Origin of the sequence: Lentzea sp. NPDC051838 (assembly GCF_040681245.1) — a bacterium.
Taxonomy (GTDB): Bacteria; Actinomycetota; Actinomycetes; order Mycobacteriales; family Pseudonocardiaceae; genus Lentzea.
Genome location: NZ_JBFAYI010000001.1, coordinates 910,168 through 964,666, shown reverse-complemented (window position 1 = coordinate 964,666; position 54,499 = coordinate 910,168). Strand labels below are relative to the sequence as shown.

Annotated in this window: 60 protein-coding genes and 1 pseudogene (2 of these 61 running past the window's edge); 26 read left to right on the top strand and 35 right to left on the bottom strand. The window is 69.3% G+C overall.

Annotation, left to right across the window (positions count from 1 at the left end; translation table 11 throughout):
* The 3 genes in view from AB0M24_RS04360 to AB0M24_RS04350 are tightly spaced (at most 56 nt apart) and all read right to left on the bottom strand, a layout consistent with a single transcriptional unit that may run on beyond the window.
* A protein-coding gene (locus AB0M24_RS04360; RefSeq protein ID WP_363760912.1) for an amidase crosses the window boundary here: on the bottom strand, positions 1-559 show its 5' end (the start). It extends 860 nt beyond the left edge of the window; only the first 559 of its 1,419 coding nucleotides appear in the window; its start codon is at positions 557-559; its stop codon lies beyond the left edge, outside the window.
* 56 nt (positions 560-615) lie between these two features.
* A complete protein-coding gene (locus AB0M24_RS04355; protein WP_363760909.1) occupies positions 616-948 on the bottom strand; it encodes a hypothetical protein in 333 nt (110 codons plus the stop codon).
* Positions 945-1,532, bottom strand: a complete 588-nt coding sequence (locus AB0M24_RS04350) for a PadR family transcriptional regulator (protein WP_363760906.1) — start codon at positions 1,530-1,532, stop codon at positions 945-947. The genes AB0M24_RS04355 and AB0M24_RS04350 overlap by 4 nt, the downstream gene beginning before the upstream one ends.
* 49 nt (positions 1,533-1,581) lie before the next feature.
* Here AB0M24_RS04350 and AB0M24_RS04345 point away from each other — a divergent pair, with 49 nt between their 5' ends.
* The gene (locus AB0M24_RS04345; RefSeq protein WP_363760904.1) at positions 1,582-2,280 is read left to right on the top strand and encodes an SDR family oxidoreductase; all 699 of its coding nucleotides are present in this window, start codon (positions 1,582-1,584) and stop codon (positions 2,278-2,280) included.
* Positions 2,281-2,376: 96 nt separating this feature from the next.
* Positions 2,377-3,006, top strand: coding sequence for a 50S ribosomal protein L11 methyltransferase (locus tag AB0M24_RS04340; protein ID WP_363760901.1), 630 nt, complete (start codon positions 2,377-2,379; stop codon positions 3,004-3,006).
* Here AB0M24_RS04340 and AB0M24_RS04335 read toward each other — a convergent pair.
* The 3 genes from AB0M24_RS04335 to AB0M24_RS04325 all read right to left on the bottom strand — a co-directional run bounded on the left by AB0M24_RS04335 (position 3,003) and on the right by AB0M24_RS04325 (position 5,547).
* Positions 3,003-3,362 (bottom strand): VOC family protein, encoded by a 360-nt coding sequence (locus AB0M24_RS04335; protein WP_363760898.1) that lies wholly within the window; start codon positions 3,360-3,362, stop codon positions 3,003-3,005. The genes AB0M24_RS04340 and AB0M24_RS04335 overlap by 4 nt on opposite strands.
* Positions 3,363-3,371: 9 nt before the next feature.
* The gene (locus tag AB0M24_RS04330; protein WP_363760895.1) at positions 3,372-4,295 is read right to left on the bottom strand and encodes a 2-oxoglutarate and iron-dependent oxygenase domain-containing protein; all 924 of its coding nucleotides are present in this window, start codon (positions 4,293-4,295) and stop codon (positions 3,372-3,374) included.
* A 166-nt stretch (positions 4,296-4,461) separates the two neighbouring features.
* Complete coding sequence (locus tag AB0M24_RS04325) at positions 4,462-5,547, bottom strand: epoxide hydrolase family protein (protein WP_363760893.1); 1,086 nt, start codon at positions 5,545-5,547, stop codon at positions 4,462-4,464.
* A 52-nt stretch (positions 5,548-5,599) separates the two neighbouring features.
* Here AB0M24_RS04325 and AB0M24_RS04320 point away from each other — a divergent pair, with 52 nt between their 5' ends.
* Together AB0M24_RS04320 and AB0M24_RS04315 are read left to right on the top strand one after the other, a co-directional pair.
* Positions 5,600-6,544 (top strand): YafY family protein, encoded by a 945-nt coding sequence (locus AB0M24_RS04320; RefSeq protein ID WP_363760890.1) that lies wholly within the window; start codon positions 5,600-5,602, stop codon positions 6,542-6,544.
* Position 6,545: 1 nt separating this feature from the next.
* Positions 6,546-6,812 carry a hypothetical protein gene (locus AB0M24_RS04315; RefSeq protein ID WP_363760887.1) on the top strand — a complete coding sequence of 89 codons (267 nt, stop codon included), beginning with the start codon at positions 6,546-6,548 and terminating at the stop codon, positions 6,810-6,812.
* Here the strand turns inward: AB0M24_RS04315 and AB0M24_RS04310 are convergent.
* Positions 6,724-9,651, bottom strand: a complete 2,928-nt coding sequence (locus AB0M24_RS04310) for an ATP-binding protein (RefSeq protein ID WP_363760884.1) — start codon at positions 9,649-9,651, stop codon at positions 6,724-6,726. The genes AB0M24_RS04315 and AB0M24_RS04310 overlap by 89 nt on opposite strands.
* A gap of 30 nt (positions 9,652-9,681) precedes the next feature.
* Entirely contained in the window at positions 9,682-10,233 is a 552-nt protein-coding gene (locus AB0M24_RS04305; RefSeq protein ID WP_363760881.1) for a cadmium resistance transporter, read from the bottom strand.
* A 95-nt stretch (positions 10,234-10,328) separates the two neighbouring features.
* Between AB0M24_RS04305 and AB0M24_RS04300 the strand changes: the two genes are divergently transcribed.
* Both AB0M24_RS04300 and AB0M24_RS04295 read left to right on the top strand, forming a co-directional pair.
* Entirely contained in the window at positions 10,329-11,213 is an 885-nt protein-coding gene (locus AB0M24_RS04300) for an SDR family NAD(P)-dependent oxidoreductase (RefSeq protein ID WP_363760878.1), read from the top strand.
* A 9-nt stretch (positions 11,214-11,222) separates the two neighbouring features.
* The gene (locus AB0M24_RS04295) at positions 11,223-11,783 is read left to right on the top strand and encodes a TetR/AcrR family transcriptional regulator (protein WP_363760875.1); all 561 of its coding nucleotides are present in this window, start codon (positions 11,223-11,225) and stop codon (positions 11,781-11,783) included.
* Positions 11,784-12,194: 411 nt separating this feature from the next.
* Here AB0M24_RS04295 and AB0M24_RS04290 read toward each other — a convergent pair whose 3' ends face one another.
* The 4 genes from AB0M24_RS04290 to AB0M24_RS04275 are packed head-to-tail and all read right to left on the bottom strand — an operon-like array spanning position 12,195 to position 14,947.
* Positions 12,195-12,989: an LLM class flavin-dependent oxidoreductase gene (locus AB0M24_RS04290; RefSeq protein ID WP_363760872.1), complete on the bottom strand. Its 795-nt coding sequence runs from the start codon at positions 12,987-12,989 to the stop codon at positions 12,195-12,197.
* A 36-nt stretch (positions 12,990-13,025) separates the two neighbouring features.
* Complete coding sequence (locus AB0M24_RS04285; RefSeq protein ID WP_363760869.1) at positions 13,026-13,826, bottom strand: LLM class flavin-dependent oxidoreductase; 801 nt, start codon at positions 13,824-13,826, stop codon at positions 13,026-13,028.
* Positions 13,827-13,841: 15 nt separating this feature from the next.
* Positions 13,842-14,336 carry a DinB family protein gene (locus AB0M24_RS04280; protein WP_363760866.1) on the bottom strand — a complete coding sequence of 165 codons (495 nt, stop codon included), beginning with the start codon at positions 14,334-14,336 and terminating at the stop codon, positions 13,842-13,844.
* The gene (locus AB0M24_RS04275) at positions 14,333-14,947 is read right to left on the bottom strand and encodes a hypothetical protein (protein ID WP_363760863.1); all 615 of its coding nucleotides are present in this window, start codon (positions 14,945-14,947) and stop codon (positions 14,333-14,335) included. The genes AB0M24_RS04280 and AB0M24_RS04275 overlap by 4 nt, the downstream gene beginning before the upstream one ends.
* A gap of 377 nt (positions 14,948-15,324) precedes the next feature.
* Between AB0M24_RS04275 and AB0M24_RS04270 the strand changes: the two genes are divergently transcribed.
* The 5 genes from AB0M24_RS04270 to AB0M24_RS04250 all read left to right on the top strand — a co-directional run bounded on the left by AB0M24_RS04270 (position 15,325) and on the right by AB0M24_RS04250 (position 20,617).
* Entirely contained in the window at positions 15,325-16,302 is a 978-nt protein-coding gene (locus tag AB0M24_RS04270) for a tyrosine-type recombinase/integrase (RefSeq protein ID WP_363760860.1), read from the top strand.
* A 122-nt stretch (positions 16,303-16,424) separates the two neighbouring features.
* A complete protein-coding gene (locus AB0M24_RS04265) occupies positions 16,425-17,237 on the top strand; it encodes a Ku protein (RefSeq protein ID WP_363761568.1) in 813 nt (270 codons plus the stop codon).
* Entirely contained in the window at positions 17,238-18,680 is a 1,443-nt protein-coding gene (gene ligD / locus AB0M24_RS04260) for a non-homologous end-joining DNA ligase (RefSeq protein WP_363760857.1), read from the top strand.
* Entirely contained in the window at positions 18,670-19,542 is an 873-nt protein-coding gene (ligD, locus tag AB0M24_RS04255) for a non-homologous end-joining DNA ligase (protein WP_363760854.1), read from the top strand. Before ligD (AB0M24_RS04260) ends, ligD (AB0M24_RS04255) begins: the two co-directional genes overlap by 11 nt.
* 37 nt (positions 19,543-19,579) lie before the next feature.
* Positions 19,580-20,617: a GrpB family protein gene (locus AB0M24_RS04250; protein WP_363760851.1), complete on the top strand. Its 1,038-nt coding sequence runs from the start codon at positions 19,580-19,582 to the stop codon at positions 20,615-20,617.
* On the opposite strand, the gene AB0M24_RS04245 is transcribed toward AB0M24_RS04250, so the two are convergent.
* Complete coding sequence (locus AB0M24_RS04245; protein ID WP_363760848.1) at positions 20,595-21,575, bottom strand: helix-turn-helix domain-containing protein; 981 nt, start codon at positions 21,573-21,575, stop codon at positions 20,595-20,597. The two genes, AB0M24_RS04250 and AB0M24_RS04245, sit on opposite strands and share 23 nt — an antisense overlap.
* Before the next feature lie 52 nt (positions 21,576-21,627).
* Here AB0M24_RS04245 and AB0M24_RS04240 point away from each other — a divergent pair, with 52 nt between their 5' ends.
* Entirely contained in the window at positions 21,628-22,017 is a 390-nt protein-coding gene (locus AB0M24_RS04240) for a cupin domain-containing protein (RefSeq protein ID WP_363760845.1), read from the top strand.
* Here AB0M24_RS04240 and AB0M24_RS04235 read toward each other — a convergent pair.
* Positions 22,014-22,472: a hypothetical protein gene (locus AB0M24_RS04235; protein WP_363760842.1), complete on the bottom strand. Its 459-nt coding sequence runs from the start codon at positions 22,470-22,472 to the stop codon at positions 22,014-22,016. The genes AB0M24_RS04240 and AB0M24_RS04235 overlap by 4 nt on opposite strands.
* A 49-nt stretch (positions 22,473-22,521) precedes the next feature.
* Here AB0M24_RS04235 and AB0M24_RS04230 point away from each other — a divergent pair, with 49 nt between their 5' ends.
* Entirely contained in the window at positions 22,522-25,287 is a 2,766-nt protein-coding gene (locus AB0M24_RS04230) for a BTAD domain-containing putative transcriptional regulator (RefSeq protein ID WP_363760839.1), read from the top strand.
* A 685-nt stretch (positions 25,288-25,972) separates the two neighbouring features.
* Here AB0M24_RS04230 and AB0M24_RS04225 read toward each other — a convergent pair.
* The 4 genes from AB0M24_RS04225 to AB0M24_RS04210 form a co-directional block, all read right to left on the bottom strand.
* Positions 25,973-27,508 (bottom strand): ABC transporter ATP-binding protein, encoded by a 1,536-nt coding sequence (locus tag AB0M24_RS04225; protein ID WP_363760836.1) that lies wholly within the window; start codon positions 27,506-27,508, stop codon positions 25,973-25,975.
* A gap of 4 nt (positions 27,509-27,512) precedes the next feature.
* Positions 27,513-28,376, bottom strand: a complete 864-nt coding sequence (locus tag AB0M24_RS04220; protein ID WP_363760833.1) for an ABC transporter permease — start codon at positions 28,374-28,376, stop codon at positions 27,513-27,515.
* Between the two features lie 159 nt (positions 28,377-28,535).
* On the bottom strand, positions 28,536-29,486 hold the full coding sequence (locus tag AB0M24_RS04215; RefSeq protein WP_363760831.1) for an ABC transporter permease: 951 nt from the start codon (positions 29,484-29,486) through the stop codon (positions 28,536-28,538).
* Entirely contained in the window at positions 29,487-31,157 is a 1,671-nt protein-coding gene (locus tag AB0M24_RS04210) for an ABC transporter substrate-binding protein (protein WP_363760828.1), read from the bottom strand.
* Between the two features lie 126 nt (positions 31,158-31,283).
* Here AB0M24_RS04210 and AB0M24_RS04205 point away from each other — a divergent pair, with 126 nt between their 5' ends.
* Positions 31,284-32,111 carry a M55 family metallopeptidase gene (locus AB0M24_RS04205; RefSeq protein ID WP_363760825.1) on the top strand — a complete coding sequence of 276 codons (828 nt, stop codon included), beginning with the start codon at positions 31,284-31,286 and terminating at the stop codon, positions 32,109-32,111.
* 15 nt (positions 32,112-32,126) lie between these two features.
* Entirely contained in the window at positions 32,127-33,413 is a 1,287-nt protein-coding gene (locus AB0M24_RS04200) for a M20/M25/M40 family metallo-hydrolase (protein ID WP_363760822.1), read from the top strand.
* Here the strand turns inward: AB0M24_RS04200 and AB0M24_RS04195 are convergent.
* Genes AB0M24_RS04195 through AB0M24_RS04185 form a run of 3 tightly spaced genes read right to left on the bottom strand, consistent with a single transcriptional unit; the run spans position 33,390 to position 35,429 of the window.
* Entirely contained in the window at positions 33,390-33,887 is a 498-nt protein-coding gene (locus AB0M24_RS04195) for a pyridoxamine 5'-phosphate oxidase family protein (RefSeq protein WP_363760819.1), read from the bottom strand. The two genes, AB0M24_RS04200 and AB0M24_RS04195, sit on opposite strands and share 24 nt — an antisense overlap.
* Positions 33,888-33,934: 47 nt before the next feature.
* Entirely contained in the window at positions 33,935-34,510 is a 576-nt protein-coding gene (locus AB0M24_RS04190) for a pyridoxamine 5'-phosphate oxidase family protein (protein ID WP_363760816.1), read from the bottom strand.
* Positions 34,503-35,429 (bottom strand): WYL domain-containing protein, encoded by a 927-nt coding sequence (locus AB0M24_RS04185; RefSeq protein WP_363760813.1) that lies wholly within the window; start codon positions 35,427-35,429, stop codon positions 34,503-34,505. The genes AB0M24_RS04190 and AB0M24_RS04185 overlap by 8 nt, the downstream gene beginning before the upstream one ends.
* A gap of 63 nt (positions 35,430-35,492) precedes the next feature.
* On the opposite strand from AB0M24_RS04185, the gene AB0M24_RS04180 reads away from it, so the two are divergent.
* Together AB0M24_RS04180 and AB0M24_RS04175 are read left to right on the top strand one after the other, a co-directional pair.
* Positions 35,493-36,560 carry an epoxide hydrolase family protein gene (locus AB0M24_RS04180; protein WP_363760810.1) on the top strand — a complete coding sequence of 356 codons (1,068 nt, stop codon included), beginning with the start codon at positions 35,493-35,495 and terminating at the stop codon, positions 36,558-36,560.
* Positions 36,561-36,682: 122 nt separating this feature from the next.
* Complete coding sequence (locus tag AB0M24_RS04175; RefSeq protein ID WP_363760807.1) at positions 36,683-37,219, top strand: SMI1/KNR4 family protein; 537 nt, start codon at positions 36,683-36,685, stop codon at positions 37,217-37,219.
* A 17-nt stretch (positions 37,220-37,236) separates the two neighbouring features.
* Here AB0M24_RS04175 and AB0M24_RS04170 read toward each other — a convergent pair whose 3' ends face one another.
* From AB0M24_RS04170 to AB0M24_RS04160, 3 genes are read right to left on the bottom strand one after another with little or no spacing between them, the layout of a single operon-like run.
* Entirely contained in the window at positions 37,237-37,827 is a 591-nt protein-coding gene (locus AB0M24_RS04170; protein ID WP_363760804.1) for a DinB family protein, read from the bottom strand.
* A gap of 5 nt (positions 37,828-37,832) precedes the next feature.
* Entirely contained in the window at positions 37,833-38,447 is a 615-nt protein-coding gene (locus AB0M24_RS04165; RefSeq protein ID WP_363760801.1) for a DinB family protein, read from the bottom strand.
* A complete protein-coding gene (locus AB0M24_RS04160) occupies positions 38,437-39,159 on the bottom strand; it encodes a class I SAM-dependent methyltransferase (RefSeq protein ID WP_363760798.1) in 723 nt (240 codons plus the stop codon). The genes AB0M24_RS04165 and AB0M24_RS04160 overlap by 11 nt, the downstream gene beginning before the upstream one ends.
* Before the next feature lie 150 nt (positions 39,160-39,309).
* Here AB0M24_RS04160 and AB0M24_RS04155 point away from each other — a divergent pair, with 150 nt between their 5' ends.
* The gene (locus AB0M24_RS04155) at positions 39,310-40,968 is read left to right on the top strand and encodes a M14 family metallopeptidase (protein ID WP_363760795.1); all 1,659 of its coding nucleotides are present in this window, start codon (positions 39,310-39,312) and stop codon (positions 40,966-40,968) included.
* A gap of 9 nt (positions 40,969-40,977) precedes the next feature.
* Here the strand turns inward: AB0M24_RS04155 and AB0M24_RS04150 are convergent, their stop codons facing one another.
* Complete coding sequence (locus AB0M24_RS04150) at positions 40,978-42,189, bottom strand: FAD-dependent monooxygenase (RefSeq protein ID WP_363760792.1); 1,212 nt, start codon at positions 42,187-42,189, stop codon at positions 40,978-40,980.
* Between the two features lie 85 nt (positions 42,190-42,274).
* Here AB0M24_RS04150 and AB0M24_RS04145 point away from each other — a divergent pair, with 85 nt between their 5' ends.
* From AB0M24_RS04145 to AB0M24_RS04125, 5 genes are all read left to right on the top strand, one after another.
* The gene (locus tag AB0M24_RS04145; protein ID WP_363760789.1) at positions 42,275-42,829 is read left to right on the top strand and encodes a helix-turn-helix domain-containing protein; all 555 of its coding nucleotides are present in this window, start codon (positions 42,275-42,277) and stop codon (positions 42,827-42,829) included.
* A 58-nt stretch (positions 42,830-42,887) separates the two neighbouring features.
* The gene (locus AB0M24_RS04140) at positions 42,888-43,376 is read left to right on the top strand and encodes a hypothetical protein (RefSeq protein WP_363760786.1); all 489 of its coding nucleotides are present in this window, start codon (positions 42,888-42,890) and stop codon (positions 43,374-43,376) included.
* Positions 43,377-43,396: 20 nt separating this feature from the next.
* On the top strand, positions 43,397-43,945 hold the full coding sequence (locus tag AB0M24_RS04135; protein ID WP_363760783.1) for an SMI1/KNR4 family protein: 549 nt from the start codon (positions 43,397-43,399) through the stop codon (positions 43,943-43,945).
* A 31-nt stretch (positions 43,946-43,976) separates the two neighbouring features.
* The gene (locus AB0M24_RS04130; RefSeq protein ID WP_363760780.1) at positions 43,977-44,453 is read left to right on the top strand and encodes a hypothetical protein; all 477 of its coding nucleotides are present in this window, start codon (positions 43,977-43,979) and stop codon (positions 44,451-44,453) included.
* Positions 44,454-44,534: 81 nt separating this feature from the next.
* Complete coding sequence (locus AB0M24_RS04125) at positions 44,535-45,299, top strand: alpha/beta hydrolase (protein WP_363760777.1); 765 nt, start codon at positions 44,535-44,537, stop codon at positions 45,297-45,299.
* Here the strand turns inward: AB0M24_RS04125 and AB0M24_RS04120 are convergent.
* The 5 genes from AB0M24_RS04120 to AB0M24_RS04100 all read right to left on the bottom strand — a co-directional run bounded on the left by AB0M24_RS04120 (position 45,296) and on the right by AB0M24_RS04100 (position 48,645).
* On the bottom strand, positions 45,296-45,829 hold the full coding sequence (locus AB0M24_RS04120; protein ID WP_363760774.1) for a TetR/AcrR family transcriptional regulator: 534 nt from the start codon (positions 45,827-45,829) through the stop codon (positions 45,296-45,298). The genes AB0M24_RS04125 and AB0M24_RS04120 overlap by 4 nt on opposite strands.
* Positions 45,830-45,839: 10 nt before the next feature.
* Positions 45,840-46,919 (bottom strand): agmatine deiminase family protein, encoded by a 1,080-nt coding sequence (locus tag AB0M24_RS04115; protein WP_363760771.1) that lies wholly within the window; start codon positions 46,917-46,919, stop codon positions 45,840-45,842.
* A 67-nt stretch (positions 46,920-46,986) separates the two neighbouring features.
* On the bottom strand, positions 46,987-47,400 hold the full coding sequence (locus AB0M24_RS04110) for a hypothetical protein (RefSeq protein WP_363760768.1): 414 nt from the start codon (positions 47,398-47,400) through the stop codon (positions 46,987-46,989).
* A 45-nt stretch (positions 47,401-47,445) separates the two neighbouring features.
* Positions 47,446-48,234: a pentapeptide repeat-containing protein gene (locus AB0M24_RS04105; protein ID WP_363760765.1), complete on the bottom strand. Its 789-nt coding sequence runs from the start codon at positions 48,232-48,234 to the stop codon at positions 47,446-47,448.
* A gap of 6 nt (positions 48,235-48,240) precedes the next feature.
* The gene (locus tag AB0M24_RS04100; protein WP_363760762.1) at positions 48,241-48,645 is read right to left on the bottom strand and encodes a helix-turn-helix domain-containing protein; all 405 of its coding nucleotides are present in this window, start codon (positions 48,643-48,645) and stop codon (positions 48,241-48,243) included.
* Positions 48,646-48,693: 48 nt separating this feature from the next.
* Here AB0M24_RS04100 and AB0M24_RS04095 point away from each other — a divergent pair.
* Positions 48,694-48,978: pseudogene (locus tag AB0M24_RS04095) on the top strand (peptide deformylase); the annotation flags it as partial.
* Between the two features lie 73 nt (positions 48,979-49,051).
* A complete protein-coding gene (locus AB0M24_RS04090) occupies positions 49,052-49,273 on the top strand; it encodes a peptide deformylase (protein WP_363760759.1) in 222 nt (73 codons plus the stop codon).
* Here AB0M24_RS04090 and AB0M24_RS04085 read toward each other — a convergent pair.
* Positions 49,213-50,409 carry a hypothetical protein gene (locus AB0M24_RS04085; RefSeq protein ID WP_363760756.1) on the bottom strand — a complete coding sequence of 399 codons (1,197 nt, stop codon included), beginning with the start codon at positions 50,407-50,409 and terminating at the stop codon, positions 49,213-49,215. The genes AB0M24_RS04090 and AB0M24_RS04085 overlap by 61 nt on opposite strands.
* Positions 50,410-50,700: 291 nt before the next feature.
* On the opposite strand from AB0M24_RS04085, the gene AB0M24_RS04080 reads away from it, so the two are divergent.
* Positions 50,701-51,279, top strand: a complete 579-nt coding sequence (locus AB0M24_RS04080; RefSeq protein WP_363760753.1) for a hypothetical protein — start codon at positions 50,701-50,703, stop codon at positions 51,277-51,279.
* Here AB0M24_RS04080 and AB0M24_RS04075 read toward each other — a convergent pair.
* The 4 genes from AB0M24_RS04075 to AB0M24_RS04060 all read right to left on the bottom strand — a co-directional run.
* Positions 51,276-51,698, bottom strand: coding sequence for a hypothetical protein (locus AB0M24_RS04075; protein ID WP_363760750.1), 423 nt, complete (start codon positions 51,696-51,698; stop codon positions 51,276-51,278). The two genes, AB0M24_RS04080 and AB0M24_RS04075, sit on opposite strands and share 4 nt — an antisense overlap.
* Entirely contained in the window at positions 51,695-53,134 is a 1,440-nt protein-coding gene (locus tag AB0M24_RS04070) for a peptidoglycan-binding domain-containing protein (RefSeq protein ID WP_363760747.1), read from the bottom strand. The genes AB0M24_RS04075 and AB0M24_RS04070 overlap by 4 nt, the downstream gene beginning before the upstream one ends.
* 80 nt (positions 53,135-53,214) lie before the next feature.
* Positions 53,215-53,952 carry a M15 family metallopeptidase gene (locus tag AB0M24_RS04065; protein WP_363760745.1) on the bottom strand — a complete coding sequence of 246 codons (738 nt, stop codon included), beginning with the start codon at positions 53,950-53,952 and terminating at the stop codon, positions 53,215-53,217.
* A 5-nt stretch (positions 53,953-53,957) separates the two neighbouring features.
* Positions 53,958-54,499: the 3' portion of a hypothetical protein gene (locus AB0M24_RS04060; protein WP_363760742.1), read on the bottom strand. The gene runs 385 nt beyond the window's last position; only the last 542 of its 927 coding nucleotides appear in the window; the start codon falls outside the window, past its right edge; it ends in the stop codon at positions 53,958-53,960.

The window sequence follows — 54,499 nt, the reverse complement described above, 5'->3', positions numbered from 1 at the left end:
TGCCGCAGAAGTGCGCGGGGGTGCGCAGTGAGCCGGCGAGGTCGGAGCCGATGGACAGCGCGCCGAACCCGGCCGCCAGCGCCGCCGCCGACCCGCCGGACGAGCCGCCTGCGGTGTGGTCGTGGTTCCACGGGTTGTTGGTGGTGCCGTAGATGTCGTTGAAGCTCTGGATGTCCTGCAGCCCGAGCGGCACGTTGGTCTTGCCGAGCACCACCGCGCCCGCGTCCTTGAGCCGCGTCACCTGGACCGCGTCCTCGGCCGGCACGAAGTCGCGGTGCTGCGGCAGGCCCCAGGTCGTCGGCAGCCCGGCGACGTTGTAGGACTCCTTGACCGTCACCGGGACGCCGAGCAGTGGCCGGTCCTCGCCGCGGGCACGCGCCTGGTCGGCTTCCTTCGCGGCGGCCCGCGCGCGGTCGAAGTCCGGTGCGCAGATCGCGTTGATCGCCTTGTCGTCGCGCTCGATCAGCGCGATCGCCTCGTCGGTCAGCTCGACCGACGTCACTTCACCAGCACTGAGTGCGGCCAGAAGTTGTTCTGCTGAAAGAAAGTTCCACCCCATGAATTCGACCGTATAGAGGTCTCGGCGAGGTCATAAAACGCGAATTCGCACAACGTCTACGGCTGGGGGTTTTCGAGCTGCTGCACACGTTCGCGCATCGTGGTTTCGAGTTGGGCGCGGTAGCCGATGAACAGCTTGTTGGCCAGGTAGGGGGCCCAGTTGCCCTGCTTGGCGATGTTGTAGACGCGGTGCACGAGCAATGCGCCGTCGGGGTGGGGGTGCAGGGTGTCCTCGCCGCGATACCACCAGTTGCCCCAGTAGGCGATCACGCCCTGGTCGCGGTCGACGAGCCGGTGCGACCCGGACTCGCCGGCATCGGTGAACATCCGCTCGCGCACGTCTTCCAATGGCGCGCGGACCACGCCTTTCACTTCGAACAGCAGTCTCATCGGTGTCTGTCCTCCCAGTGGTCGTACCCGCCGACGGTGCCGTCGCGGGTGGCGTTGGCGAACCAGGTGAGCCAGGCGCGTTCGGCGCGCAGCATCGCCATCCGGTAGTCGAGCTCGATCCAGGCGAGCTGGGGCAGGCCCATGCCCGCGAGCTTCTCCAGCAGCACGGCGAGCGCGGCGAGCTGCTCGTCCACGGCGGTGCAGCGCTGCTCGACGACGGTCAGGGCGTCGTCCGGGGGCAGCAGGCCGACCATGGAGATGCCGGCTTCGAAGCGCGGGTACTCCTTGGCGGGTATGGCGATGAGTTCGCGCAGCCAGTCGTGCAGCTCGGCCGTGCCGGTGTCGGTGATCGCGTAGACGGTGCGTTCGGGGCGGTTGCCGGCTTTCTGGGTGGCGGCCGCGGTGATCAGCTCGTGGCGGTGCAGCTGCTCGACGACGGTGTAGAGGGAGCCGTAGTTGAGCTTGATGACCTCTTCCTGGTGGCGTTCCCGCATGGTCTGCGCCATCTCGTAGGGGTGCAGGGGCTGCTCGGACAGCAGGGCCAGCACCGCGAGGGCCAGGGGGTTCGTGCGCTTGAACGACATATCCGCTCCCAAATACTCGGTGCCGAGTATACGGGTTAGGGTGGCGGGTATGACAACGGTGATCACCGGGGGAAGCCGGGGTATCGGTGCCGCGACCGCGCGCAGGCTCGTGCGGGACGGGCATCGGGTCGTGATCAGCTACCGCCAGGCCGCCGACGAGGCGCGCGTGCTGGAGAAGGAGCTCGGGGTCGTGGCGGTGCGGGCGGACACGAGCGACGAGGACGACGTGGCGCGGCTGTTCGACGCGGCGGGCGACGACGTCACCGGGGTGGTGAACAACGCGGGCATCACCTCCCCGTCCGGTCCGCTGGCCGAGCTGCGGACGGAGGATCTGCGGCGGGTGGTGGACGTGAACGTGATGGGCGCGTTCTTCGTCGCCCGTGAGGCGTCGCGGAGGATGACGCGGGGCGCGATCGTGAACGTGTCGTCGGGGGCGGCGACGCTGGGCAGTCCTGGGGAGTACGTGCACTACGCGGCGACGAAGGCCGCGGTGGACGCGTTGACGATCGGGCTGGGCAAGGAGCTCGCGCCGCGCGGGATCCGGGTCAACTGCGTGCAGCCGGGCACGATCCGCACCGACATCCACCAGCTCTCGGGTCAGCCGGACCGGCCGGATCGCGTGGCCGGGCGGGTGCCGATGGGACGGCCGGGCTCGGCGGAGGAGATCGCGAACGCCATCGCGTGGCTGCTCTCGGAGGAGTCCTCGTACATGACGGGCGCGATCATGCGGGTCACCGGCGGCACGTGACCCCGCGCGCTCGGTGGGAGTGATTGCGGCCTCGCGTGAACCCGTGGACTTTCGCCTCTGCGGCGGCCGCGGTCCGGGGCCCTAAGCTTCTCCGTCATGTCCGCGCCCACGCTCACCGACTTCGTGCTCGCCAACACGACCCTCACGCCGGTGCCGCTGGTCCCCGAGGTGCTGCTGCACAGCGCGGTCGAGGCGATGGACCTGTGGGAGCTGACCGACCACGACCAGCCGCCGTTCTGGGCGTTCCCGTGGGCCGGTGGCCAGGCGCTGGCCCGGCACCTGCTCGACAACCCCGCGCTGGTGAAGGACCGCAAGGTGTTCGACCTCGCGTCGGGGTCGGGGCTGGTGGCGATCGCGGCGGCGCTGGCGGGCGCGGACTCGGTGACGGCCAACGACATCGACCCGCTCTCGCTCGCCGCGGTGGAGCTCAACGCGACGATCAACGGCGTCGCGGTGCGCACGCTGCCCGGTGACCAGCTCGACAGCGACGCGCACGGAGCGGACGTCGTGCTGGCCGGTGACGTGTTCTACGACGCGGACATCACGGCGCTGGTGCTGCCGTTCCTCACGCGCGCCGCGGCTCGGGGTGCGCTGGTGTTGCTGGGCGATCCGGATCGGGCGCATCTGCCGCGGGACAGGTTCCGCGCGCAGGCTCGTTACGACGTGCCGGTGCCGCTCACGCTGGAGAGCACCGAGACCCGCAGCGCCACGGTCTGGCGCGCCTAGTTCGTGACCAGGCAGAACGGGTGTCCAGCCGGGTCCGCGTAGACGCGGAACCCCAACGGTTTGGATGACCCTTTGAGCAGCGTCGCGCCCAGTTCCAGCACCTGGGGCTCGGACTCGTCGAGGTTCGACACCATCACGTCGAGGTGGATCTGCTGCGGGTGTTCCTGGCCGGGCCACCGCGGCGGTGAGTAGTCGTCGACGCGCTGGAACGACACCCGCCCGCGCGAGGTCTCGAGAGTGGTCCACTCGCTGTCGGAGTCGGTGATCTCGCCGCCGACCAGCTCGCGGTAGAACTCGGCGAGCGCGTCCGGGTCAGGGCAGTCGATCACCACGTCGTAGAGCTCGCCGATCGCCATGGCCCTGTTCTACCCGATGGAGATGGCGTCCAGCTTGGCTTTGAGGTAGTCGCCGCCGCCGACTTCGGGGTAGCGGCCGTCGAGCGAGACGATCCGCGCGTCGGTGTCGGTGTTGTAGAAGAAGATCAGCGACACGAGGTCCTCGTCGGGTGCCGTGGCGTCGGGCGGCAGGACGCGGTGCGGGGTGGAGCGCCACCGGTCCGACACCCAGCGGGCCATCAGGTCGCCGATGTTGATGGTGAACGCGGCCGGGTCGAACGGCGCGTCCTCCCACACCCCGTCCTTCGTGCGGACCTGCAGGCCGCCGACGCCGTGCTGGCGGTCGAGGATCGTGACGGTGCCGAAGTCGGTGTGCTCGCCGATGCGGAACTGGCCGGGTCCGGCCGGTCCGACCTGGCGCAGCGCCGGGTAGTGGTTGACGTTCATGTTGTACGACGGCGTGCGGGTGTGGCGGGTGAACAGGTCCTCCGGCTCGCCGAGCGCGACCGCGAAGATCGTCAGCAGCTCGTCGGCCAGCGCCCGCATGCGGCGCAGGTAGTCCGTGACGACGGGTTCGAGGTCGGGCACCTCCGCGGGGAAGACGTTGGGGCGGAAGAAGAACGGGTCGTCGCCACCGGAGTCCGAGCCGAACGTCAGTGTTTCCTTGAGGTCCGGGGGTGCCATGGCGCCGTCGGCTCGCCCGGTGGCCTGCACGTCGGGTGGCAGCCAGCCGCGGCCGCCGGTGCGCACGGCGTAGGGCTGCTTCTGCTCGGTGGACAGCGCGAAGAACCGTCGTGTGAGCTCACGGGTCCTGTCGCGCAGCTCTGTGGGCACGCCGTGCCCGGTGACCAGTAGGAACCCGGACTCCTGCAAGGCGGCGTCGATGCGCGCCGCGACCTCGGCACGCCCGGTGCCGTCGAACCACCCGGACAAGTCCACCAGCGGAACACCCATGGCTGCCGTCCTACCGCGACCGGGGAGGAGGCGCCAGTGAAGGCACCCAAGCTGTTCCACCACGAAGGCCGTCAAGCCGGGGCACGCGCAGGAACCAGGCGAGAAGGGCGCCCGCCTCGAGCGCCCCGCCGCCTGCCAGTCCCGCCTTGACCCGTTGGGGCAGGCACTACATCTTCGCGAAGAACACCTTGAGGTCGCCGGACAGCAGCTCCGGCGCGTCGTGCCCGGAGTAGTGGCCGCCGGCGTCGAACTCCGACCAGTGCACGAGGTTGCGGTGGTCGCGCTCGGCAAAGCGGCGGATGGTCTGGAAGTCGTCCTTGAACACCGCCACGCCGATCGCCGTGGTCGTCGGCTCGGACGGGGTGTCCTCGCGGTGCGCGTCCTCGAAGTAGAGCCGCGCCGAGGAACCGGCGGTGTTGGTGAACCAGTAGATCGACACGTTCGCGAGCAGGAAGTCCCTGGTCACAGCCGGTTCACCCATCAGCTGCATCGTCCAGGCGAGCTGGCCGGCGGGGGAGTCCGCGAGCCCGAACGCCACGTTCTGCGGCCGCGCCTGCTGCAGCTTCTGGAAGCCCGACAGGTTCTCGTAGAAGTGCTGCAGCACGCCGAGGCGCCGGTAGTCCTCCTCGGTCAGTCCCTCCATCTCGGCCGGGTCGCCCGAGGGGAACGAGAAGATCTGCGTCACGTGCAGCCCGACCACGTGATCCGGGTCGACGCGGCCGATCTCCGGTGCGATGAGCGAACCCGCGTCGTTGCCGTGCACCCCGTACCGGTCGTAGCCCAGCCGTGCCATGAGCTCGGCGAACGCCTTGCCGATGCGCCCGGAGTGCCAGCCCGTGTCGACCGTCGGCCCGGAGAACCCGAAGCCCGGGATCGAGGGGATCACCAGGTGGAAGTCACCGCGCAGGTGCTCGATCACGTCCACGAACTCCATGATCGACCCCGGCCAGCCGTGGATCAGCAGCAACGGCAACGCGTCCGGGTTCTCGCTGCGCACGTGCAGGAAGTGGACGTTCGCGCCGTCGATCTCGGTGACGAACTGCGGGTGCTCGTTGAGCCTGCGCTCCACGGCCCGCCAGTCGAACTCCTCCGCCCAGTACCGGGCCATCTCCCGCACCGACTCGACGTCGTCGCCGTAGAGCGAGCCCGCGCCCGGCACCTGATCGGTCCACCGAGTCCGCGCCAGCCGGAACCTCAGCTCCTCGACGTCCGCCTCGTCGACCGCGATGTGGAACTCCCTGATCTCCGTCATGACACCAAGGCTATGAGGCATTGTGGCCAGCTCCTGTCCTAAAGTCTCGTCCATGTTGGAAACTTCGGCGCGCCTGCTCCGCCTGCTCGCCCTGCTGCAGTCACGCCGCGACTGGCAGGGCCAGGAGCTCGCCGACGAGCTGCAGATCAGCCAGCGCACCGTCCGCCGCGACGTCGACCGGCTGCGCGAGCTCGGCTACCCCGTCAACGCCACCACCGGCAGCTTCGGCGGCTACCGCCTCGGCGCCGGCGCCGAACTGCCCCCGCTGCTGCTCGACGACAACGAGGCCGTCGCCGTCGCCGCCGCCCTGCGCACCAACGCCGTCACCGGTCTGGAAGAGGTGTCGCTGCGCGCCCTGCTGAAGCTCGAACAGGTGCTCCCGTCGCGCCTGCGCCACCGCGTCTCGGCCCTGCAGCACGTCGAGTCCGTCCCCAGAGACTCACCGGGCCCCGCCCTCGACCCCGAACTGCTCTCCACCCTGGCCGCCGCCTGCCGCGACAGCGAGACCATCCGCTTCGACTACAGCGCCCACGATGGCACGCACTCACGCCGCCGTGTGCAACCGCACCGCCTGGTCAACTGGGGCCGCCGCTGGTACCTCGTCGCCTGGGACGCCGACCGCGACGACTGGCGCAGCTTCCGCGTCGACCGCATCTCCCCGCCCGTGCCACCCCACGGCCCCCGCTTCACCCCACGCGAACTGGACGCCACCACCTACATCGCCTCCCGCGTGACATCCGCGTCCTGGCGCTTCCACGCCCGCGTCCTGGTCCACGCCCCAGCCGCCGCCGTCGCCGCCCGCATCACCGCCGCCGTCGGCACGGTCGAAGCCCTCGACGACTCCACCTGCGTGCTGGTGACCGGCGCCGACTCGGTCGAGACCCTCGCGGTGTGGATCGGCATGCTCGGCTACGACTTCGACGTCACCTCGCCACCGGAACTGGTGGCACACGTTCGCACTCTTGCGGCGCGCTACACCCGCGCCGTACAAGACTGAGATGGCCATCAGCGGACGGGACATCGAGCGCCTGCTCTACACCGACACCCCGGACCCGATCCTGGTGGTGCACAACGGCACAACCGAGATAGTCGCGGCCGCCGAACTCGGCTCGCACCTCGGCGCGATCGTGGTGTGCTCGCGGTCGGAGATTCTGCGCAGGGTGGGGGAGCGCGACCTCAGCGAGGCAGATCTCGCGGCCATGGCGGCGACTCTGACAGCGGCCATTCAAGACCCAGGTCAGCAGCAGCCGCTCTGGCCCGCCTGACCAGATCCGGTCGGCCCGGCAACAGGTCCACGGGTTCGAACGCCTCCAGCATCTCCACCACGTCGCGGTAGGTCCGGCGAGCCGGGAACTCGAACCCGCTCTCGTGCAACCGCAACCACGCGTCCAGCGCGTCGACGCCGGCGCCCTCGGCGATCCCGCCGTAGTGGTCGAGAATCGCCAGATCATCACCGCCACACCCGATCCACGTGCACAACGTCCCGGCGACGATCCCCACCGGCAGGAACTCGTTCATCAGGCGGTGCAGCGCGGGCAGGCACTTCTCGGCAGGCGTCACCGCCAACTCGACCACGGCGGCCGCACCGTTGATCCCGTGCGTCGCCGCGAGCGGAGTGATCGCGTCCCGCAACTTCACCGCGACCTCGTCGAGCGTCACGTAGGGCTCGGCCATCAGCACCCAGTCGGGTTCCCGGTCGCCCGTCCCGGCGCGCAGGCTGACGGCGAAGTGGTGGTCGCGGTCCCGCTCAACCCAGAAGACGCGCACCACGCTCGCCCACTCCGCGGTGGCAAGGCGAGATTTCCAGAACAACGCCTCTCGTTGCCAGTCCTCGACGCTCACCCCGAGATCGGGCGCGTAGACCTTCCCGCGCAACGTCAGCGCCACCGTGACCAGGTTCAGCGAGTACGTCGCGTCCCGCGCGGAGTCCGTCATCTGGTTGGGTTCGTAGGCGCCTCGATCAAGCCGCCGCTCGTTCCGTGCCGCGAACAACCGCACCACGAGGCCGAACAGGTCCGCGGTCCGGGCGAACTCCTGCAGGAAGTCGAGCACCGGCTTGCTCGTGGTCAGCGCCGTGAACGACAGCACCGAGTACAGCTCGGTGTCGTCCACAGTGGACTTGCGGCGCGACCGGGCCGCATCCTCCCGGCTCAGCTCCAGCAGGGTCCGCCAGACGAACCGGGCGACCAGGTACTCGCCGAAGGTGGCGTGCAGGAACTCGTAGGTCGCGAGCTTGGTGTCGTCGCCGCGAACGGCCTCGGACTTCTGCACGAAGAAGAACCGCCCCAACGCCAGCTCACCCGACGACAGGGGAGTGCGCGTCCCGACGGTCCGGTTCGCCGTGCCGACGCCGAGCAGCTGCGCCAAGTCGGACGTCACCTGCTCGCCGGTCACCCATTGCGCGCCACGGTTGAACATCGCGAGCCCCACCACCGACAGCCGGTCGAGCTCGAACTCGACGTCGGCGTCCAGGCCGTCGTCGGTGCGTTCGACCGGTGACTTGGTGACCTCGCGGCGGGCGAACCGTTCCAGCAGCCGCTCGTACAACTGGCCGCGGCTGATCTTCTGGTGGTCCCGTTGCAACGCGCCGTCGACCGCGTCGTACAGCGCGAGCATCAGCAACAGCAACGGCTGCTCGGCCAGCTCCCGGTACTCCATGGCGACGTCGAGAGGCAGCGGCGGGTTGGTCGTGTTCCAGACGTCGAGCCAGTGCCTGATCTGCTCGTCCGAGAACGGCAGCAACCGCACCACGTGCGACTGCTGCGGCAGCTGAAGCCCGGCGCACACGCTGAGCCGGCTCGTCACCACGAATGCGGCGGGCCGGCTCTTGGTGAGCAGGTCGGCCTGCAGCTGCTCGATGTCGGTCAGGTAGCGCGTCTGGCTGACGCCGGTGGCCTGCATCAGCTCGTCGAGGCCGTCGAGGATCACGACGGGGACGGCGCCGCTGGTGTCGCGGGAGAACGTCGCCCAGCCGACCGGTTCGTCGAGCAGGCGCTGGAGGCCGTGCTCGATCTGCCGCACCAGGTCCGCGTCGGCGGGTGCGGTGCGCAGCTCGATGCGCACCACCGGGTAGCCCGACGCCGACAGCCGCGCCGCGAGCATCTCCGTCAGCACCGACTTGCCTGAGCCCGGATCACCCAGCACGAGCAGCGGCGCCGACCACGCCTCGATCGACGTCAGGAAACCGGCCAGGTGCGCGTACAGGTCCGTGCGCTCCGGCTGACGCTCCCAGTACTCGGCGGTGGACGGCACGGTCGCCCGGTCGCTCGGGGCGATCGACTGGAACCGCGGGTCCACGTACGCCCGCGCGAGGGCCGGGATCCGCAGCCCCTGTGGCACGTCATCGGATCTCACCAGCGGCCGCTCGAGAGCTGCGGCGTAGACCGCCTCCAGTTCGGTGAGGCGGACGTCCTGCGTGCGGTCGACGATCCCACGCAGCACCTCCTCCAGCCGGGCGAGCGCCGCACGCGTCGCGCGGTGTTCGGAGATCGAGCACCAGAACGCCACCTCGGGGAACTCCGCCGCGAGCCGGCGGAACAGCTCCTGGTAGCGGTCGACCGCCCGTGCCGGCAGCGGCAGCAACGACGCCAGCACCCTGTCCCGCTCGGTGTCGTCGAGGTGGTCCCAGCCGGCCAGCGACTGGGTGACCGACGCCATTTCGTTGTTCAGCTCGTAGTAGAAGTCGTGGATCGAGCTGAGGTTCGACTCGTAGCTCAAGCCCGCCGAGGGCAGCGGCAGCTCCAGCTCGAACGGGTTGAACGACACGACGTGCTCGTCGTCGTCAGCGGACAACGCGAAGGGCAGCTCCAGGGCGCGGAAAGCCTCGAAGTAAGCCGTCACCACGATGACCGCGTGCGCGGCATGCAGGCGTTGGGTGCGGTCGTAGCGGCTCAGGCCGCGGCGTTTCTCCGACACCTTGTTCGCCAGGTCGGAGAACAGGCGAGTGAAGTCGGGTTTCGCGTCGAAGAGATCCAGGACCTGCCACAACCCCAGCGAACCCGCGAGCAGCGCGCCGCCCAGCAGCTTGTCCAGGGCGGCGACGACCGGGTGGTCCTTGCCGCCGAGGATCTGCACGGCCTCGGTGTAGGTGTAGGTCCTTCGCACCCGAAGCTTCTTACACGACCGGGCGTGCGCTCATCCCGAGAACAACACCAACAGCCCAATGCCGATCAGCACCACCGGCAGCGCGACGTGGCCCCACTTCGCCAGCGCGCGGGCCACCACCTGACGTGAGGCCAGGAACCAGCCCGCCAGGCACCACACGCCGACCAGCACCAGGAACACCGCGACGTAGACCCACAGCGAGTCCGCGACGGTGAAGACCGGGACGTAGACGCCGATGTTGTCGCCGCCGTTCGCGAGCGTCACGCCCGCCACGGCGACGATCCCCGGTGCGGCGGCCGGCTCGTCATCGTCGTCGCCGCCGCGCCACAGCGACCACGCCGCTTTGAGCCCGAGTGCCAAGGGGATCAGGCCCAGCCACGGGCGGAACTGCTCGGGGAGCAGCGAGGCGCCGAGCGCGCCGAGCACCGCGACGGCCAGGATGCCCGCGAAGCCCAGGTACTGGCCCGCGACCACCTGCCAGACCGAACGCGCACGGGCGAAGAACAACGCCAGGATCACCAGGTCGTCGACGTTCGTCACCGCGAACATGCCCGCCGCCTGGCCGATCACCCCAAGATCCACGGCGGTGATTCTCCACGGCCACGAAACGGATAGCGGATCCGGATGTGTGCTAGCGTCGGATATCAAGTGGATGAGCTATCCGGATTGAGGTTGTCATGGCACGCAAGGCAGTCATCACCGCGGGGACCGGTGGCATCGGACTGGAGACCGCGCTCGGCCTCGCGAAAGCCGGCTACGCGGTCACCGTCGTCGGACGCAACGCCTCACGCGGCGCCCAAGCCGTCGACAGACTCAACGCGGGGGGAGGAGAGCCCGCACGGTTCCTCCAGGCCGACCTGTCGTCGCTCGCCGAGGTGCGGGCGCTGGGCGAGAGGATCGCCGCTGAAGGTGAGCTCGCCGTACTGGTCAACAACGTCGGCGCCATGTTCGAGGACCGCACCGAACTCGACGGCGTGGAAGCGTCCTTCGTCGTCAATCACCTCTCACCTGCCCTCCTCACCGAACTGCTGCTGCCCGCACTGAAAGCCGGCACGCCCAGCCGCGTCGTCAACGTGACCACCGGCGCCGTCGTCCTCGCCAAGAAGACGTTCGACCACGCCGAACCGCCCGGCGGCTACTACGGCTTCCACTGGTACGGACGCGCCAAGCTCGCGAACCTCGCCCACACGCTCGACCTCGCGGCGAGGCTGCGGGGGAGCGGCGTCTCGGTGCACGCGGCCGACCCAGGAGGCGCGGCCACCGACATGACCGACGGCACGATGCGCAAGTCCAAGATCGTCTCACCGGCCCTGCGACTGCTGTGGCCGCTCGTCCGCCGCAAGTTCGAACGCTCAACCGCCGGCGCCGCCTCAGACGCCGCAAAGTCGTCGATCATCGCCGCCACCGACCACACCCTGCCCACCGGACAACTCATCGGCCCGCAAGGAACACCCGTGCCACCTGTTGCGGCCGCTACCGACCCGCGCGTCATCACCGCCGTGCGCAGACTCACGGACCAGCACCTGACGCACACCCCCGTTCCGGATGGCGTATCCAATTAGACTGGAGGCATGACGCCGCTGCGAAAGGACGCCGCCCGCAACTGGGACCGCATCCTCACCGTCGCCAGAGAACTCGTCGACGAAGGCACCCCGCTGCAGCTCAACGACGTCGCCCGCCGCGCAGGACTGGGCGTCGGCACGGTCTACCGACACTTCCCGACCACCGAAGCGCTCCTCGAGACCGTCGCCACGCCCTGCCTCGAAGCCCTCGCCGACCACGGCCGCAAAGCCCTCGAAGACCCCGACCCCTGGCACGCCTTCTCCGAGTTCCTCACCCGACTCGTCGAAGCCCAGGTCAGCGACCCCTCACTGGCCAAGGTCGCCGCCACCGCCACCGACACCCTGCCGCGCACCACCGAACTCAAACAGCAGATCATGACCGCCGGCACCGAAGTGCTCACCCGCGCCCGCGCCGCCGGAGCAGTACGCGAAGACCTCGCCGACGGCGACCTCGTCCCACTCATGTGCGGAGTCGCCTACGCCACCTACGTCCACAGCGACGGCCCAGCCGACCGGCTCCCCACCGCGCGCCGCTACCTCGACACGCTCCTCCGGGGGCTGAGCGCCTGACCCGGAAGGACCGGCCGCGACGAACGACGGCGCCGCCCGCCGAGCACGCAGCACGTGACTGCGGGGGACCAACCGCCCCCGACTCTCGGACCTCTGCCCGCAACCGCCGACCATCGCGCGCCGGGATCGCGGGGGACCGGCCGCCCCAACTTCCGGAACTCTGCCCGCATCCTGCCGACCACCAAGCACGGGATCGCGGGGGACTAGCCGCCACTAAAACCTGACGCTCAGCCGAGCCCTCAGCAGCTGGTTGAGGGAGTCAGCAGCCACAGAGGTCCGATGCTCCACCAACTCACACCGTCGAGCGTCAAGCACCTGACCGCGGGCCAGCCGCCACCTCGCGCGACCCAAGTGCCTGACCCCAGGGCCAGCCACAAAATCGACCGCGGCTCGGCCACCCTCCCGCGTGGGCTAGTCGCCTGACCGTGGGGGACCAGCCGCCACGAACGCCCGCAAGTCCTCCAACTCCCGCGCCCCACCATCGGTGAACATCCACGTCACCCCGGCGTCCTCGTACTCCTTCACCTCCTCCGGCAACGAACCGCCCCAGATCGCCACGTCACCCTCAGCCGACCCACCCGACGCCACGAACGCCGCCTTCATCCGGGCCGCATCGTCGGGGGAGATCACCACCAGCTCGTGGTCCACGAACGTCGCCGGAACCACCCCGGCACCGTGCTCCGCCCCACGGAACGGAATCGCCCGAGGCCAGTTCCCGCCGATCCACAACGGCACGTCCACCGGCGCGAACCGAACACCGGAAACCTGGAACAACTGGCCCTGGTGGTCGACCACCGAGCCCGATAACAACGCGCGCAGCAGCGAGACACCCTCCGACAGCGCCTCCGCCCGAGACACCCGCTCACCGAAAGGCACGTAGTCGTCCGGCACCCCCGCGCCGACCCCTAACACCAACCGGCCACCCGACAAACGCTGCAACGTCGACGCCTCAGCCGCCACCTTCCACGGCCGCCGACGCCCCAGCGACGTCACCATCGGCCCCAACCGGATCGACGAAGTCCGCGCCGCCACCGCACCTAAAGTCACCCAGACATCGGCCAGAACGGTCTCACCCGGCCGGACCACGTGGTCCCACAGGAAGAAACCGTCCCACCCCGCCTCCTCCGCGGCGACGGCCAACGACACCAGCACCGAGGGATCACCGAGCGACTCACCGAAGTTCGGAACATAGATCGCGTACTTCATGCCCCGAGTCTCGCAGCCACCCCCGACAAGATCGTTCTAACGCGGCGGACCAGCGGAAACGTACGAACGAAGCTCCGACAGCGACGCCTTCCACCCGTCCAGCAACAACCACGTCGCCCCGGCATCCGCGTACTCCGACACCTCCGACGCCGACGGCCGCGCCCCACCACCCCAGATCGCCAGATCACCATCAGCCGGGCCGCCCGCCGCGACGAAATCGGCCTTCATCCGCGCCGCCTGCGCCGGCGACGCCACCGCGAACCCACCAGACCCGTCCAGAATGATCGGGAACAACCCCGACGCCGACGACGCCGCCAGGAACGGCACCTTCCGCGGCCAGATCCCCGACGTCCACACCGGCACCTCCACCGGCGCGAACCGCACCCCCGACACGTCGAAAACGTCCCCGTGATGCTCGACAGGCTCACCCGACAACAACTTCCGCACGACCTCGACACCCTCGGTCATCCGCGCCGCCCGCGACCGCGCATCCGAAGCCTCACCGAAAGAGGTGAAATCCCGCGGCACACCCATCCCCACACCCAGCACCAGCCGCCCACCCGACAACCGCTGCAACGTCGACGCCTCGAGCGCCAGCTTCCACGGACGACGCCGGGGGACAGGCGTGATCATCGGCCCCAGCACGATCCGCGACGTCCGCGCCGCCACCGCACCCAACGTCACCCACGGATCAGCCACCAACGGCTGCGCCACCACGTGATCCCACATGAAGAACCCGTCCCACCCAGCCGCCTCCGCCTCGACAGCCAGCGAGCTCAACACCGCGGGATCACCGTAAGTGTCGCCATAACAGGGCACGTAGATCGCAAAACGCATGCGGGGGAGTCTGCCTCACGGCCCCACACCCGTCGCACCGTCCAACTGCTCCCGCAGGATGTCCGCGTGCCCCGCATGCCGCGCGGTCTCCGACACCAAATGCACCAACACGTTGAACAACATCACGTCAGGACGCGGCCACCACGGCACAAACCCGGGGGAGTCCACCGCAAGAGCCTCGATCGTCGCGTCCGAATGCGCCCACACACGTCGATACCGCTCCACGATGTCCACACGAGACTCGTCAGGAGCGGCCAGCATGCTCGAACCACGCGCCGCCACGTCGTCCCGCCGCGGCAACGGCTCCGGAAACGGCCGCCCGAACACCTCACCGAAGTACCGCGACTCCGACAACGCCAGATGCTTCACCAGCCCCAGCAGATTCGTCCCGCTCGCGACCAGCGGACGCCGGATCTGCACGTCGTCCAGACCCTCCAGCTTCCACACCATCACCTCGCGAAGCTCACGCAGATCGCTGTGCAGATACGCCTTGGCGAATTCGTCGATCATGAGACCCCAGCCTGCCACGCGCCCGCACACGCCTCGATCCACGAAGCGAGATCCGGCGCCTCGTCGAACGTGTACAGATAGCCACCCAACGACGTGACCCCGGAGAACGAGTGGTCAGGCGCGAACAGCACAAGACGCCCCGTCGTGCAGTGCGCCGCCGTCAGGTTCCCGTTGGCCTCTATCGCCACGGTGACGTAATCCCGCACCTCCTCGCCCGCGAAGCCGTACTCGGAGACGACGTCGCAGAACGACAACGACGCCGCGTCCACCGTCAGCACCTGGTTCTGGTTCAGCCACCAGGTCGACGGCCCGAAGAACTGCTCGACAGTCCCACCGAACACCCGCCAGAACGCGCGCAGCGAATCCGGGTACGAGGAGTCGGCCTCAGAAGGCGGCTCACAGAGCCATCCGGACGAACCCCAGCACAACAGCTCGTAGGAATGTCCCGCCACGGACACCGGCGTCACACGAGCAGACGCCAGCAGAGCGGACAGCCGAGGCAAGCCCGGCAGCGCACCACGCGTCCAAGTGGACGAAGGGCCGACAACGACCTCAGCGCCCGGCGAAACGAACCACGGCACGCACTCCAGGAAACGCCCCCAGTCAGACATGGCCGTGAGCCTGGCAGGAGAGGCCTCCCAGAAGGGCCGAATCCGCGTTACTTGACATAATGTAGATTATCGGCGAAACGGCGACCTGCGAAGATCGGTTTCAGAAGGGGCTGAATCGGCTGTGTTGGCGCGTCTGCAAGCTCGTCCAGCGGGCAGGCTGGCCGCTCTTGCAGACGCCACAACATCTCAACACCGGCGATGTCGGAGCGCGGTCGACACCGACGACTCGTCAGTGAGACGTACGTAGAGGTGACTCATTACGCTCACGATCCCCGACAAGTGACGCCACCTGGTCCAGCGCCCGGCGAACCCGGACTAAACGGACATTTCATGCATAATCGCCATTATCCAGCACGGAACACGGGATTGTCGGTGCCGTGCGGTACAAGATCCATATGCACGTGCTCGCCGCCCAGGACGCCTTCTTCCTCGCTCGCCGGACGCGCAAGGACTCGCCGCACACAACGGCGGCCTACCAGCGCGATCTGCAAGGCGTGAACACACTCCTGGCCGAGACACTCCCCTGCCCCGTCGAGGACCTCACCACCCACCACCTCACCGGCGCCAACCTGCGCCAGGCCTTCGGGCTTTTCGCCGACACCCACGCCAAGAGCTCGGTGCTGAGGGCCTGGTCGACGTGGAACCAGTTCCTGACGTTCTGCGTGGCGGAAGACCTGATCGCCGGCAACCCGATGGGCGCCGTCGCCCGCCCGAAGACCCCGCCGCTCGTCCCCAAGCCGCTGAGAGGTGAGGACACTCCCGAACAGCTCCTCACGGCCGCCGCGGAAGGCGCCAGGAAAGGCCGCGACCCGTGGCCGGAGCGGGACGTGCTGGTCATCGCGTTGGGCCTGGTGGCGGGCCTGCGCAGTGCCGAGATGCGGACTCTGACGCTCGCCAGCATCGTCGGACGAGAAGGCGACCAGCGGTTGCATGTGAAAGGCAAGGGCAACCGCGACAGAAGTGTCCCCATCGAGCCCCCGATGGAACGGATCGTGGACGCCTACCTGAAGAGCTGCCGGCAACGGTTCCCGCAGGGCCGCTTCGACCGCGAAAGCGCCTTGCTCAGGGACCGGCACGGTGAGCCGATCGGGCGGGGTGGTCTGGAGTACCTGGTCAAGCAGTGTTTCCGGTGGGCGGGGCTGAACGACAGGGTCCCCACAGGGGCGAATCTGCACGCCCTCAGGCACACGTTCGCGACGCGGCTCGCTGAGGACGGCGCCAGTGCGAGCGAGATCATGGCGTTGCTCGGGCACGCGAGTCTGGCGACGAGTCAGAACTACATCGAGGCGACGGCGCGGGAGCGCAGGGCCGCGGTGGCGAGCAACAGGACGTACCGGGCGCTCAAAGACATCTAGCGGAGTTCCACCTCGGCAGGGCACGCTCGGTTGTGACATGGGGGTCGCCCTGTTGCCGGATCGTTAGGCCGAGTGGGTGACCTGATAGTGCGAAAACCGCATTTCAGGGGTACCCAATGAGAATGAGATCCGTGTGGCGTGGGGCCATCTCCTTCGGGTTGGTGACGATCGCCGTGCGCCTCTACACGGCTGTCGAGGAGCACGACTTCCGGTTCAACCAGGTGCACCGGGCGGATGGCGGGCGCATCAAGTACAAGCGCGTGTGTTCGGTGTGCGGCGAAGAGGTGGAGTACGGCGACATCACCAAGGGCTACGAGCTGGACGACGGCCGGATGGTGATCATGGAGAACGAGGACTTCGAGAAGCTTCCGGTGAAGACGGACAAGTCGATCGACGTTCTGGAGTTCGTGCCGGCGGAGGAGATCGATCCGATCTACTTCCAGAAGACGTACTACCTGGAGCCGGACAAGGCGGCTGCGCGGCCGTATGTGCTGCTCAGAGACGCTCTCGTCAAGACAGGTCAGCTGGCGGTCGTGAAGATCACGATTCGGCAGAAGGAGACGCTGGCGACGATCCGGGCGCGTGATGACGTGCTGGTGATGCACACGATGTTGTGGCCGGACGAGATTCGCAAGGCGGAGTTCGACTTCCTGGACCAGCAGGTGGAGGTGCGTCCGCAGGAGCTGAAGATGGCGACGTCGCTCGTGGAGTCGATGGCGGGTGACTTCGATCCGGACACGTTCACGGACGACTACCGGGACGCGTTGGAGAAGGTCATCGCGGCGAAGGCGGAGGGTGCTGAGCTGCCGGAGCAGCCTGAGGAGGAGGACAAGGGCGATGTCATCGATCTGATGACGGCTCTGGAGCGTTCGGTGGAGAAGGCGAAGGCCGGGCGGAAGAAGGCTCCTGCGAAGAAGAAGGCCTCGTCGGCGTAGATGGCCGGGCTCGACGAGTACCGGCGCAAAAGGGATCCGGCCAGGACGCCGGAGCCCGTGCCGAATGCTGACGAGCTTCCGCGCGGGAACAACGACACGTTCGTGATTCAGGAGCATCACGCGAGCAGCCTGCATTGGGATGTGCGGCTGGAGCGTGATGGTGTGCTGGTGTCGTGGGCGGTGCCGAAGGGTTTGCCGCCTACGACGGATGTGATCCGGTTGGCGGTGCACACCGAGGATCACCCTTTGGAGTACGCGGAGTTCTCCGGGGAGATTCCGAAGGGCGAGTACGGCGGCGGCGAGATGTTCCTGTGGGATCGCGGCCGGTACGAGACGGTGAAGTGGTCTGACCGCGAGGTCGACGTGATCTTGCACGGTCAGCGCGCGCAGGGTCAGTTCGTGTTCTTCCGGTCGGGTACGGACGGCAAGAACTGGATGATGAAGCGCCGGCACGCTCCGGTGCGTCCGGACTGGAAAACCCTTCCTGAGCAGCTGAAGCCGATGCTGGCGACGCCCGGTCCCCTCCCCCAGGACGATGATGATCTTTGGGCTTATGAGTTCAAGTGGGACGGCGTCCGGGCGATTCTGAGGGTCGAGGGTGGCCGGGTGCAGGCGTGGTCGCGGCTCGGCAACGACATCACCGTCGCTTACCCCGAGCTGCAGGGTGTCGGTGAGCAGTTGGGCTCGACGGAGGCGCTGCTCGACGGTGAGATCGTCGCGCTGCAGAACGGCAGGCCGAGTTTCAGCGCGTTGCAGAACCGGATGCACGTGAGCAAGTCCGAGGCGGCGCGCAGGGCGGCTCGTCAGTTCCCGATCACGCTGCTGCTGTTCGATCTCCTGCACCTGGACGGCCGCTCGACACTTCAGCTGCCCTTTCGGCAACGCCGTGAGCTCCTCAGAGACCTCGAGCTGAGGGGTTCGAACTGGCTCACTCCCCCGTCCTACGACTCCGATGGGGCGGCGGTGCTGGCGGCGAGCCGGGAGCAGGGTTTGGAGGGGGTGGTGGCGAAACGGCTCGATGCCACCTATCAGCCGGGTCTGCGTTCGCCGGTGTGGCGCAAGATCACCGATCTGATGGCGCAGGAGGTGGTGATCGGCGGCTGGCGTCCGGGTGAGGGCAAGCGTGCGGGTGTGGTGGGGGCGCTGCTGCTGGGTATCCCGCGGGACGGCGGGCTGGCGTTCGCGGGGTCGGTGGGCACCGGGTTCAACGACGCCGAGCTGGCGGTGTTGACGCCGAGGTTGAAGGCGTTGGGGCGCAAGGCTTCGCCGTTCGTGACGGAGGTGCCGCGGGAGCGGGCGAAGGGTGCGTTGTGGGTGGAGCCGGAGCTGGTGGCGGAGGTGGTGTTCCGGCAGTGGACGCCGGACGGGCGGATGCGGTTTCCGGCGTGGCGGGGGCTGCGGCCGGACAAGTCGCCTGAGGAGGTGCGGCGCGTTGAGCAGTGATGCCACGGTGAAAGTCGAGGGTCGGATCCTCAAGCTGACGAACCTGGACAAGGTGCTGTATCCGGAGTTCGGGTTCACCAAGAGCGAGGTCATCGACTACTACACGCGGGTCTCCCCCGTGTTGCTGCCTCACCTCAAGGACCGGCCGGTGACGCTCAAGCGCTATCCGAACGGTGTGGACGGGAAGTGGTTCTTCGAGAAGAACGCGCCGGAGCACCGTCCGGACTGGGTGCGGACGATGCGGCTGGAGTCGCCGGGCAGCTCGAAGGGCAACGAGACCGTCAACTACGTGATGGTGGACGAGCTGGCGACGTTGGTGTGGCTCGCGAACCTCGCGGCGCTGGAGCTGCACGTGCCGCAGTGGACGGTGGGGCCGCGTGGGGGCAAGCGGGATCCTGATCTGCTGGTGTTCGACCTGGATCCGGGGGCGCCGGCGACGGTGGTGGAGTGCTGCCGGGTCGCGGAGCAGGTGCGGATGGTGCTGGACGACGACGGTGTGGACTCGTGGGCGAAGACGTCGGGCAACAAGGGCATGCAGGTGTACGCCTACGCGCCGGCGAAGGACACCTCGGAGTACGCGAAGGTGATCGCGCAGCGGCTGGCGAAGGAGCATCCGAAGCTGGTGGTGGCGACGATGGCGAAGGCGCAGCGCACCGGGAAGGTGTTCATCGACTGGTCGCAGAACAACACGGCGAAGACGACGGTGGCGCCGTACTCGTTGCGGGCGCGGGAGAGGCCGACGGTGTCGACGCCGCTGACGTGGGACGAGGTCGAGGACTGCGAGGTCGTCGAGGATCTGGTGTTCACGGCGGACGAGGTGCTGGATCGGGTGGATTCGGCGGGTGATCTGTTCGGCAGTTGATATTCTGGCCGACTGCCTACATCTCAGGGGGAAGGCCGTGAACATCGAGCTCGCCGAGTACGACCCTGCCTGGCCGGGCCTCTACCAGCGGGAACGCTCCAGGATTCTGGGTGTGTTGCCGGGTGCGGAGCTGGAGCACGTCGGGTCGACGTCGGTGCCGGGGCTGTGTGCGAAGCCGGTGATCGATCTGCTGCTGGTGGTGGACGACGCCGGGGACGAGGCGTCGTACGTGCCGGCGTTGGAGGCCGCCGGGTACCGGGTGACGGTGCGGGAGGACGACTGGCACGACCACCGGATCCTCAAGGGGCCGGACACGAACATCAATCTGCACGTGTTCCCGCGCGGCTGTGCGCAGGTGCGGCGGCATCGGATCTTCCGGGACTGGTTGTGCGACAACGACGCCGATCGTGAGCTGTACGCGGAAACGAAGCGGAAGCTCGCGGCGGGCGAATGGGAGCGGGTGCAGGACTACGCCGCGGCGAAGAACGAGGTGGTGCTCGAGATCCTCGAGCGCGCGTACGTGACGTGGCGGGCAGAGCCTGCCGACGTGGAGTTCGTGACGCAGGATCCGCCGCACAACGCGCCGATCACGTTGCGGGAGTACGACCCGGTGTGGCCGCAGTGGTACGCGGCGGAGGAGGCGAAGATCCGGGCGGCGCTGGGTGAGGCCGTGGTGCGAGTGGAGCACTGCGGGTCGACGTCGGTGCCGGGATTGGCCGCGAAGCCGTTGATCGACATCCTGCTGGTCGTGCCCGATTCCAGCGATGAGGACGCCTATGTGCCGGCGTTGGTGGCGGCGGGCTACTACCTGCGGGCGCGCGAGCGTTCGTGGCACGAGCACCGGATCCTCAAGGGCACGGTGCCGAACGTGAACCTGCACGTCTTCTCCCCCGCGTGCGAGGAGGTCGACCGGATGCTGGCGTTCCGCGACCGGCTGCGCACGCATCCGCGGGACCGGGCGGAGTACGAGGAGACGAAGCGGGCGCTGGCGGAGCGGACGTGGGAGCGGGTGCAGAACTACGCGGACGCGAAGACGCGGGTGGTGGAGCGGATCACTCTGCGGGCGCTGGCGTGATCTGGCTGAAGCGGCGGCGGTAGGCGGACGGGGTGAGGCCGGTTTCTCTGCGCATCAGCGCGCGGAGGTTGGCGGCGGTGCCGAGCCCGGTGTGGCGGGCGACGACGTCGAAGCGTTGTTCGCCGAGCTCGATGAGGCGGCAGGCGAGCGTGACGCGTTCGCCTGTCAGCCAGGCGAGTGGTGTGGTGCCGAGCTGAGCTTGGAAGCGGCGGTGCAGGGTCGCGGGGCTGACCGCGGCCCGTCCGGCGAGGTCGGTGACGGTCAGCGGGGTGTCGAGGCGTTCCTGTGCCCAGGCGAGTACCGGTGCGAGTGACTCGTCGGGCAGGTCGGGCACGGGGCGTTCGACGAACTGACGCTGGCCGCCGTCGCGGTGGGCGGCGAAGACGAGCCGGCGGCTGACGGCGTTGGCGATCTCGGCGCCGTGGTCGCGGCGGACGAGGTGCAGGCCGAGGTCGAGGGCGGCGGCGCTGCCGGCGGCGGTGAGGATGTCGCCATCGTCGACGAACAGCACGTCCGGTTCCAACTGCACGCTCGGGAAGCGGGTGCGGAAGTTCTCGGCCCACTGCCAGTGCGCGGTGGCGCGGCGGCCGTCGAGCACGCCTGCCTCGGCGAGGGTGAAGGCGCCGCTGCAGAAGCCGACGAGCCGGGCGCCGCGGGCGTGTGCTGCTCGAATCGCTTCCAGGACAGCGGGTCGGCGGGGTGCTTCGACGTTGGGCCGGTTCGGGACGATCAGGGTGTCGGCGGTGGTCGCCGCGTCGAGGCCGGCGACCCCGGTGAGGGTGAAGAAACCGTCGCGCATGACCGTGTCCGGTTCGGGTGAGCAGAGCCGGAAGTCGTACAGATCTCGGCCGATCTCGGGGCGTTTCAAGCCGAAGACCTCGGTGGCGCAGCCGAGCTCGAACGGGTTGGAGTTCTCGTCGACGATCACGACGACCCGGTGCGAGGATTCTTGCGGCATGTGCGATTCCTAGCACTCACGGCCGGGGTCCGCCAGCGGTCAGGCTTGGGCGGTGACCAACGAACCCATCTCGCTCGGCAAAGCCCTGGCCTCGTTCGACGCCCTGTGGAGCCCCCGCATCGTCACGCACGTGAACGACTACGACGTGCGGGTGGCGAAGGTCGAGGGCGAGCACATCTGGCACGTCCACGACGACACCGACGAGTTCTTCCTCGTGCTCGACGGCGAGCTGCGCATCGGGCTGCGGGAGCCCGCCGGGGAACGGACGGTGGTGCTGGAGCAGGGCTCGGCGTTCACCGTGCCGCGCGGGACGTTCCACAAGCCGTCGTCGGCTGCCGGTGCGTCGATTCTGCTGTTCGAACCCACTGGAACGCTGACCGTCGGCGACCGTCACGACGAGATCCCCGACCACGTGGACGCGACGACCGGGCACGAGCTCTAGTCGACGCGGCGCACCTTCGCGGGGTCGAGGTGGACTTCCCAGGCCGTGTAGCACTCGCTGAGGCGGTCGCCCACCTCGGCGCCGCACGCGCACAGGCTGTTCCAGCCTTCAGGGTCGCTGCTCGTTCCGCAGCAGCCGCCGCCGCGGTCGGGATGGCCTTTCAGATGGGTGTCCGCGGGATTCAGCACGATCGTGCCGCGCGGCCCGGCGGACACCCGGAAGCCGGGGCCGCTGTCGGCGAGGTACGGTCCGCCGGGGTAGGCAGGGACCACCTCGTCGGTCGGCACGAACGGTGCCCCGAACGGTTCCGGCTCGATCGCGTAGTGGCCCAGGGGCACCGTCGGTTCGGCGTAGCGAGCACCCTCGACGTGCCCTGGCCGGGTGGGGACGGCCGGCAGAGCGATCACGTTCTCGGTCAGCGGGTCACCGCACTCCACACACACGAACACAGACACGGGCTCATAGGTACCAATCGGTCAGGTGCGGCGACAACGCAATATCGGCGTGCGTGGTGCGGAAGAATCACGTCTCGTGTGGTTCGGGGTGCTGGGGCCGGTCGAGGTGCGCGACGCCGCGGGAGCGGTGATCGCCCTGCCCGCGCCCCGCCAGCGCGCTCTGCTCGCCATGCTGGCCCTGGACGTCGGCAGGATCGTCGGCCACACCCGCCTGCTCGACGGTCTGTACGCCGAGCCGCCCGCGGGTGCCGCGAACGCGCTGCAGTCCCAGGTCTCGCGGTTGCGCAGGACCATCCCGGGTCTGGTCGTCGAGCACCACCCCGCCGGGTACCGTCTCGTCGCCGAACCGTCCGAAGTGGACGCGTCCTGGTGCGTGGAGCTGCTCGCGGCCGGGCGCGGGGCCGAAGCGCTGAAGTTGTGGCGCGGCAAGGCTTTGGCGGACGTCGACGCTCCGTTCGCGGACGAGGCGCGGCGGCGTCTGACAGAAGTGCTCATCAACTGCACACTTTCCGGCGGGACCGAGAACGACCTCCGGGAGGTCCTGGCCGAGCACCCGCTGCGCGAGGACGTGCGGGCCGCGTTGATGCGGGCGTTGCACCGCGACGGCCGCCAGACCGAGGCGCTGGAGGTGTTCGCCCAGGGCAAGGCGCTGCTGGCCGACGAGCTGGGGGTCGATCCCTCCCCCGTGCTCGCTCAGGCGCACCTGGAGGTGCTGCGGGCCGAGGCGCCGCACCGAGGGGTTCCGGCGCAGCTCACCAGCTTCGTCGGCCGTGACGAGGACCTGCGCCGCGTCACCAAGTGGCTGCAGGAGAACCGGCTCGTCACGCTCATCGGGCCCGGCGGTACCGGCAAGACCCGGCTCTCCGTGGAGGTCGGCCATCGCGAGCCGGGTGAGGTGGCGTTCGTCGACCTCAGCGCCACCACCGACGTCGCACGGGCGTTGCTCGACGGGGTCGGCGTGCGCGAGGCGGGCCTGCTGTCCGCGGGGCCGGTCACCGTCCAGGACCGGCTGATCGCGGCCCTGGCCAGCCGCGCCGCGCTGCTGATCGTCGACAACTGCGAGCACGTCATCGACGACGCGGCCCGCGTGCTCGGCGCGGTGCTGGTCGCGTGCCCGGACGTGCGGGTGCTCGCCACCAGCCGCGAACCCCTGGGTATCACCGGCGAGACGCTGAGCCCGGTGACCGCGTTGGACGACGACGCGGCGGTGCGGCTGTTCCTCGACCGCGCCCAGGCCGTCAAACCCGGCTTCACCGCCGATCACGCGCTCATCGCGGACGTGTGCCGCCGCCTCGACGGCATCGCGCTCGCCATCGAGCTCGCCGCCGCACGCGTCCGGACACTCCTGCTCACCGAGATCGCCGCACGGCTGGGCGACCGGTTCGGGTTGCTGTCGAAAGGCAGCCGGACCGCCGCGCCCCGGCACCGCACGCTGCACGCCGTCGTCGAGTGGAGCTGGGATCTCCTCTCCGACGACGAACGCGACCTCGCCGCGCGGTTCACCGTCTTCCACGGCGGCGCGAGCCTGCGGGCGGTTCTGGACGTCACCGAGTCCGACGTCGACACGCTGACCTCGTTGGTCGACAAGTCGCTGATCGAGGTCACGGGCGAGCGCTACCGGATGCTCGACACCATCCGGGCGTTCTGCGCGACCCACGCACCGGACCTCGCGGAACGGCACGCCCGCTGGTTCCTCGCCAGAGCCCAGGAAGCCGAGCCGCACCTGCGGGCCCACGACCAGGTCGACTGGCTGCGCGGGCTCGCGGACGACCACGACAACATGGTCGGCGCGGTCGGCTGGGCCACGACGCACCACGTCGATCTCGCCCTCGAACTGGTCGCCGCGCTCGCCACCTACTACTGGTGCCGCGGTCTGCGCACCGAAGCCGCACAGCAAGCCGACGCCGTGCTGCACGCGTGCGGCGAGTCCGCGCCCGAGGGCCGGGCGCAGGAGTACGCGCTGTGCCTGCTGATCGCCTGGCCCGTCGCGACCGGGGACCAGACCGCGCGGATCCGTCAGGCCGACGAGCTGATGGGCACGTTCGACGCCCCGCCGCGCTACCCGATCATGACGATGATGTGGGGCATGGCGCTGGGCGCCCCGCAGGACGACTCCGAGATCTGGCACCGCCGCAACCGGCTGCTCGGCGACGACCCGTGGAGCAAGGCGCTCGCGTTCGTCGGCGACGGCCTGGTCAAACGCATGGAAGGCGACCCCATCGCGGGTGCGGAGCTGCTGGAGCGGGGTGCCGCGGCGTTCGGGGAGATCGGTGACCGCTGGGGTGCGGCGCTGGCGTTCAACCAGCTCAGCGAGATCGCGCTCGCGTCCGGCGACCCGGCCGCGGCGCTCGCGCACATCGAACGGGCACGGCAGCTGCTCGACGAGCTCGGCGCCACCGAGGACACCGCGGAAGCCGTCGTCGGACGAGCCCACTCCAGGCTCGCGGCAGGCGATCTGGATGGTGCGACGGCGGACTTCGACGTCGCGTTGGCACTCGCTCGCCGTGCCGGGGCTCAGGTCGTTCAGGCGGGCGCGCACCTGGGGCTGGCCCAGCTCGCGAGGCTCAGCGGTGACTACGCGGCTGCCCGCTCGCACTGCGACCAGGCGTGGGCGCTGACACCCGGCGGCTGGTACGGGCCGGACGAGCTGCGGTGCCACATCGCGCTGGAACGCGGCCGCATCGCCAGGACCTCGGGTGCGCTCGCCGAGGCCCGCCTGCACTTCGAGGACGCCCTGCGCAGGGCCGTGAAGCAGCGGAACCTGTTAACCGAGAGCGCCGTCCGCGCGGAACTCGACGCCCCAGCCGCGCCTTGATCCGCCGCCACCACAACCACGCCGGCAGCCGGCGGTGCGCGATGAACGTCCACAGGTCGTCCTCGGCCACCTCGTTCGGATGCCGCCGCAGCACCTCCAGGCACTCCCGCGACACCACCCCGTGCACCCGCGCCACGTGAGCCAGCGCCGTCGCGCCGTGGTGACGGACCTCGAGGCGGTTGTGGTCCAACGCGCGCGCGACCCGCCGCAACGTCACCCACGGGTCCGGATAGGACAGCGACAGGCCGATGACCGACACACCGACCATGTCCTCGCCGCGGTCGAACGCCGCGTCGACCTCCTCAGGCCGGTCGGTGCCCATCAGGGCGGAGAAGTCGCGCCAGTTCATGCCCTCACCACGCGTCGCACGGTCCAGCAGGAACCGCTGCCTGCCGTCGGAACGCTCACCTGTGCGTTCCCAGTCCGCGGCTAAGTAGCGCCACACCGCCGCGGTGTCCGCGCGTGAGGTCGAGGCGAGGATCCGGCACAGCTCCAGCACGTGCTCCGGTTCGCTCGCCTCGGCGAGCTCGCCCAGCACACCGTCTGGGCGGCCCAGGTCGTTCCACGCCAGCCACGCCAGCGTCGGTACTTCGTCGACAGCCACCCAGCCGTCAGCCCCGCCCCGCCCGATCTCGGCAGGCGTCAGCGAGGCCCGATAGCGGGCGTGTTCGATCGGGATCACTTGTCAGACCTGAGGTACCGCGCGCAGAAGAGCGCGCGTGTAGTCGTGAGAAGGAGTGAGCAGCACTTGTTCCACCGAGCCTTGTTCCACGATCTTCCCCTGATGCATCACCGCGACCCGATCGGCGATCTGCCACGCCAGCCCGAGGTCGTGCGTGATGATCAATGAAGCAAGGCCCAGCTCACGCCGCAACCGGAGCAGCAGCGCCACGATCTCCCCGCGCACCGACGCGTCCAGTGACGCGACGGGCTCGTCGGCCACCAGCAGACGGGGGTGCAGCACCAGTGCGCCGGCGATCACCACCCGCTGCTGCTGACCCCCGGACAGCTCGTGCGGAAGGGCGTCCAGGTAGAGGCTCGCGGGCCGTAGTTCCGCACGCTCCACAGCGGCGGTGACCAGGGATTCCTCCCCGCCGGGAATGTCGCCGCCGATGCCGTGGACGCGCAGTCCCTCGGCGACCGCGTCCCGCACCGTGTGGCGGGGGTTCAGCGCGCTCGCCGGGTCCTGCAGAACGAGCTGCACCTGGCGCCGGAACGCCTTGATCCCCTTGCTGGTGTGGGGCACGTCGGCGCCGTCGAAGATCACCCGACCGGAGGACGGTGCCCGCAGTCCCATTATGGTACGGGCCAGTGTCGTTTTTCCGGATCCGGACTGGCCGACCAGCGCCACGATCTCGCCTCGGCCGATCGTCAGGTCCACCCCGTCGACCGCGCGCGTCCGACCGTAGTCCACCACCAGATCCCGCACCTCGAGCAGCGGATCTGACGGCTTGGCCGGTTCCGCCCAGCGGTGTGCCGGGTCGCCGATCACCGGGAACGCCGCCGTCAGCGCGGCGGTGTGCGGGTGCTGGGGGTTGGCGATGACAGTGCGGGTGTTGCCCCGCTCCACCAGCTCGCCGCGGTGCATCACCGCCAGGTCGTCACACGTCTCGGCGAGCACCGACAGGTCGTGGCTGATCATCAGCAGCCCCAGGTCCTGCTCGGCGACCAGGCGTTTCATCACCTTCAGCACCTGCGCCTGCACCACCACGTCCAACGCCGTGGTCGGCTCGTCGGCGATCACCAGCCGCGGCCCGCACGCCAGCGCCATCGCGATCATCACCCGCTGCTTCTGCCCGCCCGACAGCTCGTGCGGATAGGCGCGGGCTTTCTCCTTCGGCAGCTCCACCTGGTTGAGGAGGTCTGCAACTCTGCCGTCGGTGCCGTGCAGGCGCATCGGCTCGGCGATCTGGTCACCGACGCGCTGCACCGGGTTGAGCGAGTGCATCGCGCCCTGGAACACGATCGACGCCGACGCCCACCGCACCGCCCGCAACTTCCCCCACGACATCGTCCGCACGTCGTCGCCGTCGAGCAGGATCTCGCCGTCGACCCGCGCGGTTCCCGGCAGCAGCCGCAGCACCGACATCGCCACCGTCGACTTGCCCGACCCCGACTCACCCGCGAGCCCCAGCGTCTGACCGGGAGCGAGCGTGAGGCTCACGTCGTTGACGACCTGCTTGGGTCCGTAGTGGACACTCAGGTTCCTCAGTTCCAGCACGGGCTCACCTCTTCGGCGTCACAACGGCTTCGAGGGCGCGCCCGACGAGCGTGAACGCCAGCACCACCACCACGATCGCCACACCCGGCGGCAACAGGAACCACCACGCCCGCTGTGGCACCGCGCCGTGCAGCTGCGCCTGGTGCAGCATCGCGCCCCACGAGATCCGCGTCGGATCGCCCAGCCCGAGGAACGCGAGCGTCGACTCGGCCACGATCGCCGACGCCACCGCCAGCGTCGCGTTCACCAGCACCAGCGGCACCACCGACGGCAGCACGTGCCGGCCGATCACGTGCCCGTGCCCGCCGCCGAGCGCCCGCGCGCGTTCCACGAACGGCCTCGCCTCGATCGTCAGCGTCTGCGCCCGCACCATCCGCGCCGTCGACGGCCAGCTCGTCAGCCCGATCGCCAGGACGATCGTCCCCAGCCCGCGCGGCAGCACCGTCGACAGCGCGATCGCCAGCACCAGCGCCGGCAGCACCAGGAAGAAGTCCGTGATCCGCAGCAGCGCCCCGGACACGAGCCCGCCGAAGTGGCCGCTGAGGATGCCGACGAGCGTGCCGATGCCCACCGCGAGCACCGCCGCCGTCAGCCCGACGAACAACGACGTCCCGGTTCCCTGCGCCATCAGCAGCGCCACCGACCGGCCGGTGTGATCGGTGCCGAGCCAGTGCTCGGCGCTCGGCGACTGCCACGGCGCGGCGGTCACCCGTGTGACGTCGAGGGCGTCCGCGGGGATCAGCAGCGGCGCCACCACAGCGACCACGGCCGCCGCCACGAGGATTCCCGCGCCGGCCACACCCGCCCGGTGCGCGAGAAACCCGCTCACGCCACCGTTGCCGCGCCGACCGGTGAGAGTCCCGCTCACGTCACCACCCCCGCGCGGTGTTCGTGGAACGCCGTGGCGAGAAACCTGTTTACGCCACGGTCTCCGTGCCGCACGGATCGGCGTGCACCGAACCCGCTCATACCGCCATCACCGCCTCAGCCCGAGCCGCACCCGCCCGCGAGCGCGACCACACCCCGCTCATACGACCTTCACCCGCGGATCCAGCACCCCGTACAACAGCTCCGCCAGCAGGTTCATCACCACGACCGCGCTCGCCGTGAACACCAGCAACCCCTGCAACAGCATGTAGTCGGGCCCGGTCAGCGCGTCGTAGAACAGCAACCCCAGCCCTGGCCACGAGAACACCGTCTCCGTCGTGATCGCGCCGGCCACCACCAGCCCGAACCGCAGGAACACCAGCGTGATCGCCGGCAGCACCGCGTTCGGCACCGCGTGCCTCCGCCGCACCAGGTCGTCCCGCAGGCCCTTCGCGCGCGCGGTCACGAGATATGGCGCGTGCATCTCCTCCAGCAACGACGACCGCATCACCAGCATGTACTCCGCGCACACCACCGCGACCAGCGTGATCGACGGCAGCACCAGGTGATGGCCGACGTCGAGCGCCTGCGACACGAAGTCCGGCGCCGTGTCGGTGTCGCGCATGCCCCGTGACGGGAAGAGATCTCCCGTCACCATCATCAGCAGCATGCCGAGCCAGAACGTCGGCACCGCCCACAACGTCAGCGACACCCCCGTCGTCGCCCGGTCGAACGCCGAGTCGCGCCGCCACGCCGCCCGCACCCCGACCCACAACCCGAGCCCCACCGCGATCACGGTCGACGTGCCGACCAGCAGCAGCGTCGGGCCGAGGCGCTCCAGGATGACGTCGGCGACCGGGCGGCGGAACGTGAACGACGTGCCCAGATCACCGCGCAGCAGCGAGGTGGCGTAGCTCCAGAACTGCTCGAGCAGCGGACGGTCCAGGCCGAACTGCGCCCGCAGTTCGGCCTGCATCGCCGCTGTCGTCGGACGGCCGCGCGTCATCGAGACGACGGGGTCGCCGGGCACCACCCGGAACAGGAAGAAACCCAGCACCGCCACCATCACCAGGCTGAGCGCGGCACCTCCGAGACGACCTGCCAGCCGCACCTACTCGCGCTCCCCTGCCGTCGCCGCACGCCTGCGCGCCACCACGACACCGATGATCACCAGCGCGACGAGCACCATGCCGCCGATCGCGATCCCCGGCCACCTGCTGCCCGAGGCTCCCGCGGTCCGTGCCGCGGGTTCGGCGCCGTAGTAGCCCCACATGCCGTTCTGCGCCATGATCACGCCGCCCTGCGCGGGCTGCGTCGTGAACTTCGCGAAGTGGTCGGAGCGGTAGCCCTCCAGCGCGTTCTCGTACGCGAGCACCACGGCGGGCACCTGGTCGTAGAAGCGCGCCTGCATCTGCTTGACGATCTCCACCCGCTTGGCCTCGTCGAACTCCGAGAGCTGCTTCGCGTAGAGGTCGTCGTACTCCTTGTCGCAGAAGTAGGCGTCGGTGGTGCCGCCCTTGCCGTCCGGGCCCGGCCGCTGCGCGCACGTGTGCAGACCCAGGATGAAGTCCGGGTCCACGTTCGTCGCCCAGCCCGAGAACGCCAGGTCGTAGGTCGCCGCCGTGGTGACCTCGTTGAGCTGGTTGTCCGACACCAGCCGCACGTCCAGCGGAATGCCGATGTCGCCCATCGACCGCTTCAGGTACTCGCTGGCCTGCTCGTCGTAAGCCCGGCCCGCGCGCCCGAACAGCCGCAGCCCGAACCGCGTGCCGTCCGCCTTGCGCGGGAAACCCGCCGCGTCCAGAGCGGCGTTCGCGGCCGCCGGGTCGAACGCGCGAGGCTTCTCGGGCTGCCAGTGCCACTTGCCGAACACCGGCGGCACCAGCCCGGACCCCTTCTCCGCGTAGCCGAGGCTCACCCGCTGCACCAGCGCGTCCAGGTCGACGGCCTGCGCGATCGCCCTGCGCACCCGCACGTCCTTGAGCGCCGCGTTGCCGTCACCGATCGGCTCGCCCGCCCTGGTCTGCGCGCCGGGGTTGATCAGCAGCTCGGTGAACCGGCGGCCCTGCGCCTTGTTGCGCGTGACGCCGTCCTTCTTGTCGAGCGAGTCGTACTGGGCCGGTGCCATCCGGTTGACCAGGTCGACCTCGCCCTTCGCGAGCGCCTGCACCGCGGCGTCGGAGTTCTGGAAGTACACGAAGTGCAGCTCGTCGTACTTCGGAGCGCCCCGCCAGTAGCTCTTGTTGGCCTTGAGCTTGATGAACTGACCCGCGACGTGCTCGCTCAGCACGAACGGGCCCGAGCCGACGACCGGCATCTGGTCGTTGGCGTAGTCCTTGATGTTGGTGACCTTCTCCCACACGTGCTTCGGCACGATCGGGATGTCCAGCGCCAGCATCGTCACCTGAGGTGCCTTGGTCTTGATCACCACGGTCTTGTCGTCCGTGGCGGTGACCTTCTCGAAGTTGGTGACGAAGCTGCCGTTCGCGGTGCGCGCGACGTCGTTCGAGAGCATCAGGTTGTAGGTGAACGCGACGTCCTGCGCGGTGATCGGCTGCCCGTCCGACCACTTCTTGCCCTCCGGGACCGTGAACGTCCAGGTGAGCTTGTCCGCCGACGGCTCCCATCTGTTCGCCAGGCCCTCGGTGACGCGCTGGTCGTCCGCGGCGTAGGCGGTCAGGTAGTCGTACATCAACCGGCCGACCTCGGTGCTCGACTGGAACACCGCGAGGAACGGGTTCATCGAGTCGATCTGCTGGACGATCGCCACCTTCAGGATCACCGGCCCCTGAGCTTGTGACGGTGGTGTCGCCAGCCCCAACGTCGTTGCTATTGCAAGCAACGCGCACGCTTTCACACGCACGAAATACCCCTCTTCCCCAGCAGCCCACCGCTACGTTACTCAGATGTGCGGATCATGATCTCGGCGGACATGGAAGGCGCCACCGGAGTCACCTGGACCGGGGACGTCGTGCCCGGCACCGAGCAGTGGCAACGGTTCCGGCGGCTCTTCACCGGAGACGTCAACGCGTGCGTGGAGGGCCTGGTCGCGGGCGGCGCCACGTCGGTGCTCGTCAACGAAGCGCACTCTTCGCAGCGAAACCTGCTGCTGGAAGACCTGCATCCCTCGGCGCGGCTGCTCACCGGGCGGCACAAACCGCTGTCGATGATGCAGGGCATCGACTCCGGTGTGGACGGTGTCGTCTTCCTCGGCTACCACACCGCCGCGGGCTCACCAGGCGTGCTCGCGCACACCTACCTGGAGAACTCGATCACCGGCGTGTGGCTCGACGGCGTCCACGCCTCCGAAGGCCGGCTGAACGCCGCCCTGGCCGCCGAGTACGGGGTACCCGTGCTGCTCGTCACCGGAGATGACCTGACCTGCGAGGACGCCCGGTCCTACGCGCTCAGGGCGCAGTTCGTCGCGGTGAAGGAATGTGTTTCGCGATATGCGGCCGTGTGCCTGCCGCCCTCCGTCTCTTTTTCACAGATCACAGATGCGGCCACCGAAGCGATGAGGGTGGCCGGGCGCTACGAGGGTGACGTAGAGGCACATCGGATCGAGGTCGAGTTCGACGCCACCCACCTCGCCGACGCCGCCGCCGTCGTGCCGACGGTCACGCTCGTCGGACCGCGCCGGGTCGGGTTCGACGCCGAGTCGATGACCGAGGCGATGAAGGCGTTCAAGGTCGTCACGCACGTCGCCGCAGGTGCGATCGAGGGCATCTACGGCTGACCGTAGGGTGGCGGCATGACGCTGGACGTGGCACAGGTGTGCGCGGAGCTCATCCGCTTCGACACGACCAACCGCGGCGGCGGCTCCAGCGAGGGCGAACGCGAGGCGGCCGAGCACGTCGCGGCGATCCTGGCCGACAACGGCGTGCCACCCACGTTGCTCGAACCCGCGCCACGCCGCACCAACGTCCTCGCGCGCATCCCCGGCACCGACCCGTCGCTGCCCGCCGTGCTGGTCCAGTCGCACCTCGACGTCGTGCCCGCCGACCCCGCCGAGTGGGGCTTCGACCCGTTCGCCGGGGAGATCCGCGACGGGTTCGTGCACGGCCGGGGCGCGGTCGACATGAAGGACATGGCCGCCATGACGCTGGCCGTGGTCAACCGGTGGCACCTCGAAGGCAGGCGGCCGCGGCGGGACGTGGTGCTGGCGTTCGTCGCGGACGAGGAGGACCAGGGCGAGTACGGCGCGCACTGGCTCGTCGACCACCACGCCGCGTATTTCGCCGGCGTCGAGGCCGCGATCAGCGAGTCCGGCGGGTTCTCCTTCGACGTCGACGGTGTCCGGCTCTACCCGGTCGGCACCGCCGAGCGCGGCACGTCGCACATGAAGCTCACCGCCGTCGGCCGCGCGGGCCACGGATCACGCCGCAACCAGCAGAACGCCGTGACGGCGCTGGTCACGTCGTTGGCGCGCATCGCCGCGTATGAGCACCCGGTGCGGTTGACGCCCACGGTCGAGGCGTTCCTGGTCGGCGCGGGCAAAGCGCTGGGTGTCGAGGTCGATCTCGACGACGTCGACGGCACCATCGCCCGCCTCGGACCCGCCGCGAAGCTCGTCGAGAACACCGTGCGCTGCTCGACCACGCCCACGATGCTGCAGGCCGGGTACAAGGTCAACGTCATCCCCGGCACCGCCACCGCGCAGCTCGACGTCCGCACGCTGCCCGGCACGATCGACGAGCTCGAAGCGACCATCGACTCGTTGCTCTCCGACGGCGTGACACGCGAGTTCCTCGAACACCAGCCGGCGGTCGAAGCGCCTGTCGACACCGCGTGGTTCGCCTCGATGGCCGAGGCACTGCGCGACGAGGACCCGGCCGCCGTCGTCGTGCCGTACTGCCTGGGCGGGGGCACCGACGCCAAGGCGTTCAGCCAGCTCGGCATCCACTGCTACGGCTTCTCACCGCTGTCCCTGCCGGTCGGCTTCGACTACCGGGCCATGGCGCACGGCGTCGACGAACGCGTCCCCGTCGCCGGCCTCGAGTTCGGTGCGCGCGTCCTAGACCGTTTCCTGTCGAGCTGACCGCCGCTCCACCAGCTCCTGCACCGGCGTCGGCAGCGTCGTCTCGAAGTCGATCAGCTTCGCCCACGTCGGCGTGATCACGATCCGCACCATGCCGTCGACGTACAGCGAGCGGACCTCGCGCTCCCACTCCACCCGTTGCTCCGCCGACATCTCGTACGTGCCGTTCATCTGCAGGTACTCGTCCGGGATGCCGTCGGTGTGGTCCAGTTCGGCCGTGCCGCGCAGCAGCAGGATCTTCGGCGGGTGCACCTCGGTGTCGATCGTCAGCGCCACCGCTGGATTCGCCTTGAGCGCGTGCAGTTTCGGCGCGTTCTTCGTGGTGCACAGCACGATCTGCTCGCCGTTCCAGGTGAACGCGATCGGGATCGTGCGCGGCGTCCCGTCCTTGGCCACGTACGCGAGACGGGTCAGGTCACGCGCCAGCAGCTCCTGGCTCAGCGGCTTCGCGAGTACTTCGTCGAGGTTCGTCATGCCCCTGGGACGGAGCCGGCGGCGCGTTCTCTACATCAGCCTCCACCTCAGCGCGGAGGCAACGGCAGCTCCATCGCGGGCAGCCCGTCGATGCTCGCGTTGTTGTACGGCTTCTTGTTCGTGTACTCGCGGAACTCCTCGTCGGACTTGCGGCCGAAGTAGTCCGCGTGCAGCTCGCGTTCGCAGCGGTAGTCCATGAACGGCACCGCGAACCCGCACGTGTCGGAGATCAGCTCGGCCGTCACGACGATCACCGCTCGCAGGGCCGGTGCGTCCGCGTCGCCGAACCCCTTCACGAGTTCCGGGAAGCGCGGGTCGTCGCGGAACACGGGCTCACCACGGCCGTGGACGCGGACGATCGTCGGCGGGCCCTCGAACGCACACCACATCAACGTGATGCGGCCGTTCTCCCGCAGATGCGCGATCGTCTCCGCGTGGCTGCCCCCGAAGTCCAGGTAGGCCACCGTCCGGTCGTCGAGGATCCGCAGCGTCCCCTCGCGGCCCTTGGGCGAGAGGTTCACGTGCCCGTCCCCGGACAGCGGCGCACTCGCCACGAAGAACACCTTCTGCTTCTCGATGAACTCCCACAGCCGCGGCTCGATGCGCTCGTATTCCTTACCCATGCTCAGCAGTATTGATCGCTTTGCGGAACCTGTCAGCGGTCTTTCCCAGGTGGTGAACGAGCTCCGGCGGCCCGTCGACCTCGAAGTCGCTGTCGAGCATCCCCAGATAGACCGCGAGCATCGCCGGCGTGTCCGAGCCGGCCGTCATCCGGCAGGTGTGCTCGTCGATCGCCTCCGTGAGCGCGGCCGGCACCTTCGCCGCCACCTCGTGCGCCGGGGCGTGGACGGTGACCGTCGCGCGGAACCGCCACGCCGCGGTCGCCAAGCCTTGTGCCAGATAGGTTTCCAGGTCAGGAAGCTCACGCGGGGTGAATCGTGGCCCGTTCGGGATGCGGGGCTGGACCCGGTCGGCGCGGAACGTTCGCCAGTCGTCGCGGTGGATGTCCCACGCGACCAGGTACCAGCGGCCCCTGGTGTGGACGAGCCGGTACGGCTCGACCTCGCGGCGGTCCTGCTCGCCGTCGAACTTCACGTAGTCGAACCGCAGCCTCTCCCTGCTCTTGCACGCGTTGACGATGCTCGTCGCGATCGCCGGGTCGAGCTCCTTCGTCGTGCCGACCGTGTACTCCTGCAGCGTCGCGAGCCGGTGCTTGAGCCTGCTCGGCAACACCTGCTCCAGCTTCTTGAGCGCCTGCGCCGCCGTCTCCGAGTCCTGCGTGCTCAGGCTCAGCGCGATCGCCACCGCCTCGTCGTCATCGAGCAGCAGCGGCGGCAACGTGGCACCGGCCCCGAGCTTGTACCCGCCCGCGACCCCCGGCGTGGCGTGCACGGGATACCCGAGGTTGCGCAGCCGGTCGACGTCGTTGCGCACCGTCCTGGTCGTCACCCCGAGCCGCTCCGCCAGCTCCGGCCCGCTCCAGTCACGCGGGGTCTGCAACAACGACAGCAACTTCAGCAACCGCGCCGACGTCTCCAACATGCTTCTCACCCTCCCCGCGAATGAGGAACGAACCTTTCCGCAATCCTTTCTAGTGTTTCAGCCATGGACACATTCCGCGTCGAGATCCCCCAGAACGACCTCACTGACCTGCGCGAACGCCTGCTGGCCGCCCGCTGGCCCGCCCAGTCCGGGGCTGACGGCTGGCGGCGCGGCGTCCCGGTCGCCGAACTCCGCTCACTGGCGCAGTACTGGGCCGACGGCTACGACTGGCGCGCCGCCGAAGCCCGCCTCAACGCCCACCCGCAGTTCGTCACGGAGATCGACGGTCAGCGCATCCACTTCGTCCACGTCCGCAGCCCCCGCCCGGACGCGCTGCCGCTCCTGCTGATCCACGGCTGGCCCTCGACGTTCGCCGAGTACACCTCCGTGATCGCCGACCTGGCCCGCGACCACCACGTCGTCGTCCCGTCGATCCCGGGTTTCGGTTTCTCCGTTCCAGTCACCGGCGCCTGGGAGGTCTCCCGCACCGCCGCCGCCTTCGTGACCCTGATGGCCTCGCTCGGCTACACCCGCTACGGCATCCAGGCGGGCGACGTGGGCGCGGGCATCGCCGGTGCCATGAGCCGCCAGACCCCGTCTGTCGCGGCCCTGCACATCAACGGCCCCAGCGCCCACCCGTTCGGCGGCCCGCTGGCCACCGACAGCCTCTCCGGGGTGGAGCTCGCCCGCGCCGAACGCTTCAACGACCTCGTCGCCACCGGCCTCGGCTACCTGCAGCTCATGTCCACCAAGCCCTGGACCATCGGCGCGTCCCTGACCGACTCGCCCATCGGCCTGCTGGCGTGGATCTACGAGAAGTTCCACGCCTGGTGCTCGGAGGTCGACCGCGACGCCCTGCTGACCGCCGTGTCCCTCTACTGGTTCACCGGCACCGGAGCCACCGCGGCCGAGTTCATCTACGAGTCCATGAACGCCCCCGGCACCTGGGGAGCCGCCGCCGCACCCACCGGCTTCGCCACCTTCGCCGCCGACACCGGCATCCGCTCCCTGCTCGACCCCGCCCACGAGGTCGAGCACTGGACCGAGTACGACCGCGGCGGCCACTTCCCGGCCATCGAGGTGCCCGACCTCTACACCGCCGACGTCCTCAAGTTCTTCGCCGGCCGCTGACGGGCTCGTGAGAGCCGGGCGTGAGGCACGCCCGGCTCTCGCCGGCATGGTGAAAGATGTGCTGAAGCCTGTGAACGAGCGAGTGGCAGGACCGAACCGAATCGGAAAGGCGTGGAGCGTCCGTGTCTGACTGGGAGGCACTGATCGGACACTCGGTCCTGTTGCGCCAGCAGCTCACCAGGCTGGACCCGGAGCTGAGCCCGTACACGGTTCCCGGCGAGGGCGCCACGGAGGAACAGCTCCGCCTGGCCGAGAGCAGGATCGGCTGCCCGCTGGATCCGCTGTACCGCGACTTCACCCGGCGTGCCAACGGGTGGAAGAGCTTCTTCACCTACGCCCATCTGCTCGGCACCGAACAGCTCGGCCAAGGCGAACTGTGGCAGAAGGGCAACGAGCTGCTCGGGCTGCACTACAGCGAAGGTCCCCCGAGGGACGGGTTCCCGCCGCCGAGCGAGGTGACCGTCATCGGTGTCGGCACTGAGGTGACGGACCTGTTCGTGATGTGGCGAACCGGACCCGTTCTCAACGGTGGCCACCAGGTGTCCTGGCTCGCCGGTGAGGAAGTCGACCGGTATCCCACCTTTCGCGACTTCCTGCTGTCCGTGAACCAGTACCTGCGGAACGACATCAAGAAGTTCAGCTCGGCTGCTTCTGACTGATCTGACACCCCGTGGGCTCAGGCGCGCTCCTGAGCCTCCTTCGCCACCCGCTCCAGCTTCTCCCGGTACGCCGCCCAGTCCTGCTCCGGCATGTTCGACATCCCGTCGCGCAGCCCCGCCAGCCCGTCCAGACCCTCGCGCAGGATGTCCGCGTGACCCGCGTGCCGGTTCGTCTCCGCGATCATGTGGATCAACAGCAGGTGCAGCGTCACGTACCGGCGTTCCTCCGACCACCACGGCACCACACCCGGCGCGTCCAGCGGCAGCTCCGAGATCACACCGTCCGCGAACTCCGCGACCCGCGCGTACAGCGACACGATGGCCTCACGCGACTCGTCGGCGGTGGCGAACATGTCCGCGTTCGGGTCGGTCCCGTCCTCGATCCGCGCCACCCACGGCAAGGTCTCCGGGAACTCGCGGCCCATGCAGGCGCCGAAATACCCGTGCTCGGTCGTGGCGAGGTGCTTGACCAGGCCCAGCAGGTTCGTGCCCGTCGGCGTCAGCGGGCGCCGCGCGTCGTACTCGGACACGCCGTCGAGCTTCCAGAGCAGGGCCTCGCGGGCGGCGCGGAGGTAGCGGTGCAGGTCGGCTTTCGGATCTGAGGCCATGACCGTCAGCCTTTCAGAACCCGCGACGACGCGACCGCGATTTCCTCCAGCCGGGTGCGGTGCTCAGCCCACCACCCAGCAGACACCGCCGGCATGTTCGTGTTGCCGTCCTGCATGCCGACAGCCCCGTCGATCAGCTCCCGCACCACGTCCGCGTGCCCGGCGTGGCGGTGCAGGTCGATCGACACCTGCACCAGCACCTGCCGCAACGTCACCTCGCGCCGCTCAGGGGACCACCACGTCACCACGCCCGCGGCGTCCAACGGCAGCGCGGAGATCGTCGCGTCGGCGAACTCCCGCACGACGCCGTAGAACGACAGCACCGACGCACGCGACTCGTCCACCTCCGCGTACATGTCCGACGCCGGTAAGGCCTCCGCGGTCGACCACAACGGCGGCGACGGGAAAGGCCGCCCGAACACGCGGCCGAAGTAGTTCAGCTCCACCCCGGCCGCGTGCTTCACCAACCCGAGCAGGTTCGTGCCCGTCGGCGTCAACGGGCGGCGCGCGTCGTACTCCGACAGCCCGTCGAGCTTCCACACCAACGCCGACCGAGCCGCGTCCAGGAACCGCTTCAGCTGCTGCTTCTCGTCCACACCGAGCAGCGTCTCAGACAGCACCGACAGTTTTGAGCACCAGCAGATCCAGGTGATCCACCACCGGCCCGGACTCGACCAACGCCGCCGCGTCCAACCGCTCACGCCCCCGTGCGAACTCCTCAGCCGACAGCGAACGCAACAACGTGTCCGCCTCCCACCGCACCGTGGACGCCTTCTCCGCCAACGACAACGCCGTCACCTGAGGCACCGCCTCCAGCCGGTCGAGCTCGAACCCGAGCCCGGACACCACCTCGTCCACCGAAGGGAACGACGACAGCGCCCGCGTCGCCTCGGGGAAGAACCGGAACAGCCCGATCCCGTCGGGCCGGTCCCGGAACAACGACCGCAGCACCACCACCCCGCCCGGCCGCAGCACCCGCCGCAACTCCACCCCGCACACGGCCAGATCGCGCACGTGATGCACCACCGTCGACATCCACACCACGTCCACCGACGCGTCCGGCACCGGCACCGAACACGCGTCCCCGGCCAGCATCGGCAGCCCCGATGCCGCCCGCATGTCCGCAGAAGGCTCCACCGCCACCACGGACACGTCGGGGAACCACTCCGCGAAGGCCCGTACGAACAACCCCGTGCCGGCCCCCAGGTCCAGCACCGCACGCCCCGGCAGGAAGTAAGGCGTGAGCACGTCCCGCCACGACGACAACCCGGTCAGCGAAATCTCGCGGGCCACCCGGTACGAGGCGGCCTCCACAGCGTCATAGCGCGTCATGCCACCACCCAACCAGCGCAGCGTTCACACCGGCCATATCGGTTATCTCACCAGGTAAACCCCATACGGATGGCGGGTGACAGCACGCCTTTACACCGTCTTCACTTGGCGGAGCCATGTCCCTGCCGTGGTACGAAAGGGTTGCCCTGCATGCGAAAGAGCCATCTCAGACCCCTGATCGGGGTCACCGTCGCCGCGAGCGTCGTGTTCGCCATGGGAGGCGTGCCCACCGGTGCCGCCCCCGCCGCTCAGGAGACGACGACGAACTACCAGGTCAGCGACGTCCGCACCGCTGAACAGCGCTCCAAGGTCGCCCGCTCCGGCGCCGCGATCGACTCGGTCGAGGAGCACGGCATCGTCGTGATCACCGCCACCGAGCGCGAGGTCAAGAGCCTGCGGGCCCAGGGGTTCGAGGTCGCCGAGCTGCCCAAGCGGATGGAGGCGAACGCCGAGATCGGCCCGTTCGACTTCCCGGCCGCCGACTCGAACTACCACAACTACGCCGAGATGACCGCCGAGATCAACACCGCGGTCGCGGCCTACCCGAACATCCTCAGCAAGCAGGTCATCGGCAAGTCCTACGAGAACCGCGACATCGTCGCGCTCAAGATCAGCGACAACGTCGGCGTCGACGAGAACGAGCCGGAGGTGCTGTTCACGCACCACCAGCACGCCCGTGAGCACCTCACCGTCGAGATGGCGCTGTACCTGGTCAAGGAGTTCACGACCAAGTACGGCAACGAGGCACGCCTCACCGACCTCGTGAACACCCGCGAGATCTGGATCGTCCCGGACGTCAACCCCGACGGCGGCGAGTACGACATCGCGACCGGCAGCTACCGCAGCTGGCGCAAGAACCGGCAGCCCAACGCCGGCTCCAGCAACGTCGGCACCGACCTCAACCGCAACTGGGACTACAAGTGGGGCTGCTGCGGCGGCTCGTCGGGCAGCACCGGCAGTGACACCTACCGCGGCCCGAGCGCGGCGTCCGCGCCCGAGGTCAAGGTCGTGTCCGACTTCGTGCGCGGCCGCAACGTCGGCGGCAAGCAGCAGATCACCGCGTCGATCGACTTCCACACCTACAGCCAGCTCATCCTGTGGCCGTGGGGCTGGACCTACGACGACATCGCGCCGGGCCTCAACCAGGACCAGCTCGACGTGTTCCGCACCATCGGCCAGTCCATGGCGCAGAGCAACGGCTACACGCCCGAGCAGTCCAGCGACCTCTACATCACCGACGGCACCATTCCCGACTGGCTGTGGGGCTCGCAGGGCGTCTTCGCCTACACCTTCGAGATGTACCCCGGCAGCTCCGGCTCCGGCGGCGGCTTCTACCCGCCCGACGAGGTGATCCCGGCGCAGACCTCCCGCAACAAGGAGGCCGTGCTGCAGCTGCTGGAGCGCGCCGACTGCCCGTACGAGGCCATCGGCAAGGAACAGCAGTACTGCGGCGTCACCACGCCGCCCGGCAAGTACTTCGAGAACGCCACGGACTTCGCGATCGGGGACAACACCACGATCAACTCCCCGATCGCGGTGTCCGAGGTGACCGGCAACGCGCCGGCCACCCTCAAGGTCGCCGTGGACATCAAGCACACCTACCAGGGCGACCTGAAGGTCGACCTGGTCGCGCCGGACGGCACCGTCTACACGGTCCACAACCGTTCCGGCGGCGGCACCGACAACATCAACACCACCTACACCGTCAACGCCTCCAGCGAGGTCGCCAACGGCACCTGGCAGCTGCGGGTCAACGACAACGCGGCCCAGGACACCGGCTTCCTCGACAAGTGGAGCCTGCAGTTCTGACCTGAGACGTCAGGGCGCCGGAATCTCGGCGCCCTGACGCTCGTAGTCGCGCACCACCATCGAGTCGTGCAGCCGCACGCCCTTCGAGTTCAGCTTGGCGATCGGACGCACCAGCCACGACGGCAGTGACGTCACCAGCTGCATGCCGCGCGTCAACGCCGTCACACCCAGACGAGTCGTGGGAATCAGCGTCTTCGCCACGCCCAGCGCGAAAGCCCTGCTCGCGTGCACCAGATCCCGCATCTCGTTCTCGTACCGCGCGAACGCCACCTCGTGTGGGTTCCGCGACAGCTCACCGGCGAGCACGTACGCGCCCAGCACCGCGAGGCTCGTGCTGCCCCCGATCGCCGGGCCGGGGCAGTAGGCCGCGTCGCCCACGAGCGCCACCCGTCCCCGTGACCAGGTGTCCTCCTGCAGCTGCGTGATCGAGTCGAAGTAGAACACCCGATCGCCGTCCAGGTAGGTCAGCCACCCGTCGACGTCCGGGTGCAGGCCCGCGAACGCCTCGCGCAGCAGCTGCTTCTGCCGCGGCACGTCCCGGTGGTGGTACTCGAGCTCGGCCTGCGTGCGGAACAGGAACACCGCCCGGGAGTCCTCGACGTGCCGCGCCCCGTACACCTGCGCGCTGCGCCCCGGCCCGATGTGCCCGAACATCGCACCCGGCACCCCCAGCTCCCGCGGCACCGACAGCACCGCGAGATACGCGCCCGTGAAGTTCTTCGCGACCTCGCCGAACACCAGCCGCCGCACGTTCGAGTGCAACCCGTCCGCCCCGACGACCAAGTCGAACCGCCTCGGCGAGCCCACCTCGAACGTCACGTCGCCGTCCTCGCCGATCGACGCGATCGAGTCGCCGAACAGGTACTCCACGTCCTCGCGCGCCGCGTCGTAGTAGATCTCGCTCAGGTCGTCGCGCATCACCTCGACGTGCCGGTCCGACGCGGCGGCGAAGATCTTCGTGACGTCCCCGCTGATCGGCTTGCGCGTGCCCTCGCGCAGGAACGTCAGCCGCTCGGTCCCGGTCGCCAGCGACTCGATCCGATCGAGCACGCCCATGCGTTCGGAGATGTCCATCGCCGGCTTGAACAGGTCGACCGCGTGCCCACCGGTCTTGCGCAGCACCGGCGACCGCTCCACCACCGTCACCTCGTGCCCGTACCGGGTCAGCCAGTACGCCAGCACCGGACCCGCGATGCTCGCCCCTGAGATGAGAATCCGCACGCCAAAGCCCCTTACTTAACGGTCGGTAAGCCCCTGGCGGCGAGGCTACACCCGTTCTTACCGACTGTTAAGTAAGATTCGGTGGGTGGCCAGACCGTCCGACACCAAGCAGCGCATCCTGCAGACCGCGCGAGAGCTGTTCGCCATCAAAGGCGTGCAGCAGACGAGCCTGCAGGAGATCGCCGACCGCCTCGGCATCACCAAACCCGCGCTCTACTACCACTTCGCCTCGCGTGAGGACCTGGTCCGCAGCATCGTCACCCCGCTGCTCGAGGACGGCGAGCAGTTCATGGTCCGCATGGAGGAACGTGCGGACGTGCCACTGCGCGAGCTCCTCGAGGGGTTCTTCGACTTCAACCACCGCCACCGCGCCGGCATCCTGCTGCTGCTCACCGAGATGACCACGCTCGCCGAGCTGGGCCTGGTCGACATGGTGCTCGCGTGGCGTGCCCGCCTGACCCGCCTGGTGTTCGGGCCGGAACCGACGCTGGAGCAGGAGGCACGCGCGGTGCTGGCGTTCGGCGGCATGCAGGACTGCACCATGCAGTTCCCCGACGCCCCGGTCGACGAGCTGCGCGCCGCGACCGTCACCGCCGCTCTCGCCGCGCTGGGGCTGAAGGGCACGGAAACCGGGGCCTGAGTGCCGATCGCGCGCACGACTTGATCAGTCCGCCCGTGGCTCTGCGAGGGTGGTGCGCATGACGACGCAGCTGCCGACGACCTCCGACGTGCCGGTGATCCGCACCGACTTCTCCGACCAGCAGGCCTGGGAAGAGGTCAAAGCCGGGATCAGCTGGGTGACGCCGGACGAGTTCGAGGCCTGCGTGAGCTTCGTCGACGACCCGGTGTTCGCGGGCAAGACGGCCACCGACCTGCTGGAGGCCGGCCCGGACCGCAACACCCACGCGCTGATGCTCGTGGTCGACGAGATCACCATCCGGTCCCCGGAACACCCGATCCTCGTCGTCGATCTCGGCTCCGAGCCCTCCCCGGCCCACGACTGGCCGGGCGAACCCGCCGGCCGGTCGTTCCGCGCCCTCCCGCACACCATCCAGGAGATCGAGAACAACCTCTCGATCGCCAACATGGACTGGGAGGAGTTCGCCGAGGGCATCGACTCCGACGGGGTGCGGCGCGAGCACATGATCTACGGCCGCGTCGAGGACCTGGACTCCTACGAGGACTGACGAAACCTAAGATCATGTGCGTGAGTGACGCTCTTGCGCGGCTGCGGGAAATCCTGGCCGAGTTCCCCGCCGGTATGGCCTACCCGATGTCCGAGCTCGTGTACGACCCGTCCGGCCACGACTTCGACTGGACAGCCATCGAGGCGAGCGCCGGAATCGGGCTTCCGGCGGACTACAAGCGCCTCGCCGACGGCTTCGGGGACCCCGTCTTCAGCGGGCTCTTCCTCGTCCCCCCGGACGGCTTCCGCGCGAAACACGACCTGCACGCCGGCTACCTGCGCGACTGGTTCGCCCGTTACCCCGAGAACGTGCGGCCGATCCACCCCGACCCCGGCGGCCTGCTGCTGTGCGCGTTCACCGAGGGGCGCGACGTCCTGTGGTGGGACACCACCGACCCGGACCCCGACCGCTGGACGATCGTCTGGGACGTCGAGTTCAGGGGGCACACCTACGCGGGCACGGTGACCGAGCTGCTCGTCGAGGAGTTCACCGGCACCCTTCACTCGCGGCTGACCGGCGTGACACTCGGCGACCCCGACCCCGACCTCGACGACGAAGACGAGGACTGACGCCGTTCGGCCTCTGCCGATCAACGCGCACATGAGCGAGCATCACCCGGTGCCCCTCCGCCGCGCCTGGGTGCTGCCGCTCACACCGGTCCTCGCCGTGCTGCTGATCGCCGCCGCGCTGATCCCGGTCACCACCACCGGCGCCGACGAACGCCCGTGGCTGTTCGGCCTCCTGATCACCGCCGCACTGCTCGCCACGACCGTCGCCACGGCCGCCGCACGCGTCACGCGCGAACCCGTGGACAGGCCGCGGATGATCGCGGCGGCGACCGGAATCCTCACTGCCGCAACACCTTTCGCGGTCAGCGGCATGCTCGGCGGACCCACTGCGGCGTTGATCGTCCTCCCGTGGCTGATCTTCGGACTGGGCGCGGCGTACTGGCAGCTGCAGCTGTGCGAGGGAGCGCGATCACGCCCGCTGCACGCCGCCATAGGATTCGGGTACACCTTCGTGTTCACCGCCGTGACGCTGCTGCTCGCAGTGGTCTCGGCACGAGTCGTCGACTAGCTGAGAACCGGCTCTCAAAAGCGGCCTCTCCGGCAGGGGACGCGGGGTAGGGTCCGGAAACCGATTCACGCGGGGAGAGAAATGCGCGCCGTCGAGATCAGACCTGGGGTCCGGATTCGCTGGGTCGAGGTTCCGGGTGCCACACCGGCGCGCGTGTACCTGCACGGCCTCGGCGCGTCGTCGGCGCCCTACTACGCCGAAGCCGTCGCGCACCCGCTGCTCGCCGGCCGCCGCAGCCTGATGATGGACATGCTCGGCTTCGGCATCAGCGACCGCCCCACCGGGTTCGCCTACTCCCTCGAAGGCCACGCCGACGCGCTCGCGGTGGCGCTGGCCAAGATCGGGCTGCGGCGCAGCGAGATCATCGGCCACAGCATGGGCGGCGCCGTCGCCATCGTGCTCGCCGCCCGCCACCCCGAGATGGTGCGCTCACTCGTGCTCGTCGACCCGCACGTCGACCCCGCCACGCCCGCTCTCGGCGCACCCGGCAGCCGGGGCATCGCCGCCTACGGTGAGGCCGACTTCCTCTCGCACGGCTTCGACCGCGTGCTGCGCGACGTCGGCCCGCACTGGGCCGCCACCATGCGCATGGCCGGCCGCGAAGCCCTCTACCGCAGCGCCGTCGACCTCGTCCGCGGCACGCACCCGACGATGCGGAAGCTGTTGCTGGAACTGGAGATCCCGCGCGTCTTCCTGCACCCCGAGGACGCCCCGCCCTCCGGCGCCCGCGAACTGACCGCGGCCGGCGTCCAGGTCGTCCCCGTCCCGCACGCCGGCCACAACATCATGATCGACAACGTCGAAGGCTTCGCCCGCGCCGTCGCCCAGCAACGCCTGTCCGTCTAGAAGGTCAGCGCGCCTTCCAGCAGCTCGCGGGCACGCCCCAGCGAGAGCGTGCCGCTGTGCCAGCGCACGCTGAGCCCCTCGACGAGCGCGGTGAGCCGCTCGGCCACCGCGTCCGCGTCCAGCTCCGGGTCGATCTCGCCGACCAGGGCCGCGACGTCGTCACGCCACGCCGAGGTGGCTTCGGCGAGCGGTTCGCGCAGCTCCTCGTGGAACACCGCGCTGGCCCGCAGCTCACCCCACGCCACGCTCGTCTCCCGCACCTGCGGCGAGTCCTGCAACTCGCCCAGCAGCATCTCTCGCAGCTGCGTGCGCGGATCACCTTCCGCCGGCTCGGTGTAGAGGCGCGCACGGTGGTTGACGTGCTCCAACGCCGCCCGCAGGATCCCCGCCCGGTCCTTGAAGTGGTAGTAGATCAACGCCGTCGACACCCCGGCCTCGGCGGCGAGCTTCTCCACCCGCAGGCCGCGCACCCCGTCCTGCGCGATCACCCGGACCGCGGCCTCCAGCATCTGCGTCCTGCGCTCCGACAAACCAGCGCCCTCACTTCGGTTCCTGTTGCGTGGTGCAGTGGATGCCACCACCACCCGCCGCGATGCCGTCGATGTCGATCTGCACCACCGTACGTCCTGGGAACAGCCGCTCCATCGTCGCCTTCGCCGCGGCGTCGGCCTGCCCGTCACCGAACTGCGGACCGATCACCGCGCCGTTGCACACGTAGAAGTTGATGTACCCGGCGGCGAAGTCCTCGCTGTTCGACCGCACCTTCGACGGCCCCTCCATCACCTCGACCCGCAGCGCTCGTCCTTGCGCGTCGGTGGCCTGCTTGAGGATCTCCAGGTGCCGCCGCGTGACGTCGTAGTCGTACGACTCGGGATCGTTGTCCAGCCCCGCCACCACCACACCGGGACCGGCGAAGCGCGCGTAGAAGTCCGTGTGCCCGTCGGTGATGTCGCGCCCGGCGATGCCCGGCAGCCAGATCACCTTCTTGATGCCCAGCAGATGTGCGAGTTCCTGCTCGACGTCCGGCTTCTTCCAGCCCCGGTTGCGGTTGCTGTTGAGCACGCAGCTCTCGGTGATGATCGCCGTGCCCTCGCCGTCGACCTCCAGCGCGCCACCCTCCAGCACCAGATCCGTGCGCACCCGCTCGGCCCCGGCCCGCCCGGCCACGAACCCCGCGACCTTCGCGTCCCGGCGATGCTCCTGCTTGTCGCCCCACCCGTTGAAGTTGAAGTCGACCGCACCGCGTTCACGCACGAACACCGGGCCGGTGTCGCGCATCCACAGGTCGTCGAGCTCCGCGGGCACCAGCTCCACACCGGGCCCGACCAGCTGCTTCGCCTGCTCCAGGTCCTGCTCGCGCACCAGCATCGACACCGGCTCGAACCGGGCGATCGTGGTCGCGATCGTCCCCAGGTCCCGGCGCACGCGCGGCAGGTCACGGCCCCAGATCCGCTCGCTGGCCGCGAACGCCATCCACGTCCGCTGGTGCGGCTCGCCCTCCTCGGGCATCAGCCACGTCTTGGCCTGGCCGGCGGTGGTGCCGCTCGGTTCGTCGGTGCAGCCGGCGAGCAGACCGCTGATGGCGGCGGTCGCCGACTGCACGAAGGTACGCCTGTTCATGCACCCCACGGTAACCCTGACTGAAATTTCAGTCAAACCGAAACCGCTGGTCAACCCGATCGAGCGATCAGCAACGGCGGCTCGAGTACGCGCTCCAGCCGTCCTCACCCAGCGACACCACGCCGAGCGCGCGCGTGCAGCGGTTGACCGTCGAGGCGGGCTTGGACCACACCTCGCGCTGGTCGAGGCGGCCGATCACCTTGCCGTGGTTGACGTTGTCGTCGGTCGTGACGGCGGTGGTGACGTGGAAGAGGTCGTGCCTGGAGGCGAACTGCTCCCACACGAACACGTAACCCCAGTTCTTGCCGCAGCCCGCGAACTGCTTGACCGACGCGGCCGTGGTGTCGTCGGCGAACTTCACGTAGGCGGTCGCGCCGATCTGCTGGGCCGACGCGCAGCCGGGAGGCGTTTCCGCGTGCGCGACACCGGGCGCGAGCAGGCCGGCCAGCGCGGCCGTGATGATCAGAAGTGCCTTCTTCATGATCGGCACTCTGGCAATCGGCGCTGACAGCGCCCTGACACTCGCTCAGCGGCGTTTGCCGGTGGGGGTGTTCCAGTGCGACGGGCGCGTCAACGTCCCCGGCAGCTTCGTCCTGGCGTTCCCGCGCGCCGCGTTGACCTGCGGCTGCGTCAGGAACAGGCACGTGCTCAGGTCCGCACCCGACAACTCGGCGCCGCGCAGGTCGGCGCCGATCATGTCCGCGTGCGACAGGTCGGCGTTCGTCAGGTCCGCGCCGATCAGATACGCACCGCGGAAGTCCGCGCTGGTCAGGTTCTTGTTCCGCAGCCGCGCGCCGATCAGGTCCGCGCCCCGGTAGGACTTCGCGCTCGATCGCAGCCGCTCGCTCGTCCGCAGCAGCAGCACGTTCACCTTCGCCCGGATCTCGGCCACGTCGAGCGCCAGGATGGCGTCCGGTTCCGCGACCGTGTGCCGTTCCACCTCAGCGAAGGCGTCGTCGAGGTCCTGGTGCGGGTCGAGCCGGCGGGCCTCCGCGAGGTACCAGAGCAGCTCGTGCAGCTGCCGCACCACGGGGAACACCGCGAACATCTTCTGCCGCTCACCGGTGCGCCAGTCGTTGCCGCGGAACACCGTCTGCGACACCCGCTGCCCGGCACCGAAGCAGTCGTACACCGTGCAGCCGGGATAACCCTTCTGCCGCAACGAGTCGTGGATCCCGCACCGGTGATCGGCCAGCAGGTTGCGGCACGGAGTCCCGGCGTCCTTGGTGGCCGCGAAGTCCGCCGACCTGGCGAACGGCAGCGCGACGCAGCACAACCCGAAACAGTTGGCGCAGTCGCCTTTCAGCTCGTCCATCGCGGATCAGCCTACTGGGTCGCCGGTGCGCAGCCGGATCTCCGCCGTGACCGCCACCGCGTCCGCCGGGCGGGTGCCCCGGTCGCGATAGCGGAAGAGCAGACGGCGGATCGACGCGCCGATCTCAGCGAGTTCGTCGGGGGTGACGTGAATGAGCGCGCTGAACTCGTCCTCGGGTTCCGCCTCGACCTCGGTCTCCCAGAGCAGCTGCCACGGACGCGCCTTGCCGCCCTGGTGCGGAGCTTCCTCGATCAGGCCCAGTTCAGCGAGCTGCCGCAGGTGAAACGAGCACAACCCCGAGCTCAGCCCCAGTCGTGCGGCCGCCTGGGTCGAGGTCAACGTGCTGTGCTCGGCCAGCAGGTCCAGCAACGCGAGGCGCACGGGGTGGTCCGGAAGCGGGCGTCGGGGCATGTGCGACACCCTACTCGTAGCTTTGCAAAGGCTGCTACTTTGCAAAGCATGTCCTCGTCTGGCACACCCCGCCGCATCACCGTCGTAGGCGAAGAGATCCTGACCCGCCGCTGCCGCGCGGCCACGTCGTTCGGCACGCCGGAGCTCACCGCGTTGATCGACGACATGTTCGCCGCCAACCACGTGGCCGAGGGCGCCGCGATCGCCGCGAACCAGGTCGGTGTCGACCTGCAGCTGTTCGTGTGGGACATGAGCGACGAGTGGGGCACCCGCCACACCGGCCACATCCTCAACCCTGTGCTCGACGACATCCCCGCTGACCAGCGGAAACTCCTGCTGGAACCGGAGGGCTGCCTGTCCGTGCCGGGCCCGTACCGCCTGGTGGCCCGGCCCCGACCGCGCCGTCGTGCGCGGCCAGGACAAGGACGGCACCCCTATCGTCGTCGAGGGCCGCGGCTACTTCGCGCGCTGCCTGCAGCACGAGACCGACCACCTGCACGGCAGGCTCTACCTCGACCGGCTCACCCACCGCGAACGCCAGTCAGCCCTGCGCGAGATGGCCGCCTCTCAGGACGAGGTCTTCGCCCGCCGCGCCGCCCGCAGCTCCTCGGCGGCCTCGTCCAGCTGACGTTCGGCCCGCTCAGCCCTGGTCAACGTCTGAGCGCGCGCGTCCTCCACCACAGCCATGGCCTGCTTGACGGTCGTGACCTGGTCGGTGACCTGCGCGAGCCGCACGTCGAACTCCGCGCGGGTGCGCTCCAGCTCCGCACGGGCGTCGGCGGCGGACTGCTCGGCGCGTTCGGCCCGCACCACAGCCACATCGCGGGCCTTCGCCGCTCGGCTGATGGTGTCGGCAGCGTCGGAACGTGCCTGGTCAGCGGCCTGCACGGCGGCTGAGGCCTCGTTCTGTGCACGCGCCACGCTGACCTCGGCCTGATCAACCCGTGTCTGGGCGTCGACGCGCGCGTGTTCGACCTGGGCCGCCGCTTCGGCGCGAGCCCGTTCAACCTCGGCCGCGGCGTCAGCGGCAGCCTCCGCGCGGGCCTGCTCGATCTCCTTCGCCGCCTGCCTGCGCGCCTGCTCGGCGTGCTTCACCGCGTCGGCCCGCGCCTGTTCCGCGGCCTCCACCGCCTCCCGCACCTTCGCGTCAGCCTCGGCCCGGATCTCCTCGATCACCGCCGCCGCCTGCACCCGCACCTCAGCGATCTCCGCCTCAGCCCGTTCGGCGGCAGCCCGCGCGGCCTCGCGAGCCTCGTCCCGCTCGGTCAACGCCGTGTCCGCCGCGTCGTCAGCTTCCTCCGCCGCCCGCACAGCCTGCTCGGTCGTCTCCTCGGCAGCCTTGCGGGCCTGCTCCGCGTCATGCCGGCGCCGCTCAGCGACCGCCACCTCGGACTGTGCCTCCGCGACCCGGCGGGCAGCCTCCGCCTCGGCGGCCTGCACCAGGCTCTCCGCGACGCTCGGATCCGCCATCGCGTTGAGCTCGCCGACAGCCCGTCCCAGCGTCTGCGTCATCTGCTCGGACAGCACCCGGAACCGGTCGAGGAGCTCTTCGGCCCTGATCTTGGCGGTACCGGAGACCCTCGGGAGATTCGTCACGGTGACGACCTCCAAGTTTTGCTCGGGGGTCTCCGCCAGCCGCTGCCGCTCCCTCCACGCCCGCCAGCGCGTGTGCTCGGGCAGGTCGCAGTACTCCGAAGGCCTGCCCGGCCCGCCACCTCGAAAAACGGGGCGCTCACAGCCGGGGAAGTTGCAGCTCGTCTCCACGGCGATATCGTAGCAGAATTACGTGTGCGGTTACGTTATCAAACGTAACGCTACCCAATTGGGAACGAAAAGTCTGACCTCCGATAAGTGAACATTATCGGCGGTCAGATATCCCGGTTGTGGACCATGGAGAATTGGTCGCACGGCCTGAGGGGGACACATGGGCATCGACTTCGACTACGACCTCTACGTGCACCAAAAGATGCCCACGGCTTCCTGACCGCGGTCGCGGAGCTGTGTGACCCGACGGAGTCACGGTGGACCAGCCTCGCCCTGCCCAACGGCACCTCGGTGACCCTGCCGTGCACCCACGGCTTCACCAGCGGCAAGACGGTGCAGCTGCCTGACCGGTCAGGCAGCACCTTCGACCTGGCCCTCCGCTTCCCCGCGGACGAGACGCTGCGGGAGGAGCGGACCGACGGCGACCGAGTCGTGATCGGCTACATCTACCTCGACATCAGCGACACCCACCCGGTCCTGCCGGACCATTGGAGGTTCGGGTTCACCCCGGCGACCAGCACGCAGAGCAAGCTGTTCCTGAGGTCACCGTCGATCCGCGAGACCTTCGCGCAGCTCGCGTTGTCGACCGGCGCGTCGCTGTGCCTGCTCGGCAACGGGCTGGGCGCTCCCGAGATCATCGTGACGGCGCTGGGACAACGCGTCTCCACCAGCGTTCCCGGACCATGCCTGCTGTGGAGACCTCGCGGCCACAACGCGGAGGCGTTCGAGGAGCTGTCGGCACGACTGGCCGGACGCACTCCGGCAACGCCGAGGTGGATCATCGGGCCGGAGCATCCGGAGTTCGCGGACGACATCGACAGCCTCGCCGACTACGCGCGGGTGCTGTCGCCTCTCTGGGCCGCGTGCTAACCGGTGCCGGCGCGGGGGAAGGCGAGGCGGACCGGATCCGAGACGACCGCGACGTTCTCGACCTGCGGAAACCGGGCCGCCACGGCCGCGGGGTCGTAGACGACGCGCAACTCGAGTTCGCCGGCGGGCCGGGTGTACCACTCGTCCAGGCGGAAGACGCTCTCGATCTCCCGCCCCGGCAACAGTGTTCGGAGGTCGTCAGCCGAATGGGGCGCGCGGTGGTACAGCCTGGCCTGTCCTCCCACGACGTCGCCGGTGAGCGGGTCGCGCAACTCGGCGTAGATCTCCCGATCGGTGCTGTCGGCGTACCCGATGGCCAGCCGCCCGGCGACGACGACCGAGGACGCACCCGTGTTGACCAGCGTGACCCGGACACGATCGTTCTCCGCGACGGCGAGCCGGAGGACCAGCGCGGTCACGGCAGCACCACAGCCGCGTAGCGGGCCCGGAGCCCGGCGTGCGCGACGCGTTGCGCGGCCGTGCCGGCATCGATGCGCTGGAAGACCTTGCGGCGTACGGCGATGAACCTGGCGCGGAACCGCCGCCTGTCCGCGACCGGCATCAACAGGAAGTTGTCGAGGCACCGGGTCGCGTCGTCGATGAAGGCGTCGTGGGTGGGGTTGACCGGGTCGAGCGGTTCCTCCGGCAGGCCGATGCTGAGGACCTCCAGCGCCTCGCCGAGGAACTCGTGCGTCGCCGCGGTGGTGATGCCCTCGCGCAGGCGGCGCACGTGCTCCAGTTCGTGGGCGATGTTGTGCACCGCGCCGGAGAACGGCAGCGTCAGCGCGTTGGGGCCGATCCGCACCCGCACCGGTTCGCTGGGCCGGAAGTCGGTGGACGCGAGCGCTGTCACCGTCGGGTCGAAGAACACGGTGAGCAGGTTTCCGTCGTCGGTCAGGTCGAAGAAGTCGACCAGCAACCGCAGCGCGGCGTTGGGGCTGCCGGCGGCGATGAGCCGTGTGTAGAAGTTCTCGGTCGTGATCGGGCCGATCTTGCCGTCGACGGCGAGGCCGGCGGTGTTCTGCGCTTCCGCGACGAACTGGATGGTCGCGACGTCCCACGCCCCGGTCACCGGTGCGCCGACCAGGCCCTGGATCGCGCGCACCGAGCGTTCGTCGGCGTATCTCGCACGGGTGAAGGCGAGCCCGGTGGTCGCCTGCGCCGCGGTGAGCCGGGTGGGCGTGGCGGCGGCCGGTCCGGCGGCGGGAGCAGGACGGGCAAGTTCGCGCTGGATCGCGTCGCGCAACGTGGTCGCGCTGGTGAAAGCCGCGTCGCCGACCGTGACGACCCGCAGCCCACCCGACTCGAAGGCGGTGGCTCCGGGCGTGAACACCGGCACCGGGATCGGACCGACCATCCGGAGACCGTCGAAGGTCGACGCCCCCGCGCTGTGCCGGACTGTCAGGACGTCGGCGCGGGTGGCGAGGTTGAAGAAGTCGAGCACCAGCTGGATGCCGTGCTCAGGGCGGCCATTGGCGAGGGTCTCCGGCACCAGGCGGTCCATCGTCGCCAGGTCGACGATGCCGTTGTCCCCCAGTCCCCTGGCCGTCTGCCGGTCCGAGATCGCCCGCACGGTGACCGGGCCGATCACCCCGTCGTGACCCGCCGTGGGCACACCGGTGATCGTCTGCAGCACCCGCACCGTGAGGCTGTCGAACAGGCCGCGATCGGCGGCGATGGCGGCCGTCGTCTCCGGAGGTGTGAGCGCCCGCCGCTGGACGGTCAACGCCCTCGCCACCGCCTGGTTGCCCGCCGAACGCTGCAGCGCGGCGAGACCGGTGACCCGAGCGCTTCCTGCCAGCGGCGGCCGGGTTCTGTGCGGTGTGCGGGAGGACTCGACGTCACGTAGCGCCATCGGCCTTGTCCTTCCTGGACCAGGCTGCGGGAACTACCAGGTTCGCACGCGAAGGCCTGCCCATGTGGGCAGACCTTCTTTCAGCGGCGGGACACCGGGAAGTCGAAGTAGGTGTCCGGGTAGGGCTCGCCGTTGAGCGTGAAGTGCCACCACTCCTCGGGCAGGTTCCGGAACCCGGCCCCGACCATCGCCGACTTCAACAGCTGCCGGTTCTCCCGCGCCTTCCCGGTGATCCGCGGGTCGTCGGTGTGCGAGAGCGTGTCGAAGCAGTCGTACCCGGTGCCCATCTCGACCGTGTTGTCCGGGAAGCGGTTCGGCGCGAAGCAGTTCACCAGCTTCTCCCCCGGCACGTACGGCCGCTGGTACCGGGCGGGCAGCTTCACGATCGTCAGGTCCAGCGTCGACCCGCGGCTGTGCCCGGACTTCTCCGCGATGTAGCCGTCCTCGAACAACCGCGTCTTGTCGACCTGCGGGTAGAACTCGGCCTTCATCCGCTGGTCCGCGAGATCCTTGGCCCACCGCACGAAGTGGTCGACCGCGCGCTGCGGCCGGTAGCAGTCGTAGACCTTGAGCGAGTAGCCCTGCGCGAGCATCTCGCGCTGAACCTTCCGCAACGCCAGCGCCGCCTGCCTGGTCAGGATGCAGAGCGGCTGCTTGTAGCCGTCGATGCGTTCGCCCACGAAGTTGTGGGCCGTGTAGTAGCGGATGTCGTGCAGGATCGTCGGCTCGACGTCGCGCAGCACCACGAACCCGCTGGTGGCCTGGGCGGGCAACGCGAACGACACGGTCAGCAGCACGGAGAGCAGCAGGGCGCGCATGGGGCTCATCCAAGCAGTGCGCCGAGCGTCGCCGCAGTGTCCAGACCGGTCAGCGGAACGGCACGCAGGTGCTCGGCCAGCGCGGACCTGGTGCGCAGCCGTGCCTCGGTGGCGGGCAGCCGTGAGACGTGGCGGGCGTATGCCTCGACAACGGGCGCGGCCGCCGGATAGCCCTCCAGGGTCGTGCCCATGCCACGGCACCACGTCATCACGTGCAGCAGCCTTCCGGTGTGGTCGACGAGTTCCTCGTCGGCGTCGTCGAAGGCGATGGCCGCGTGCAGGTGAGCCGCGGTGGCGACGTTGCCGGCGAAGTAGCCGTTGAGGATGTCGCCGTCGCAGGCGTGCCGGAGCAGCCACGGACGAGCGCGGCTCGACTTGCACAGCGCTTCGACGACGTAGACGCGGCCCCATCCGGAGGTCCGGTCACCGAGCCACAGCAACGCTTCGACACCGCTCTGCCGTCGCAGCAGCGCGTCGGCGGCGAGCGGGGCGAAGAGGTTGGACAGCAACCCGATGGTCCGGATCAGTGGCGTGTCACGGTCGTCGT

What these genes read in the sequence shown, in the direction of transcription:
- AB0M24_RS04325 (WP_363760893.1), bottom strand. Translation starts at nt 5,547, where the DNA reads ATGACGGAGATCAGGGAGTTCCACATCGCGGTCGACGAGGCGGACGTC.
- AB0M24_RS04285 (WP_363760869.1), bottom strand. Translation starts at nt 13,826, where the DNA reads ATGCGTTTTGCGATCTACGTGCCCTGTTATGGCGACACTTACGGTGAT.
- AB0M24_RS04065 (WP_363760745.1), bottom strand. Translation starts at nt 53,952, where the DNA reads ATGCGCGCCCTGCTGCTCTCCGTGCTGCTGACCGTGTCGTTCGCGTTG.
- AB0M24_RS04265 (WP_363761568.1), top strand. Translation starts at nt 16,425, where the DNA reads ATGAGATCCGTGTGGCGTGGGGCCATCTCCTTCGGGTTGGTGACGATC.
- AB0M24_RS04350 (WP_363760906.1), bottom strand. Translation starts at nt 1,532, where the DNA reads ATGTCGTTCAAGCGCACGAACCCCCTGGCCCTCGCGGTGCTGGCCCTG.
- AB0M24_RS04160 (WP_363760798.1), bottom strand. Translation starts at nt 39,159, where the DNA reads ATGACGCGCTATGACGCTGTGGAGGCCGCCTCGTACCGGGTGGCCCGC.
- AB0M24_RS04340 (WP_363760901.1), top strand. Translation starts at nt 2,377, where the DNA reads ATGTCCGCGCCCACGCTCACCGACTTCGTGCTCGCCAACACGACCCTC.
- AB0M24_RS04315 (WP_363760887.1), top strand. Translation starts at nt 6,546, where the DNA reads ATGGCCATCAGCGGACGGGACATCGAGCGCCTGCTCTACACCGACACC.
- AB0M24_RS04070 (WP_363760747.1), bottom strand. Translation starts at nt 53,134, where the DNA reads ATGGCGCTACGTGACGTCGAGTCCTCCCGCACACCGCACAGAACCCGG.
- AB0M24_RS04115 (WP_363760771.1), bottom strand. Translation starts at nt 46,919, where the DNA reads ATGAACAGGCGTACCTTCGTGCAGTCGGCGACCGCCGCCATCAGCGGT.
- AB0M24_RS04290 (WP_363760872.1), bottom strand. Translation starts at nt 12,989, where the DNA reads ATGAAGTACGCGATCTATGTTCCGAACTTCGGTGAGTCGCTCGGTGAT.
- AB0M24_RS04295 (WP_363760875.1), top strand. Translation starts at nt 11,223, where the DNA reads ATGACGCCGCTGCGAAAGGACGCCGCCCGCAACTGGGACCGCATCCTC.
- AB0M24_RS04190 (WP_363760816.1), bottom strand. Translation starts at nt 34,510, where the DNA reads ATGGGTAAGGAATACGAGCGCATCGAGCCGCGGCTGTGGGAGTTCATC.
- AB0M24_RS04355 (WP_363760909.1), bottom strand. Translation starts at nt 948, where the DNA reads ATGAGACTGCTGTTCGAAGTGAAAGGCGTGGTCCGCGCGCCATTGGAA.
- AB0M24_RS04195 (WP_363760819.1), bottom strand. Translation starts at nt 33,887, where the DNA reads ATGACGAACCTCGACGAAGTACTCGCGAAGCCGCTGAGCCAGGAGCTG.
- AB0M24_RS04105 (WP_363760765.1), bottom strand. Translation starts at nt 48,234, where the DNA reads ATGGACGAGCTGAAAGGCGACTGCGCCAACTGTTTCGGGTTGTGCTGC.
- AB0M24_RS04320 (WP_363760890.1), top strand. Translation starts at nt 5,600, where the DNA reads ATGTTGGAAACTTCGGCGCGCCTGCTCCGCCTGCTCGCCCTGCTGCAG.
- AB0M24_RS04345 (WP_363760904.1), top strand. Translation starts at nt 1,582, where the DNA reads ATGACAACGGTGATCACCGGGGGAAGCCGGGGTATCGGTGCCGCGACC.
- AB0M24_RS04100 (WP_363760762.1), bottom strand. Translation starts at nt 48,645, where the DNA reads ATGCCCCGACGCCCGCTTCCGGACCACCCCGTGCGCCTCGCGTTGCTG.
- AB0M24_RS04130 (WP_363760780.1), top strand. Translation starts at nt 43,977, where the DNA reads ATGAGCGAGCATCACCCGGTGCCCCTCCGCCGCGCCTGGGTGCTGCCG.
- ligD (WP_363760857.1), top strand. Translation starts at nt 17,238, where the DNA reads ATGGCCGGGCTCGACGAGTACCGGCGCAAAAGGGATCCGGCCAGGACG.
- AB0M24_RS04335 (WP_363760898.1), bottom strand. Translation starts at nt 3,362, where the DNA reads ATGGCGATCGGCGAGCTCTACGACGTGGTGATCGACTGCCCTGACCCG.
- AB0M24_RS04140 (WP_363760786.1), top strand. Translation starts at nt 42,888, where the DNA reads ATGACGACGCAGCTGCCGACGACCTCCGACGTGCCGGTGATCCGCACC.
- AB0M24_RS04245 (WP_363760848.1), bottom strand. Translation starts at nt 21,575, where the DNA reads ATGCCGCAAGAATCCTCGCACCGGGTCGTCGTGATCGTCGACGAGAAC.
- AB0M24_RS04330 (WP_363760895.1), bottom strand. Translation starts at nt 4,295, where the DNA reads ATGGGTGTTCCGCTGGTGGACTTGTCCGGGTGGTTCGACGGCACCGGG.
- AB0M24_RS04200 (WP_363760822.1), top strand. Translation starts at nt 32,127, where the DNA reads ATGACGCTGGACGTGGCACAGGTGTGCGCGGAGCTCATCCGCTTCGAC.
- AB0M24_RS04180 (WP_363760810.1), top strand. Translation starts at nt 35,493, where the DNA reads ATGGACACATTCCGCGTCGAGATCCCCCAGAACGACCTCACTGACCTG.
- AB0M24_RS04280 (WP_363760866.1), bottom strand. Translation starts at nt 14,336, where the DNA reads ATGATCGACGAATTCGCCAAGGCGTATCTGCACAGCGATCTGCGTGAG.
- AB0M24_RS04185 (WP_363760813.1), bottom strand. Translation starts at nt 35,429, where the DNA reads ATGTTGGAGACGTCGGCGCGGTTGCTGAAGTTGCTGTCGTTGTTGCAG.
- AB0M24_RS04170 (WP_363760804.1), bottom strand. Translation starts at nt 37,827, where the DNA reads ATGGCCTCAGATCCGAAAGCCGACCTGCACCGCTACCTCCGCGCCGCC.
- AB0M24_RS04110 (WP_363760768.1), bottom strand. Translation starts at nt 47,400, where the DNA reads ATGAAGAAGGCACTTCTGATCATCACGGCCGCGCTGGCCGGCCTGCTC.
- AB0M24_RS04275 (WP_363760863.1), bottom strand. Translation starts at nt 14,947, where the DNA reads ATGTCTGACTGGGGGCGTTTCCTGGAGTGCGTGCCGTGGTTCGTTTCG.
- AB0M24_RS04155 (WP_363760795.1), top strand. Translation starts at nt 39,310, where the DNA reads ATGCGAAAGAGCCATCTCAGACCCCTGATCGGGGTCACCGTCGCCGCG.
- AB0M24_RS04125 (WP_363760777.1), top strand. Translation starts at nt 44,535, where the DNA reads ATGCGCGCCGTCGAGATCAGACCTGGGGTCCGGATTCGCTGGGTCGAG.
- AB0M24_RS04300 (WP_363760878.1), top strand. Translation starts at nt 10,329, where the DNA reads ATGGCACGCAAGGCAGTCATCACCGCGGGGACCGGTGGCATCGGACTG.